The sequence below is a fragment of the Micromonospora sp. NPDC051196 genome (genome assembly GCF_040682415.1).
In the GTDB taxonomy this organism is placed as follows: domain Bacteria; phylum Actinomycetota; class Actinomycetes; order Mycobacteriales; family Micromonosporaceae; genus Micromonospora.
In genome coordinates, this window is record NZ_JBFBAY010000004.1 from 56939 (window position 1) to 113724 (window position 56786).

Annotated in this window: 51 protein-coding genes and 1 riboswitch (2 of these 52 running past the window's edge); of the genes, 17 read left to right on the forward strand and 34 right to left on the reverse strand. The window is 71.1% G+C overall.

Going from position 1 to position 56786, the window contains the following annotated elements:
- A protein-coding gene (locus tag AB0M35_RS10750; protein ID WP_363743938.1) for an RNA polymerase sigma factor crosses the window boundary here: on the reverse strand, positions 1 to 202 show its 5' end (the start). The gene continues 416 nt to the left of window position 1, outside the view; 202 of the gene's 618 nt are visible here — the first part of the coding sequence; its start codon is at positions 200 to 202; the stop codon falls past the left edge of the window.
- Positions 203 to 703: 501 nt separating this feature from the next.
- Between AB0M35_RS10750 and AB0M35_RS10755 the strand changes: the two genes are divergently transcribed.
- Complete coding sequence (locus AB0M35_RS10755; RefSeq protein ID WP_363743940.1) at positions 704 to 2068, forward strand: protein kinase; 1365 nt, start codon at positions 704 to 706, stop codon at positions 2066 to 2068.
- A gap of 104 nt (positions 2069 to 2172) precedes the next feature.
- Positions 2173 to 3435: a nucleotide sugar dehydrogenase gene (locus AB0M35_RS10760; RefSeq protein ID WP_363743942.1), complete on the forward strand. Its 1263-nt coding sequence runs from the start codon at positions 2173 to 2175 to the stop codon at positions 3433 to 3435.
- Positions 3436 to 3650: 215 nt separating this feature from the next.
- Here AB0M35_RS10760 and AB0M35_RS10765 read toward each other — a convergent pair whose 3' ends face one another.
- The 4 genes from AB0M35_RS10765 to AB0M35_RS10780 all read right to left on the reverse strand — a co-directional run bounded on the left by AB0M35_RS10765 (position 3651) and on the right by AB0M35_RS10780 (position 8966).
- Positions 3651 to 6143: an FtsX-like permease family protein gene (locus AB0M35_RS10765; protein WP_363743944.1), complete on the reverse strand. Its 2493-nt coding sequence runs from the start codon at positions 6141 to 6143 to the stop codon at positions 3651 to 3653.
- A 4-nt stretch (positions 6144 to 6147) separates the two neighbouring features.
- Positions 6148 to 6948, reverse strand: a complete 801-nt coding sequence (locus AB0M35_RS10770; protein ID WP_363743946.1) for an ABC transporter ATP-binding protein — start codon at positions 6946 to 6948, stop codon at positions 6148 to 6150.
- A 132-nt stretch (positions 6949 to 7080) separates the two neighbouring features.
- Positions 7081 to 7764 (reverse strand): response regulator transcription factor, encoded by a 684-nt coding sequence (locus AB0M35_RS10775; protein WP_363743948.1) that lies wholly within the window; start codon positions 7762 to 7764, stop codon positions 7081 to 7083.
- The gene (locus AB0M35_RS10780; protein WP_363743950.1) at positions 7761 to 8966 is read right to left on the reverse strand and encodes a sensor histidine kinase; all 1206 of its coding nucleotides are present in this window, start codon (positions 8964 to 8966) and stop codon (positions 7761 to 7763) included. The genes AB0M35_RS10775 and AB0M35_RS10780 overlap by 4 nt, the downstream gene beginning before the upstream one ends.
- 152 nt (positions 8967 to 9118) lie before the next feature.
- Between AB0M35_RS10780 and AB0M35_RS10785 the strand changes: the two genes are divergently transcribed.
- The 3 genes from AB0M35_RS10785 to AB0M35_RS10795 all read left to right on the forward strand — a co-directional run bounded on the left by AB0M35_RS10785 (position 9119) and on the right by AB0M35_RS10795 (position 12279).
- Complete coding sequence (locus AB0M35_RS10785; protein WP_363743952.1) at positions 9119 to 10576, forward strand: hypothetical protein; 1458 nt, start codon at positions 9119 to 9121, stop codon at positions 10574 to 10576.
- 122 nt (positions 10577 to 10698) lie between these two features.
- Positions 10699 to 10920, forward strand: coding sequence for a DUF2188 domain-containing protein (locus AB0M35_RS10790; RefSeq protein WP_363743954.1), 222 nt, complete (start codon positions 10699 to 10701; stop codon positions 10918 to 10920).
- 144 nt (positions 10921 to 11064) lie between these two features.
- On the forward strand, positions 11065 to 12279 hold the full coding sequence (locus AB0M35_RS10795) for an SLC13 family permease (RefSeq protein ID WP_363743956.1): 1215 nt from the start codon (positions 11065 to 11067) through the stop codon (positions 12277 to 12279).
- A gap of 23 nt (positions 12280 to 12302) precedes the next feature.
- Here the strand turns inward: AB0M35_RS10795 and AB0M35_RS10800 are convergent, their stop codons facing one another.
- Positions 12303 to 13913: an asparagine synthase-related protein gene (locus AB0M35_RS10800; protein ID WP_363743958.1), complete on the reverse strand. Its 1611-nt coding sequence runs from the start codon at positions 13911 to 13913 to the stop codon at positions 12303 to 12305.
- A gap of 3 nt (positions 13914 to 13916) precedes the next feature.
- A complete protein-coding gene (locus AB0M35_RS10805; RefSeq protein WP_363743959.1) occupies positions 13917 to 14873 on the reverse strand; it encodes a DUF5715 family protein in 957 nt (318 codons plus the stop codon).
- A gap of 277 nt (positions 14874 to 15150) precedes the next feature.
- On the opposite strand from AB0M35_RS10805, the gene AB0M35_RS10810 reads away from it, so the two are divergent.
- Entirely contained in the window at positions 15151 to 16848 is a 1698-nt protein-coding gene (locus tag AB0M35_RS10810; RefSeq protein ID WP_363743961.1) for a DEAD/DEAH box helicase, read from the forward strand.
- A gap of 192 nt (positions 16849 to 17040) precedes the next feature.
- On the opposite strand, the gene lon is transcribed toward AB0M35_RS10810, so the two are convergent.
- Positions 17041 to 19377, reverse strand: coding sequence for an endopeptidase La (lon, locus tag AB0M35_RS10815; RefSeq protein WP_363743963.1), 2337 nt, complete (start codon positions 19375 to 19377; stop codon positions 17041 to 17043).
- A 265-nt stretch (positions 19378 to 19642) separates the two neighbouring features.
- Between lon and AB0M35_RS10820 the strand changes: the two genes are divergently transcribed.
- Positions 19643 to 19990 (forward strand): Lsr2 family protein, encoded by a 348-nt coding sequence (locus AB0M35_RS10820; RefSeq protein WP_363743965.1) that lies wholly within the window; start codon positions 19643 to 19645, stop codon positions 19988 to 19990.
- 185 nt (positions 19991 to 20175) lie between these two features.
- Here the strand turns inward: AB0M35_RS10820 and AB0M35_RS10825 are convergent, their stop codons facing one another.
- Together AB0M35_RS10825 and AB0M35_RS10830 are read right to left on the reverse strand one after the other, a co-directional pair.
- On the reverse strand, positions 20176 to 21432 hold the full coding sequence (locus AB0M35_RS10825; protein WP_363743967.1) for a hypothetical protein: 1257 nt from the start codon (positions 21430 to 21432) through the stop codon (positions 20176 to 20178).
- A gap of 275 nt (positions 21433 to 21707) precedes the next feature.
- Complete coding sequence (locus tag AB0M35_RS10830) at positions 21708 to 22568, reverse strand: hypothetical protein (RefSeq protein WP_363743969.1); 861 nt, start codon at positions 22566 to 22568, stop codon at positions 21708 to 21710.
- Between the two features lie 292 nt (positions 22569 to 22860).
- Here AB0M35_RS10830 and AB0M35_RS10835 point away from each other — a divergent pair, with 292 nt between their 5' ends.
- Positions 22861 to 23412, forward strand: a complete 552-nt coding sequence (locus AB0M35_RS10835) for a hypothetical protein (RefSeq protein ID WP_363744483.1) — start codon at positions 22861 to 22863, stop codon at positions 23410 to 23412.
- A 140-nt stretch (positions 23413 to 23552) separates the two neighbouring features.
- Positions 23553 to 23933 carry an FKBP-type peptidyl-prolyl cis-trans isomerase gene (locus AB0M35_RS10840; RefSeq protein ID WP_363743970.1) on the forward strand — a complete coding sequence of 127 codons (381 nt, stop codon included), beginning with the start codon at positions 23553 to 23555 and terminating at the stop codon, positions 23931 to 23933.
- A 73-nt stretch (positions 23934 to 24006) separates the two neighbouring features.
- On the opposite strand, the gene AB0M35_RS10845 is transcribed toward AB0M35_RS10840, so the two are convergent.
- The 5 genes from AB0M35_RS10845 to pdhA all read right to left on the reverse strand — a co-directional run bounded on the left by AB0M35_RS10845 (position 24007) and on the right by pdhA (position 29650).
- Positions 24007 to 24360 (reverse strand): STAS domain-containing protein, encoded by a 354-nt coding sequence (locus AB0M35_RS10845; protein ID WP_363743972.1) that lies wholly within the window; start codon positions 24358 to 24360, stop codon positions 24007 to 24009.
- A 197-nt stretch (positions 24361 to 24557) separates the two neighbouring features.
- Positions 24558 to 25817 carry an Ig-like domain-containing protein gene (locus tag AB0M35_RS10850; protein ID WP_363743974.1) on the reverse strand — a complete coding sequence of 420 codons (1260 nt, stop codon included), beginning with the start codon at positions 25815 to 25817 and terminating at the stop codon, positions 24558 to 24560.
- Between the two features lie 271 nt (positions 25818 to 26088).
- Positions 26089 to 27471, reverse strand: coding sequence for a dihydrolipoamide acetyltransferase family protein (locus AB0M35_RS10855; RefSeq protein WP_363743976.1), 1383 nt, complete (start codon positions 27469 to 27471; stop codon positions 26089 to 26091).
- A complete protein-coding gene (locus AB0M35_RS10860) occupies positions 27468 to 28484 on the reverse strand; it encodes an alpha-ketoacid dehydrogenase subunit beta (RefSeq protein WP_363743977.1) in 1017 nt (338 codons plus the stop codon). The genes AB0M35_RS10855 and AB0M35_RS10860 overlap by 4 nt, the downstream gene beginning before the upstream one ends.
- A complete protein-coding gene (gene pdhA / locus AB0M35_RS10865) occupies positions 28484 to 29650 on the reverse strand; it encodes a pyruvate dehydrogenase (acetyl-transferring) E1 component subunit alpha (RefSeq protein WP_363743979.1) in 1167 nt (388 codons plus the stop codon). The genes AB0M35_RS10860 and pdhA overlap by 1 nt, the downstream gene beginning before the upstream one ends.
- A gap of 103 nt (positions 29651 to 29753) precedes the next feature.
- Here pdhA and AB0M35_RS10870 point away from each other — a divergent pair, with 103 nt between their 5' ends.
- On the forward strand, positions 29754 to 30257 hold the full coding sequence (locus AB0M35_RS10870; protein WP_363743981.1) for an Lrp/AsnC family transcriptional regulator: 504 nt from the start codon (positions 29754 to 29756) through the stop codon (positions 30255 to 30257).
- Positions 30258 to 30260: 3 nt separating this feature from the next.
- Here AB0M35_RS10870 and AB0M35_RS10875 read toward each other — a convergent pair whose 3' ends face one another.
- Complete coding sequence (locus AB0M35_RS10875; RefSeq protein WP_363743983.1) at positions 30261 to 31232, reverse strand: DNA primase small subunit domain-containing protein; 972 nt, start codon at positions 31230 to 31232, stop codon at positions 30261 to 30263.
- A 66-nt stretch (positions 31233 to 31298) separates the two neighbouring features.
- Positions 31299 to 31538, reverse strand: coding sequence for a hypothetical protein (locus tag AB0M35_RS10880; RefSeq protein ID WP_363743985.1), 240 nt, complete (start codon positions 31536 to 31538; stop codon positions 31299 to 31301).
- A gap of 235 nt (positions 31539 to 31773) precedes the next feature.
- Between AB0M35_RS10880 and AB0M35_RS10885 the strand changes: the two genes are divergently transcribed.
- Positions 31774 to 33255, forward strand: coding sequence for a S8 family serine peptidase (locus AB0M35_RS10885; protein ID WP_363743986.1), 1482 nt, complete (start codon positions 31774 to 31776; stop codon positions 33253 to 33255).
- A 67-nt stretch (positions 33256 to 33322) separates the two neighbouring features.
- A riboswitch (ZMP/ZTP riboswitch) is annotated at positions 33323 to 33412 on the forward strand.
- Positions 33413 to 33430: 18 nt separating this feature from the next.
- Positions 33431 to 34867, forward strand: coding sequence for a glycine hydroxymethyltransferase (locus AB0M35_RS10890; RefSeq protein ID WP_363743988.1), 1437 nt, complete (start codon positions 33431 to 33433; stop codon positions 34865 to 34867).
- Positions 34868 to 34918: 51 nt separating this feature from the next.
- Here AB0M35_RS10890 and AB0M35_RS10895 read toward each other — a convergent pair whose 3' ends face one another.
- The 14 genes from AB0M35_RS10895 to AB0M35_RS10960 form a co-directional block, all read right to left on the reverse strand.
- On the reverse strand, positions 34919 to 36400 hold the full coding sequence (locus AB0M35_RS10895) for a family 43 glycosylhydrolase (RefSeq protein ID WP_363743990.1): 1482 nt from the start codon (positions 36398 to 36400) through the stop codon (positions 34919 to 34921).
- Positions 36401 to 36420: 20 nt separating this feature from the next.
- Positions 36421 to 37488, reverse strand: a complete 1068-nt coding sequence (locus tag AB0M35_RS10900) for an arabinan endo-1,5-alpha-L-arabinosidase (RefSeq protein ID WP_363743992.1) — start codon at positions 37486 to 37488, stop codon at positions 36421 to 36423.
- Between the two features lie 374 nt (positions 37489 to 37862).
- On the reverse strand, positions 37863 to 38123 hold the full coding sequence (locus tag AB0M35_RS10905; RefSeq protein WP_013734497.1) for a hypothetical protein: 261 nt from the start codon (positions 38121 to 38123) through the stop codon (positions 37863 to 37865).
- Between the two features lie 102 nt (positions 38124 to 38225).
- Positions 38226 to 39197, reverse strand: a complete 972-nt coding sequence (locus AB0M35_RS10910) for an ABC transporter substrate-binding protein (protein ID WP_363743994.1) — start codon at positions 39195 to 39197, stop codon at positions 38226 to 38228.
- Between the two features lie 57 nt (positions 39198 to 39254).
- Complete coding sequence (locus AB0M35_RS10915) at positions 39255 to 39845, reverse strand: ATP/GTP-binding protein (RefSeq protein ID WP_363743995.1); 591 nt, start codon at positions 39843 to 39845, stop codon at positions 39255 to 39257.
- Complete coding sequence (locus AB0M35_RS10920) at positions 39829 to 40266, reverse strand: DUF742 domain-containing protein (protein WP_363743997.1); 438 nt, start codon at positions 40264 to 40266, stop codon at positions 39829 to 39831. The genes AB0M35_RS10915 and AB0M35_RS10920 overlap by 17 nt, the downstream gene beginning before the upstream one ends.
- The gene (locus tag AB0M35_RS10925; RefSeq protein WP_363743999.1) at positions 40263 to 40685 is read right to left on the reverse strand and encodes a roadblock/LC7 domain-containing protein; all 423 of its coding nucleotides are present in this window, start codon (positions 40683 to 40685) and stop codon (positions 40263 to 40265) included. The genes AB0M35_RS10920 and AB0M35_RS10925 overlap by 4 nt, the downstream gene beginning before the upstream one ends.
- Complete coding sequence (locus AB0M35_RS10930) at positions 40678 to 43128, reverse strand: nitrate- and nitrite sensing domain-containing protein (protein WP_363744485.1); 2451 nt, start codon at positions 43126 to 43128, stop codon at positions 40678 to 40680. The genes AB0M35_RS10925 and AB0M35_RS10930 overlap by 8 nt, the downstream gene beginning before the upstream one ends.
- A 274-nt stretch (positions 43129 to 43402) precedes the next feature.
- Entirely contained in the window at positions 43403 to 43714 is a 312-nt protein-coding gene (locus tag AB0M35_RS10935; protein WP_363744000.1) for an antibiotic biosynthesis monooxygenase family protein, read from the reverse strand.
- On the reverse strand, positions 43711 to 44967 hold the full coding sequence (locus tag AB0M35_RS10940) for a beta-ketoacyl synthase N-terminal-like domain-containing protein (RefSeq protein WP_363744002.1): 1257 nt from the start codon (positions 44965 to 44967) through the stop codon (positions 43711 to 43713). Before AB0M35_RS10940 ends, AB0M35_RS10935 begins: the two co-directional genes overlap by 4 nt.
- Positions 44964 to 46238 (reverse strand): beta-ketoacyl-[acyl-carrier-protein] synthase family protein, encoded by a 1275-nt coding sequence (locus tag AB0M35_RS10945; protein ID WP_363744003.1) that lies wholly within the window; start codon positions 46236 to 46238, stop codon positions 44964 to 44966. Before AB0M35_RS10945 ends, AB0M35_RS10940 begins: the two co-directional genes overlap by 4 nt.
- The gene (locus AB0M35_RS10950; protein WP_363744005.1) at positions 46235 to 46633 is read right to left on the reverse strand and encodes a cupin domain-containing protein; all 399 of its coding nucleotides are present in this window, start codon (positions 46631 to 46633) and stop codon (positions 46235 to 46237) included. Before AB0M35_RS10950 ends, AB0M35_RS10945 begins: the two co-directional genes overlap by 4 nt.
- Positions 46626 to 47360 carry an SRPBCC family protein gene (locus AB0M35_RS10955; protein WP_363744007.1) on the reverse strand — a complete coding sequence of 245 codons (735 nt, stop codon included), beginning with the start codon at positions 47358 to 47360 and terminating at the stop codon, positions 46626 to 46628. The genes AB0M35_RS10950 and AB0M35_RS10955 overlap by 8 nt, the downstream gene beginning before the upstream one ends.
- Positions 47347 to 47691 carry a TcmI family type II polyketide cyclase gene (locus AB0M35_RS10960; RefSeq protein ID WP_363744008.1) on the reverse strand — a complete coding sequence of 115 codons (345 nt, stop codon included), beginning with the start codon at positions 47689 to 47691 and terminating at the stop codon, positions 47347 to 47349. The genes AB0M35_RS10955 and AB0M35_RS10960 overlap by 14 nt, the downstream gene beginning before the upstream one ends.
- Positions 47692 to 48084: 393 nt before the next feature.
- Here AB0M35_RS10960 and AB0M35_RS10965 point away from each other — a divergent pair, with 393 nt between their 5' ends.
- The 5 genes from AB0M35_RS10965 (at position 48085) to AB0M35_RS10985 (ending at position 52345) form a co-directional block, all read left to right on the forward strand.
- A complete protein-coding gene (locus tag AB0M35_RS10965) occupies positions 48085 to 48891 on the forward strand; it encodes a BTAD domain-containing putative transcriptional regulator (RefSeq protein WP_363744010.1) in 807 nt (268 codons plus the stop codon).
- A gap of 123 nt (positions 48892 to 49014) precedes the next feature.
- Positions 49015 to 49365, forward strand: coding sequence for a TcmI family type II polyketide cyclase (locus AB0M35_RS10970; protein WP_363744012.1), 351 nt, complete (start codon positions 49015 to 49017; stop codon positions 49363 to 49365).
- A 12-nt stretch (positions 49366 to 49377) separates the two neighbouring features.
- Positions 49378 to 50727 carry an FAD-dependent monooxygenase gene (locus AB0M35_RS10975; RefSeq protein ID WP_363744013.1) on the forward strand — a complete coding sequence of 450 codons (1350 nt, stop codon included), beginning with the start codon at positions 49378 to 49380 and terminating at the stop codon, positions 50725 to 50727.
- Positions 50728 to 50962: 235 nt separating this feature from the next.
- Positions 50963 to 51772, forward strand: a complete 810-nt coding sequence (locus AB0M35_RS10980) for a helix-hairpin-helix domain-containing protein (protein ID WP_363744015.1) — start codon at positions 50963 to 50965, stop codon at positions 51770 to 51772.
- 366 nt (positions 51773 to 52138) lie between these two features.
- Positions 52139 to 52345 (forward strand): hypothetical protein, encoded by a 207-nt coding sequence (locus AB0M35_RS10985; protein WP_013734509.1) that lies wholly within the window; start codon positions 52139 to 52141, stop codon positions 52343 to 52345.
- 99 nt (positions 52346 to 52444) lie between these two features.
- On the opposite strand, the gene AB0M35_RS10990 is transcribed toward AB0M35_RS10985, so the two are convergent.
- From AB0M35_RS10990 to AB0M35_RS11000, 3 genes are all read right to left on the reverse strand, one after another.
- Positions 52445 to 54025, reverse strand: a complete 1581-nt coding sequence (locus AB0M35_RS10990; protein WP_363744017.1) for a hypothetical protein — start codon at positions 54023 to 54025, stop codon at positions 52445 to 52447.
- Between the two features lie 211 nt (positions 54026 to 54236).
- The gene (locus AB0M35_RS10995) at positions 54237 to 56330 is read right to left on the reverse strand and encodes an amino acid transporter (RefSeq protein ID WP_363744019.1); all 2094 of its coding nucleotides are present in this window, start codon (positions 56328 to 56330) and stop codon (positions 54237 to 54239) included.
- A 69-nt stretch (positions 56331 to 56399) separates the two neighbouring features.
- Positions 56400 to 56786 carry the 3' portion of a hypothetical protein gene (locus AB0M35_RS11000; RefSeq protein WP_363744021.1) on the reverse strand. The gene runs 24 nt beyond the window's last position, so 387 of the gene's 411 nt are visible here — the last part of the coding sequence; its start codon lies beyond the right edge, outside the window — the gene reads right to left on this strand; its stop codon occupies positions 56400 to 56402.

The window sequence follows — 56786 nt, forward strand, 5'->3', positions numbered from 1 at the left end:
CACGAAACTCCCCACCGCTGAAGTTGGGCAGATCGCGGGCCACCTGCAGCCATGTCTCCGACGCGACGTCCTCAGCGTCGGCACCGACCAGGGCGGTCAGATAGCGCAGCAGCCCGGGCTGGAGGCTGCGGTAGAGGAAACGGAACGCCTCCTCGTCGCCGGCCTGAGCCGCCTCGACGGCCCGACTCAGTTCACCGGACATGGCCTTGCCGCTTCCGTCCTACCGGTCCTTCCGTGGATCGCCCGAACAGCAGGCGAACCAGGTACGGGCCAAATGTCCGAGCTGGACCTGTTCCCCGCACCCCGCCCCCGTCAACCTGCTCGTTTCCGGGCCGGTGTGGCCCGGATGCGGATTGTTCCCGACAGCACCGCCGACCACAACCACCGGTGGCGGACGATCAAGGCGCGACAGACCGGATCGGGACGCAGCAACCGGTCGGGGAGGCCGAGCCAGGCAGGAAAGGTGACAAATATCTAGGCCTCTGACCGGCGATTTGCCGTAACGTGTGGCGTCCGGCGAACGCCAATCGGCGGTCCGGGCTGCTCGCGGTCACTGGCCCGGCCCGACGTCGGCGCCCCGCGCAGCAACCTCGTCACCCTTGGTGGTCACCGGGCTTCCCGGGCTCACCGACCTCCGCCCCGAGGTGTCACGCCGCTGGGCCGCAGGCGCGCCGATCGGGCTGACGGTGGGTACGGTGGTGCCGTGTTGTCTTCGGAGGTCGTGCTCAGCGGTCGGTACCGCTTGGACGAACGTGTCGCCACCGGCGGCATGGGCGACGTCTGGCGTGGGACCGATCTGGTCCTCGGCCGGCAGGTCGCGGTCAAGGTGCTGCTGCCCTCGCTGGTGTCCGACCCCGACTTCATCGCCCGCTTCCGCGCCGAGGCCCGGATGATGGCGGCGCTGCGCCATCCCGGCATCGTGCAGGTCTTCGACTGCGGTGAGGACGAGTTGGCCAGCGGCGGACGGGCCGACTACCTGGTGATGGAGTTCGTCACCGGCCAACCGCTGTCGAAGCGGATCGAGGCTGAGGGTCGCCTGGACGTCGCCGAGACCATGTCCGTGGTGGCTCAGGCGGCACAGGCACTGCACGCCGCGCATCTGCGCGGCATCGTGCACCGTGACGTCAAGCCGAGCAACCTGCTGGTGCAGGAGGACGGGACCGTCGTCCTCGTGGACTTCGGTGTGGCCCGCTCGGTCGATGTGACCAGCATCACCAGCACGAACGCGGTGCCTGGCACCGCCCTGTACATGGCCCCCGAGCAGGCCGCAGGACGGCCCGTGTCCGGGGCGACCGACCTGTACGCGCTCGGCGCGGTCGCCTACTGCTGCCTGACCGGCAGCCCGCCGTTCACCGGCGACAACCCGCTCCAGGTCGCCGTACGGCACCTGGACGATCCGCCGCCGGAACTGCCGCACGACATCCCGGAAGCGGTACGGGCCCTGGTGGAACGCGCCCTGGCCAAGGATCCTGCGGATCGGTTCAGCAGCGGTGCGGCGATGGCGGAGGCGGCCCGCAGCGCGGTGTCGGACAGTTCCCTGCCGACTGCGATGGTCCCGGCCGCTGCGGTACGCAATCCCGGGCCGGGCACCCGAGCGGCCAACACGGTGGCGGAAGGCGCTCCGGTGGGCTCGCGGCGGGGGCGAGGCACGTTGGTCGGTGCGCTCACCGCGGTGGTGGTGGGTCTGGTCGCGCTCGGCGCGGCGCTCGGCGCGACCGGTGAGGCCAACACTCCGGCGGTGCATCTGCCGACCAGCCCGCCGGCTGCCGACTCGGTCGTCGAAGACGAGGAACCGTCCAGCGAGGCCGAGAGCGAGCCGGCGCGGGTGCCGCCGTACCGCCCGGCCGGATCCACCGGCAAGCCGACCGAGTCGCCCTCGCCCTCGCCGAGCGCGGGGCAGCCCACCGAGTCGAACGAGCCCGAGTCACCCGAGCCGGAGCCGAGCACGGCCAGCCCGGCTCCCGGCACCAGCACCCCCACCTCGGAGCCGCCCGCCCCGCCCACGACGCCATCGGTGACTGAGCCAACCGGCGACACCCCGCCGGTGGACGGCGCCGCAACCGGTTGACCCCACCGGCCCCAACACCACCGGAATCCCCAAAACGGACACCTGGCATCATAATTCGCCTTAGGCTCCTGGCAGCAATCACTGCCTGATGCTCGGGAGCCCGGATGAGCGTGGAGAAGCTGGTCGTCGTCGGCCAGGGTTACGTCGGTCTGCCGCTGGCCATGCGAGCCGTCGAGGCCGGATTCGACGTCGTCGGCCTCGACGTCGACACCGATCGGGTAAAGCGGCTCGCTTCGGGTGAGTCGTTCGTGGCGGACATCCCGGCTGATCGGCTCGGGCGGGCGTTGGCGACCGGGCGGTACCACCCGAGCAGCGAATACGTCGACGCGAAGGACTTCGACTTCTGCGTGATCACCGTGCCCACGCCACTGCGCGACGGCACCCCCGACCTGAGCTTCGTCGAGGAGGCCGGCACGGCGATCGCGCCTCACCTGCGTGCCGGCTGCACGGTCATTCTCGAATCGACGACCTACCCGGGTACCACGGAGGAACTGCTGCGCCCCCTGCTGGAGTCGGCCAGCGGGCTACGCAGCCCCGGCGACTTCCACCTCGGCTACAGCCCGGAGCGGATCGACCCGGGCAACCCGACCTGGCGGCTGGAGAACACCCCCAAGGTGGTCTCGGGAATGGACCGGGCCGCCCTGGCCCGCGTCGACGGTTTCTACCGACGGCTGGTGGAGCGCACGGTCCCGGTGGACTCCACCCAGGTGGCCGAGCTGACCAAGTTGATCGAGAACACCTTCCGCCAGGTCAACATCGCGCTGGTCAACGAACTGACGATGCTCTCGCACCAGTTGGACATCGACGTGTGGCAGGCGATCGAGGCAGCGGAAACCAAGCCGTTCGGTTTCATGCCCTTCCGACCGGGCCCGGGGGTTGGCGGCCACTGCCTGCCGATCGACCCCTGCTACCTGTCCTGGCAGGTCAAGCGCCGGCTCGGGCGGCAGTTCCGGTTCATCGAGCTGGCCAACGACATCAACCACGAGATGCCCGAACATGTCGCGCAGCGGGTGATGGCCGGACTCAACCGGTCCGGTAAGACGGTCAGCGGTGCCCGGCTGCTGGTGCTCGGGCTGGCGTACAAGCCCAACACCGGTGACATGCGCGACTCGCCGGCGGTCGACGTGACGCGGCGGCTACGCGAGCTCGGCGCCGAGGTGCGCGCGGTCGAGCCGTACGCCGCGGCGAACCATCTCCCCGACGGGGTGCTGACGGTGGAACTGAGCGAGCGGGAGATCCGGGCGGCCGACTGTGTGGTCGTGATCACCGACCACGACGTGTTCGACTACGGTCTGGTCGAGCGACACGCCCGGTACATCTTCGACGCCCGCAACCGCTGCGCCGGGCCGAACGTGGAACGCATCTAGGGCCTGTGTCGAAGTCCTCGGTCGAGCCGAGGCGAAGTCCAGGCGGCGGTCCGGCAAGGCGGCAATTGGTCCGGATACCGGTGTTGTATCCGGACCAATTGCCAACGCGGCCGGTCGTCGCGTGGGCCCGCCGCAGGCCGACCAGGGACTTCGACACAGGCCCTAGCGCCGGCCGGGCTCGGCAGGTCAGACCCGCCGAGCCCGGCGCGGGCGCGTCACAGGTCCGCGAGCGCCTCCACCACCGGTCGGCGCAGTGCCCGGCGGGCGGGCAGCACCGAGGCGGCCAGCGCGGCCAGCACCGCGACCGCGAGGATGCCCCCGAGCTGCCCCCAGGGCACGGCCAGGATGAAGCCACCGCTGAGGCGGGCCAGCATCGCCATCGCCGAGCCGGTGACCGCGGTGCCCAGGGCGACACCGAGCAGCGCGCCGACCAGCGCGGTGAGGACCGCCTCGACGGCGAGCATCGCGCGCATCCGTCCCCGGGTCAGGCCGACGGCCCGCAGCACCGCGTTCTCCCGGGTTCGCTCCAGCACCGACAAGCTCAACGTGTTCGCCACGCCCACCAGGGCGATCACCACGGCCAGGCCGAGCAACGCCACCACGAACGCCAGCAGCATGTCCACGGTGCTGGTGAGCATCCGCTTGTACGCCGCCTGGTCCATCAGATTGACCGTCGGATAGTCGGCCAGGACCGACTCGATCGCGTCTCGGGCCGACGCCGGTGACACCCCCTCGGCCGGCTCGATCTCGGCCAGGTAGCCGCGCTCGTCGGGGAAGAGCCGGGTGAAGTCGGCGGCGACCAGCTCGACGACGCGACCGGGCGATACCGGACCGTCGGCGGCGTCCGGGCCGACGACCACGGCCGCCACCTCGAACGAGTGCCCGCGCAGGTCGATGCGATCGCCGGGCGACCAACCACGCTCGGCGGCCAACTCCCGGTGCACCAGCACCCGGCCCGGCCCGAAGCTGCCGACCTGCCCGGCCAGCACGCTCTCCAGCTGGCGTTCGACCAGCGCCGGATCAGCCGCGCGGATCCTGTCCTCGTCGACGAGGCGGGACCGCTGCTCGTGCACCACGCCCAGTTCGGGTCGGGCGGCCAGCGCGTCGACCACCCCGGTGGGCAGGTCCCCGCCGATACCGGTCACCACGAAGTCCACCCCGATCCGGGCGTCCACGCTGCGTTCGATGGCGGCCTTGGTGCTGTGGGCACCCACCACGAAGGACGAGACCAGACCGATCCCGATCACCAGCGCGGTCGCGGTGGCGGCGATCCGGCGGGGATTGCGGACCGCGTTGGCCACGGCGAGGGCGGCGGTGATCCCGAGAGCCCGTCGAGCGGCGACGCCGAACACCCGGACCAGCGCCGGCACCAGCACCGGACCGAACAGCACGATGCCGAAGAAGCTCAGCATCCCACCGAGGGCGACCAGCGCGATCTGCCCGGTGCCGCCCGCGCCGGCCAGTGCCGCGACGCCGGCCGCGAGGACCAGCCCACCGAAGATCAGGCGCAGCCGGCCGGCGGTCCGGGTCACCTGAAGGGCGGCGTCGGTCAGCGCGGCCACCGGGGCGACCCGGGTGCCCTGCCAGGCCGGTACGAGGGCCGCGCCGACGGTGAGCACCGTGCCGACGGCGAGGCTGCCGAGCACCGTGGTGCCGCTGACCGTCAGATCGCCGTTGAGCGGGATGTCCAGCCTGTTCATCAGGGCGCTCAGGATGGCGGCCAGGCCGATTCCGATCAGCACGCCGACCGCCGAGGCGGCGAGGCCGAGCACCGCCGACTCCAGCAGGGTCGCCCGGAACACCTGGCCCCGGGTGGCACCGACCAGCCGCAGCAGGGCGGTCCGCCGGGTCCGCTGGGCCAGCACGATGGTGAACGTGTTGGCGATGACGAACGCGGCCACCAGCACCGCCACCGCCGTGAAGACGAGCAGCACCATGTTGAACTGGTTCACGTCGCGTACCGCGTCGTCGACGGCGGCGTCGAGGATCTCCGCCCGGGTGTGCACCGTCGTACCGGCGCCGGTGACCTCGGCGATCCGCGCGGCGAGCACCTCGTCGGCGACGCCCGCCTCGGCCGCGACGAGGATCCGGTGGTAGCCCGCCTGCTCGGTGACGGCGAGCGCGTCGGGCCCGGACAGCCCGATGAACGGCCCGCCGATGTCGCGCGAGGTGTCGGCCACGTCGACCACACCCACCAGGGTGTACGACTTGGCCGCGCCGCCGGCACCGCCGACGCGGACCTCGGTGCCGAGGGCGAATCCCTCGTCGGCGACGGTCCGCTCGTCGAGTACCGCCTCACCGGCCCGCTCGGGCAGCCGCCCGGCCACCACGTCGTAGGACTGGAGAGCAGGGTCGGCGGGCACCGCGACGAGCACCCCGAAGCCGAGCACCGGGCGGCCGTCGGCGCCCACCACCCCGCCGGAGCCGACCAGTTCCGCCGCCGCGGCCCGGACGCCGTCGACCGCGCGTACCTTCTCGACGAGCGCGGCGTCGATCAGGTCCGGATCGGTGTCGGCGTCCGGATCGGGGTACACACCGACGTCGGTGTGCCGGTCGAAGGTGGCCGCCCGGTCGTAGGTGCCGGCCCGCATGCCGTCGACGAAGATCAACGTACCGGCGATGAAGGCCACGCCGAGGACGACGGCGAGGGTGGACATCATCATGCGCGCCAGGTCGGCGCGCATGGAGCGCAGGGTCAGGCGCAGCATGAGGTCACCGGCCCCGTTCCGACTCGACGGCGCCCGTGGTCCGGTCGGCGCCGGGATCCAGGTGGGCGAGCACGTCGAGGATGCGGTCGGCGGTCGGTGCGGCCAGGTCGCGGACCAGCCGGCCGTCGGCGAGGAACACCACCCGGTCGGCGTGGGCGGCGGCGACCGGGTCGTGGGTGACCATCACCACCGTCTGGCCCAGGGTGTCCACCGCTTCGCGCAGCAGCCGCAGCACCTCGCTGCCGGCGCGGGAGTCGAGGTTGCCGGTGGGCTCGTCGGCGAAGACCACCCACGGCTTGGTGACCAGCGCGCGGGCCACCGCGACCCGCTGCTGCTGGCCGCCGGACAGCTCGGCCGGGCGGTGCCGCAGCCGGTCGGTCAGCCCGACGGCGGCGACCACCTGGCGGAACCAGTCGGCTTCCGGTCGCCGGCCGGCGATGGCCAACGGCAGCACGATGTTCTCCTCGGTGCTCAGCGCGGGCAGCAGGTTGAAGCGCTGGAACACGAAACCGACCCGGTCCCGGCGCAGCAGGGTCAGCCGCCGGTCATCGAGGCTGCCCAGCTCCGCGTCGCCGATCCGCACGGTGCCGGCGGTGGGCCGATCCAGACCGGCCAGGCAGTGCATCAGGGTCGACTTGCCGGAGCCGGAGGGGCCCATGATGGCGGTGAACCGGCCGGCGACGAAGTTGACGTCGACCTCGTCGAGGGCGACGACGGCGGCCTCGCCGGTGCCGTACTGCTTGCGCAGGCCCTGAGCGGTGACGGCGACGCCGGCGGTGACGTGGACGGGCGGTGCGAGGGACACGGGGACTCTCCGTACGGATGGTGATCTCTGACGTCTCCAGACGCTACGGAGACAACCGCCCGGTGGAGATCAACCTGTGCGCTCGACCTGGGTACGACCCAGGTGGCCCCGGACCGGGGGCACCCGTACGCCTCAGGTCGTACGCCCGTGCTCCGTGCCGGGGACGACCAGCCCGCTCTCGTACGCCAGCACCACCGCCTGCACCCGGTCGCGGAGCTGGAGTTTGGCCAGGATCCGCCCGACGTGGGTCTTCACCGTCGCCTCGGCGACGTGCACCCGCCCGGCGATCTCGGCGTTCGCCAGCCCCTGCGCCACCAGCAGCAGGATCTCCCGTTCCCGCTCGGTGAGCTGGGCCAGGCGAGGGTCCTCGCCGGGTGCGGTGCCGAGTTGACCGGCGAACCGGTCGAGCAGCCGTCGGGTGATCGAGGGAGCGACCACCGAGTCGCCCTGGGCGACGACCCGGATCGCGGCGAGCAGTTCCTCCGGTGGCACGTTCTTGAGCAGGAAGCCGCTGGCCCCGGCGCGCAGCGCGGCGAACGCGTCGGCCTCGGTGTCGAAGGTGGTCAGCACCAGCACCCGCGGTGGGCCGGCAGGGCGGTCGGCACAGAGTCGACGAGTGGCCTCCACCCCGTCCATGGTCGGCATCCGGATGTCCATCACCACCACGTCCGCCTCGACCCGGGAGAGCAGCCGCAGCGCGTCGGCACCGTCGATCGCCTCCCCCACCACCTCCAGGTCGGGCTGGGAGTCGAGCACCATCCGGAATCCGGCGCGGACGAGCGCCTGGTCGTCCACGATCACCACCCGCACGGTCATGCCGCGATCACCTCCATCCCCGGCGACGACGGTAGCGGCAACCGCGCCAGCACCTGCCAGCCCCCGGCCAGTCGCGGACCGGCGGTGAGGGTGCCGTCGTACACCGACACCCGCTCGCGCATGCCGACCAGGCCGTGACCGCCCGACGGTGCCGGGCCGGCCGGGGGGCGACCCTGACCGTCGTCGGTGACCCGCAGCGTGACGGCGCCGCCGGTGTGCGCCAGTTCGACCTGCACCTGCGCGCCCGGCCCGGCGTGCTTGAGCGTGTTGGTGAGGGCCTCCTGCACCAGGCGGTACACCGTCAGTTCTAGTGCCGGTGGCAGCGGGGTGGGCAGGTCGGTGACCGTGTACTGCACCCGCAGACCGGCGTCGCGGAACCGCTCCAGCAGGGCGGGCAGTTCGGCCACGACCGGGCGCCGGTGGGCCGGTTCGGCGGCGGGCGCGCTCGGGGCTTCGGCGGACGGTTGCGGCTCCCGCAGTACGCCGACCAGCCGACGCATGTCGTCCAGGGCGCGCCGGCCGGTGTCCGCCACGGTCCTGACCGCCTCGCGGGCGGTCTCCGGGCTGCTGTCGAGCACGTACCGGGCCCCGTCCGCCTGGGCGATCATGACCGCCATGCTGTGGGCCACCACGTCGTGCAGTTCCCGGGCGATGCGGGTGCGTTCCTCGGCCACCGCCGCCCGGGCCTCGGCCTCCCGTTCCCGTTCCAGCGTCGCGGCCCGCTCCTCCAGGCTGAGCACGTACAGCCGGCGGGTGCGGACGTTCAGGGCGAACAACCAGACCGCGCCGATGACCAGGGCGTAGAAGATGGCGGTGAAGTACCAGATGCCCGGCGTGGAGGTGCGGACCGCGGCGAACACCGCCCCGCCGGCGGCGACCAGTCCGGCGATCACCCCGGCCCGCAGCCGGTCGGCGTACTTGACCACGCTGTAGAGCGCGATCAGCACCGCCAGGTCGTACGGCAGTGGTGCCCAGCCCAGGGCGACCTGGACGAAGGCCAGCACCGCCACGACGGCGGTCACCGCCACCGGTCGGACCCGACGCGCCAGCAGGGCGGCGCCCATCGCCACCCCGATCGCGGCGGCCCACCAGCCACCGGGCTGGGCCGGCGCACCAGCCACACCGACCAGCATCACCGGGGCGGCGACAACCACGTCGAAGGCGACGCTGCGCAGTGGGTGGCCGAAGACCTTCGTTCTCATCGGCACCTAGCGTACGCAGGGGATTCGGGCCGGCCGGTCGCCCGATTCGGCGTTCGGCGCCCCCGGCCAGACTGTGACGCACATCACATCGACAGTACTCACTGGGGCGTATGGTACGAGCATCGTCCTTCCTGTCTCGAAGGGTGTCGCCGATGGACGTACCGACGTCGCCGCGGGGGCGGTGGTTGCGCGTCGCCAGCGCCGCCGCAACCGGGCTCCTGCTCACCAGCATCGCCGCCGCCGCACCCGGCAACGCCCAGCCGGTCGCGCAGGTGGCCACCGAATCCACCTCGGCCGTCGAGCCACCGCTCGGCGTCGACGAGATCTCCAGCAGCCCGAACCTCAAGCTGATCGCCAACCTGCCGAAGCAGTCGCCGTTCAACACGACCGCCGCACTCGGCACCGACATCGCCTTCCAGGGCAAGTACGCCTTCGTCGGCAACTACGACGGCTTCGTCATCTACGACGTGTCCCGGCCCAACCAGCCGAAGATCGTCTCGCAGGTGCTCTGCCCGGGCGCCCAGAACGACGTCTCCATCTACGGTGACCTGCTCTTCCTGTCGACCGACTCGTCCCGCAACGACGACTCGTGCGGCAGCGTCGCCCAGCCCGCCTCGCTCAAGGAGTCGTGGGAGGGCATCAAGATCTTCGACGTCCGGAACAAGAAGCAGCCGCGCTACCTCAAATCGGTCGAGACCGCCTGCGGTTCGCACACCCACACGTTGGTGCCGGCCAAGAACAACAAATCGGTCTACCTGTACGTCTCCTCGTACAGCCCGCAGGCCGCCTTCCCGGACTGCCAGCCGCCGCACGACTCGATCAGCATCGTCAAGGTGCCGCTGAAGAAGCCGACCGACGCCGCCGTGGTCGCCACGCCGAACCTCTTCCCCGACGGCGGCTACGAGGGCCGGACGGGTGCCTCGGCGACCAGCGGCTGCCACGACATCACCGCCTACCCGACCAAGGACCTCGCCGCAGGGGCGTGCATGGGTGACGGGGTGCTGCTGGACATCAGCAAGCGGGAGGCGCCCCGGGTGCTGCACCGGGTCCGCGACACCACCAACTTCGCCTTCTGGCACTCGGCCACCTTCAACAACCGGGGCACGAAGGTCATCTTCACCGACGAACTGGGCGGTGGCGGCGGCGCCACCTGCAACGAGACCGTCGGCCCGGAGCGGGGCGCCAACGCGATCTACGACCTCACCGGCCGGGGCGACCAGCGCAAGCTGGAGTTCCGCAGCTACTACAAGATCCCGCGGGCCAACAGCGACACCGAGAACTGCGTGGCGCACAACGGCTCGCTGATCCCGGTGCTCGGCAAGGACATCATGGTCCAGGCGTGGTATCAGGGCGGCATCTCGGTGTGGGACTTCACCGACTCCCGCCGGCCCACCGAGATCGGCTTCTGGGAGCGGGGCCCGCTGTCGGACACCCAACTGGTCGTCGGCGGTTCCTGGTCAGCCTACTACTACAACGGGCACATCTACTCGTCCGACATCCAGAAGGGGTTGGACGTGCTGGAACTCAACGACTGGCGCACCTGGACGGCCAAGCTAGTCCAGTTCCGCGAGCTGAACGTCCAGACCCAGCCCAGTTATCTGAGCTGGTAGGACGTCGCTGAGGCGGACCTGTCGGGTCCGCCTCAGCGCATCCCCTGGCTGACCGTCGAGTTTTGTCCCTGGCGTCCCGGGTACCTCGTCGGCACCTCTGGTACCAGGGAAGGGATGCGGAAATGACGCGCACCGAGTATCACGTCGTGCCCGACGGTGCTGGCTGGAAGGTCGAGCAGGGCGGCACCGTGGTCGGCACGTACGACACGAAGCAGCGCGCGGTCGAGGCCGGGCGCGAGGCGGCGCACGGCAGCGAGCCCAGCCAGCTCGTGGTGCACACCGCCGACGGACGCATCGAGACCGAGTTCACCTACCGGGACGACCCGTACCCGCCGGTCGGCTGACCGTCGGCCGACCCGTCGCCGGCCGGCGCCAGCACCGCAGGTGGCGCCGGCCGGCGTCGCATTTCATCGGGCCGGTGCCACCGCCGTCACCTCGGTCGGCTCCGGTGCCGACGAGGCGCTGCGGGCGTGCGAGGATGGCCGGCCGTGACCGCCACCGGGGACGCCCCGACAACACCCGGCCGCCGCCGACCGCACCCGCTGGACGTGATCGCCGTCGGGCTGGCGCTGGCCGGCGCCGCCTGCGTCGTGACCGGGCTACTGCCCCGCGCCGACGCCGTCGCCACCCTCACCCGGATCCTGCCCCTGCTGATCTTCCTCGGCACGGTGGTGGTCCTCGCCGAACTGACCGCCGCCGCCGGTGTCTTCGACGTGCTGGCGACCCGGATGGCCCGCGCCGCCCGAGGGCGCTGGCCCGCGCTGTTCGCCCTCTGCGTCGGCTTCGCCGCGCTGACCACCGTCGTGCTCAACCTGGACACCACGGCGGTGCTGCTCACCCCGGTGATGCTCGCGCTGGCGGTGACGCTGCGCACCGCGGTGGCGCCGCTGGCGGTGACCACGGTCTGGCTGGCCAACACGGCGAGCCTGCTGCTGCCGGTGTCCAACCTGACGAACCTGCTGGCCAGCGAACGGATCGGGCTCGACCCGCTGGCGTACCTGGGCGTCATGTGGCTGCCCCAACTGGCGGCGATCGCGGTCACCACCGTCCTGCTCTGGTACTTCTGGTGGCGCCGGGACCAACCGCCGGGTGGCCGGTTCCCGCCACCGCCGACGCACCGGCCCACCGATGTGGGGCTGTACCGCACGGCCCTCGTCGCGTGTCTGCTCTTCGTCGCCATGATCCTGGTCGGTGCGCCGGTCGGGCTCGCCTCGGCGATCGCCACCGGCCTGCTGCTGCTCGGCTTCGCGATCCGTTCCCCCGGCACGTTGCGCCCGGCCCTGCTGCCCTGGCGCCTGCTCGTCTTCGTCACCGGGCTGTTCCTGGTGATCCAGACGATCGGTGCGCACGGGCTCAACGACCTGGTCGCCTGGCTCGTCGGTGACGAAGGAGGCACATCGGGCGCGCTGCGCGCCGGTGGCACCGGCGCGCTGCTGGCCAACCTGGTGAACAACCTGCCCGCGTACCTGGCCGGTGAGGCGGTGCTGCCCACCGGTGACCGGCAGCGCCTGCTCGCGCTGCTGGTCGGCACCAACGTCGGCCCGCTGGCCCTGCCCTGGGCCTCCCTGGCCACGCTGTTGTGGCTGGAGCGTTGCCGCGCCGCGCGGGTACGGGTGCCGCTGGCGAGGTTCCTGCTGACCAGCACCGTACTGGCGGTGCTCGGCACCCTGGCGGCAGTCGGCGCCCTGCTGCTCACCGGCTGAACCGTGCCCCCGGACCGGCAGGGTCAACCGGGCAGCGGTGCTTCGTCGCCTCGGTTGCGGCGCGGGGAGACCAGCCGACGCATCATCGGGGCGGCGTTCCACCGGGCCGCGCCGACCAGGTCGCGGGCGTGTTCCAGCACGGTGTAGTCGGGGCGCGCCCGACCGGCGACGATCGCCGCGTCCAGGTCGTTGTCGCAGCTGGACAGCACGCTGTCGAAGTCGCGGCGGACCGGCTCCAGCAGGTGGTAGCCGAACGCGCGGTGCAGCCGGGCGAACAGCGGCTTGTACAGCCGGGCCCGCTCGTGCAAGCCCGAGGAGTACGACATCGGGTTCTTCGGCCGTCGCCGGATGTAGTCCGGCAGCAGGTCGGCGAAGGCCCGCCGGACGATCCACTTCTCCTGCCCCTCGCGCATCTTCAACTCGATCGGCAGCCGCATGGCCAACTCGACCAGGGCCAGGTCGAGGAAGGGCACCCGGGCCTCCACCCCGAAGCCCATGCTGGTCCGGTCGACGCGCTGCAACTCCGTACGGCAGAGGTTGCGGATCTTGTGCAGGAACAGCCGCCGCGCCGCCTCGGGACCGACCTCGTGATACATCGGGTAGCCACCGAACAGCTCGTCCGAGCCGTCGCCGGTGAGCACGACCTTGATCCCCAACTCGGCCAGGCGCCGGAAGATCGGCACCGAGACCACCGCGTTGATGATGTCGCCGTACTCGGTCAACTCCGAGATCCGGATCGCCTCCCGCACGTCGGCCAGCCGGATGTCACGTGGCCGCAGCTCGACCACCTCGTGCCGGACGCCGAGTTCGCGCGCCAACCGCCGGGCGTACGCCACGTCGGGGCTCTCCGGTACGCCGACGGTGACCGCGACGCAGTCCGGGTGCAGCTGCGCGGCGTGCAGCAGCACCAGTGAGCTGTCCACTCCGCCGGAGAGCACCACGCCCACCGTGAGGTCGGTGTCCAGCCGCACCCGGATGCTGTCGGTGAGCGTGGTACGGACGAGCAGGGCGGCCTTGTCCGGATCCGTCACCACCGGTTGCCCCGCGCCGAGGGAGAGCAGGTCCACGTACGGCCGCAGGTGGACCTGCCGGTCCGCGTCGGCCCAGCCGTGGTATCCGGGCGGCACCTCGATCACCGGGGCTGCCGCCCGGACCAGCGCCTTGACCTCGCTGGCGATGTGCAGACACCCCGGCGTCCGCGACCAGTACAGCGGTTTGACCCCGAGCGGATCCCGCACCAGGTAGGCCCGGCCGGTGGCCCGTTCCACGATGGCGAAGGCGTACTCGCCGCGCAGCCGGGTCACCATCCGCTCGCCCCACTGCTGGAAGGCGGCGAGCACCACCTCGGTGTCGCTGGTGCTGCGGAACCGGTGGCCCAGGCCGCTCAGCTCCGCGCGCAACTCGTGGTGGTTGAAGACCTCGCCGTTGTAACAGAGCAGCCAGCGTTCGTCGGCGGACATCCACGGCTGCACCGCCCGGTCCCGGTCCACCACCTTCAGCCGGCGGGTGCCGGCGAGCAGGCCGGCCTCGTACCGGGTCTCGGTGACCTCGCCACGCGGGGCGAGCACGGCGAGCATTCTACGGAAGATCACCGGGTCGGCCTCCGGACCGAGGCTGAGTACGATCCCGCACATCGCTCAGATCCCCATCTCGGCTTCGTACGCCCGGCGCAGTCGCGCGGTCGCGGCCGGCGCCAGACAGACGTGCCAGGCCTGGCCCTCGTCGACCACGTTGATCTCACCGGAGCTCTGCCGGTTCAGCAGGAGCCCGGCCAGGGTGTCCCGAACGCCGAAGCGGCCGAACCATTCCATCTCCAGGTCCACCGCCCAACCCAGGCAGTGTCCGCTGGGCACCATCGCGGCGTAGCCCAGTCGGCGTAGCCGGTACTGGTGTTCGGCGCTGCGCACCAGACTGGTCACCCACAGCGGCGGGGTGCCCGCCGGGGTCATCGCGACGAACTCGCGGCCGATGTCGTTGAGCAGGGCGACCACCTCCCGGCGCGCCCGGCGGAACAGCAACCCGGCGGTACGCGGAGTGTTGCCGGGCAGCACCCGCCGGCGCAGTGCCCGTACTCCCCGTCCGACCAGGTTGCGGGGCTGCTCGGTGTAGCGGAAGCGCAGCAGGTCCCGGCGGCGCAGCCAGTCCAGGTCGACCAGTTCCACGCTGTGATGCACCTCGGTGTCGGTGAGGAAGGTGGCCGCGTCCCGCCACCACATCACGTCGATGCGGGACAGCAGGTAGATCCGCACCAGGGCGGTCAGGTCCCCGGCCGAACTGCGGGCGTTGGGCTGGTACCGGGCCATCTCCAGCAGCAGCGTCTCCCGGGCGCCGACCAGTCCCTGGGGCGTGGCGTCGAGGACGGCGGCGATGGCCGGCTCACGCAGCCGCTGGTCGATCAGGATCTGGCGAGCCTTGGTGCTGCTCGCCCCGGCGAGGGCACCCACCTCCACGAGCAGTTCCGCCACGGCGTCGCGGTAGGCGTCCAGATCGGGACCGGTCGCGGCCGGCGGCCGTACCGGGCCACGTGGGCGACGCCGGGCCGGGGCGGCAGGAGGACCAGGCCGCTGTCCCGGACTTCGACTGGGCACTCGCATGGTCGGGTCCTCTCTCCCGGTGCGGGGTTCGCCTGTCGCTGACAGTAATCACACGTACCGGGATAAGTCCGAACAATCCTCCTATCTTCCTCGAAGGGGTGCGCAGTGGCCGTACCACCGCTGACCAGGCCACCGGTGCCAAGCCCGGCGGTTGGTGACGAACGGTGGCCGGACACCGGCCCGCGCGGGCCGGACGCGGTGGCCACCCGGGGGCCCGCCGCCGATGTTGCGGTGGTCGCCGCAGTGCTCGGGTAGGCGTAATGAAAAACTTGACCCCATGAGTTCCACGCCCGTACCGCCGGACCTGTCCATCGAGCCGCCCGCCTTCGCGGACCTTGGCCTGCGTTCCGAACTGCTCGCCGCGCTCTCCGCGCTCGGCTACGAGGAGCCCACGCCGATCCAGCGGGAGGCCATCGGCCCGCTGCTGGCCGGTCGGGACCTGCTCGGGCAGGCCGCGACGGGCACCGGTAAGACGGCCGCGTTCGCCCTTCCGCTGCTGCAACGTATGCCCGACGAGCGGCCCAGCGGCGACCCCGTCGCCCTGGTGCTGGTGCCGACGCGGGAGTTGGCCGTCCAGGTCTCCGAGGCCTTCCACCGCTACGGCAAGGATCTCGGGGCCCGGGTGCTGCCGATCTACGGCGGCCAGCCGATCGGCCGGCAGTTGCGCGCCCTGGACAACGGGGTCGACGTGGTGGTGGCCACCCCGGGCCGGGCGTTGGACCACATCGCCCGGGGCACCCTGCGGCTGGGCAACCTCGCCACGGTGGTGCTGGACGAGGCCGACGAGATGCTCGACATGGGTTTCGCCGAGGACATCGAGGCGATCCTGGAGCACACCCCCGAACAGCGGCAGACGGTGCTGTTCTCGGCGACCATGCCGGCCCGCATCGACGGGATGGCCCGCGCGCACCTGACCGACCCGATACGGATCCTCATCGCCCGGGAACAGCCGGTGGCCGGCGAGGCTCCCCGGGTACGGCAGAGCGCGTACCTGGTGGCTCGGGCGCACAAGCCGGCGGCGCTCGGCCGGGTGCTGGACGTCGAGTCGCCGACCGCGGCGATCGTGTTCTGCCGCAGCCGGGAGGAGGTCGACCGGCTCACCGAGACGATGAACGGGCGCGGCTACCGGGCCGAGGCGCTGCACGGCGGGATGAGCCAGGAACAGCGCGACCGGGTGATGGGCCGACTGCGCGCCGGCACCGCCGACCTGCTGGTCGCCACCGACGTGGCGGCCCGCGGGCTGGACGTCGAGCAGCTCAGCCACGTCGTCAACTACGACGTGCCGTCGGCCCCGGAGTCGTACGTGCACCGCATCGGCCGGGTCGGGCGAGCCGGGCGGGAAGGGGTGGCGATCACCCTGGCCGAGCCCCGGGAACACCGGATGCTCAAGACCATCGAGCGGGTCACCGGGCAGCGGATCACCATCGACAAGATCCCGACGGTGGCCGATCTGCGTACCCGCCGGCTGGAGCTGACCCAGGCGGCACTGCGGGAGAGCCTGCTGGAGGACGACCTGGATCCGTTCCGGGTGATCGTCGAGACGCTCAGCGACGAGTTCGACCTGATGGAGGTGGCGCTGGCCGCGGTGAAGCTGGCCCACGAGGCGACCCTGCCCGGCACCGAGGAGGCCGCGGAGGAGATCCCCCAGGTCGCGGTCCGCGCGCCCCGGGAGACCCGGCCAGGGGCCGATACTCGCGGCGAGCGCCGCCCGGCCCGGCCCCGGTCCAACGGCACCACCCAGGTCTTCATCGGTCTGGGCCGGCGCGCCGGGGTGCGTCCGCAGGATCTGGTGGGCGCGATCACCGGGGAGACCGGGATCCGGGGCCGCGACATCGGCTCGATCGAGATCGCCGACCGGTTCTCCCTGGTCGAGGTGCCGATCGCCGTCGCCGACGAGGTGATCGCCGGGCTGCGCGGCAGCACCATCAAGGGCCGCAAGGCGACGGTACGCCGCGACCGCGACACCGGCCACTGATGGTTGTTGTTGTAAGGAAGGGCACCTTATTAACGCCTCGCGTATAGAAGGGAACCCTTCTCACCGCGCAGAACCCTGAATCCGGCAGCTGGGCGCCGCCCTTCGATGGACGGCGCCCAGCTGCCGGATGTGTTTGTTAAGAGGGGGCCCCTGCTCTACCGGAGGCGTTAACAAGGGGCCCCTCCTTGCACCTCAGGCGGCGGTGAGGCGCTGGTCGCCCAGCGACGCCGGGTCGATCTCGGCCGGGCGCAGCGCCAGGGCGAGCACGTCGGCGACGTCGGTCAGGGTGTGCACGGTCAGCGCCTCGCGTACCTCGGTGGGCAGGTCGTCGAGGTCCGGCTCGTTGCGGGCCGGGATGATCACCTCGGTCAGGCCGGCCCGGTGCGCGGCGAGCAGCTTCTGCTTCACCCCGCCGATGGGCAGCACCCGGCCGGAGAGCGTCACCTCGCCGGTCATCCCGAACTCGGGGCGTACCGGTCGGCCACTGGCCAGCGACGCCAGGGCGGTGACCATGGTGATGCCCGCGCTGGGGCCGTCCTTGGGCACCGCACCCGCCGGTACGTGCAGGTGGATCCGCCGCCCGGCCAGGGCGTTGGGGTCCAGGCCGAGCCGGCGGCCGTTGGCCCGCAGGTAGGAGAGGGCGATGTGCGCCGACTCCTTCATCACGTCACCGAGTTGACCGGTGAGGGTCAGTCCCGGCTCACCCTCCATGCTGGTCGCCTCGATGAACAGCACGTCTCCCCCGGCGCCGGTGACCGCCAGGCCGGTGGCCACGCCCGGCACCGCCGTACGCTCCGCGGACTCCGGCGTGTGCTTCGGTCGGCCGAGATAGCGGACCAGGTCGTCGGCACCGACGCGGACCGGGGTCGGGTCGTCGGTGAGGGCCACCGCTACCTTGCGCATGATCTTGGCCAGGGCACGCTCCAGCTGCCGTACGCCGGCCTCCCGGGTGTACTCCCCCGCGATGCGGCCCAGCGCCGAGGAGTCCACGTCGATCTCGTCGGCGGTCAGCCCGGCCCGTTCCCGCTGCCGAGGCAGCAGGTGGTCACGGGCGATGGCGACCTTCTCGTCCTCGGTGTAGCCGTCCAGGGTGACCAGTTCCATCCGGTCCAGCAGCGGGCCGGGAATGCTCTCCACCACGTTGGCGGTGGCCAGGAACAGCACGTCGGACAGGTCGAGATCGACCTCCAGGTAGTGGTCCCGGAAGGTGTGGTTCTGGGCCGGGTCGAGCACCTCCAGCAGGGCGGCGGCCGGATCGCCCGCGTACCCTGCGGAGAGCTTGTCGACCTCGTCGAGCAGCACCACCGGGTTCATCGAGCCCGCCTCACGCAGCGCCCGGACGATCCGGCCGGGCAACGCGCCCACATAGGTGCGCCGGTGACCGCGGATCTCCGCCTCGTCGCGGACGCCGCCGAGGGAGACCCGGACGAACTTACGGCCGAGCGCCCTGGCCACCGACTCGCCGAGGCTGGTCTTGCCGACACCGGGCGGACCGGCCAGGGCCAGCACCGCACCGGAGCCGCGACCGCCGACCACGCCGAGGTCACGCTCGGCCCGCCGGTTGCGCACCGCCAGATACTCCAGAATGCGATCCTTCACATCGGACAGACCGGCATGGTCGGCGTCCAGCACGGCCCGCGCCGCGGTCAGGTCGGTGTTGTCAGCGGTACGCGTGCTCCACGGCATCTCCAGCACCGTGTCGAGCCAGGTACGGATCCAGCCCGCCTCCGGTGAGGCGTCGCTGGCCCGCTCCAGCTTGCCGACCTCACGCAACGCCGCCTCGCGTACCTTCTCGGGCAGTTCGGCGGTCTCGACGCGGGCCCGGTAGTCGGCCGAGCCCTCCGGGGCGTCCTCGCCGAGTTCCTTGCGGATCGCGGCGAGCTGCTGGCGCAGCAGGAACTCCCGCTGCGTCTTCTCCAACTCCTCGCGCACCTCGGAGTTGATCTGCTCGGTGACCTCCTGCTCGGCCAGGTGGTCCTTCACCCAGCCGACGAGCAGTTCCAGCCGTGCGGTGACGTCCGGCGCGGCCAGCAGTTCGGTCTTCTGCGCCAGGCTGAGCCACGGCGCGTAGCCGGCCGAGTCGGCCAGTTCGGAGAGGTCGGTCATCCGCTCCACCGCGTCGATGACCTGCCATGCGCCGCGCTGCTGGAGCACGGAGGTGACCAGGGCGCGATACTCGCGGGCCAGTTCCCGGGCCTTGCCGGCCGGGGCGGGTTCGTCGATCTCGGACGCCTCGACCCAGAGCGCGGCACCGGGACCGGGTACCCCGGAGCCGATGCGGGCCCGGGCGATGCCACGGATCACGGCGGCCGGCTCGCCGCTGGGCAGCCGGCCGACTTTCTCGATGGTGGCGATCGCGCCGACGGATCCGTACTCGCCGTCCAGGCGCGGCACGGCGAGCAGCTTGTGGTCGCCGGTGGCACGGGCCGCGTCGACCGCGGCCTGGGTGGTCGGGTCGAGGGTCACCGGGATGACCATGCCGGGCAGCAGTACGGCGTCGGTCAGTGGAAGTACCGGAAGAGTTGCCATCGAACACCTGCTATCCCATTGAGTTGAGCGTGTCAGGCTCAAGTCGCGAGAGACGCTCATTGTTCCTCGATGTGACTCAGGACACGCCACAACGGGGAGCCGACCGGAGCGGGCGCCGGCACCACTACTGGAGGCAAGGCCACCTAATCGGGATTTCGTTGGCCTGCAAAACGCGCCGAGCAACAAGGCGCGCTTTTGTTGCGCAATTGGCTGCGCATACGTCAAACTTTGACCACACCCCGCCAGACACAAGGAGTAATCAACGATGGCGAGAAAAGTAATCACGGTGCTGACTGACGACCTTGACGGCGGAAAAGCCGACCGGACGGTCGAGTTCAGCCTGGATGGCGTGGCATACACCATCGATGTCTCCGACGAGAACGCGGGAGTCCTGCGCAAGGCGCTGGACCCCTTTATCAATGCCGGGCGCAGGCTCGGCCGCAGTGGTGGCGACGCCGGCCGTAGCGTTCGCCGCGCCACTGGCCCGGCGACTCCCGGAATGAACCGTGAGCAGAACCGCGCCATCCGCGAATGGGCGGTCAGCAACGGATACAAGATTTCCGAGCGGGGTCGCATCCCCGTCGAGGTGGTCGAGGCGTACAAGAACCGCTGAACAGCGCCCGCACGCGGGCCCGAGCGTCATCGGTGGCCGTACGGCGCCGAATGGTCCGGGCCCACCGCGACTGCACCCTCCCCGCTCCCGCGGCAACTCGCCGCGTGCGACTTTCAACCACCAGGGCCGCCCCGGAGGAGTTCTCCCGGGCGGCCCTGGTGGTTTGTCGAGTCAGCTGGAGGACATCAGTTGACCTGGATCCGGACCGCGTCGAACGCGGGGGTCTGGTTCGCCCGCTCCGACATCGGGATGCGGTGCGAGCCGTCACCGGCCCAGACCGCGCACTGCGCGGTACCCGACTCCGGCAGGCCCGGAATCTGGATGACCACACTGTCCGGCTGGCGACCGCCGCCACCGTCCTCGGTGGCGACGAAGAAGGCGGGCACCGGTTCCGGCGCGGGCGCCTCGTTCGTGTTGTTCAGCATCCGGCACGCGGTGTGGAAGTGACCACGGGTCAGCCCCTCGCCGTTGAGCAGCGAACTCTCCAGGTAGTAGCCACCCTGCCCGGCCGGCAGGAAGCGGTCCCGGACCAGGTTGCGGGTGCTCACCCGGATGGCGAAGCCCTGGTTGCGGTTGATCTGCTGAGGGAACTCGGTGATCAGCAGTGACGGGTTGTTGGCTGCGGAGCCGACCTCACCGAAGGCGGTGCTGATGCAGCGGTTGCCGTTCTGGAAGCCGTCGTGCGGCTGCAACCGGCTGTTGTTGCAGTTGTTCGCCAGCACGTCGAGGCCGTTGCCGTTGTTCGGGTTGCCTCCGTTGTTCCCACCGTTGTTGCCACCACCGTTGTTGGGATTACCGCCCCCGTTATTTCCACCGTTGTTGTTGACCGGCCGCACCCGGCAGTTGGCGAGATCGGCCAGGCCGCGCGGCCGAGGGCCGAACCGGTCGATGGCGATGGTGATCCGGTCGAGCGTGGCACGGCGCTTGCTGGCCAGCGGGCCCAGGATGGAGTTGTTGATGAAGCCCTGGCCCTTGTCGCCCTCGGCGGCGAGTCGTTGGTCGGCCTCGGTGATCTGAGTTTGCAGCAGGCCCAGGTTACGGTCCACCTCGGAACGGGCCCGGTCTGGCACCTGAGGCAGCCGGCTGACCACGTCCGGGCAGGCCACGGCCAGCGCACCGGTGGCTCCGCCGCCGCTGCGGGTCTCCTGGCACTCGGCCAGGGTCTGCTGTCCGTCACCCCAGTGGTTGGTCACCCAACGGCCGTTCTGGAAGGTACGAGTGGTGGTGGCACCACGAGCGGGCGGCGCGGTGGCGCCCGGGCTCGGCGCCACGCACTCGGCCGCCACCGGACGGGGCTGCTTGTTCGGCCGTCGGTCACCGGCCGATGAGATCTGGGTCACGGCGACGACACCGCCGAATACGGCGAGCGTGGCGCCGACGGCCAGCAGTCGCTTCGTCCGCGTGTTACCGGATGGTCGGCGCGACCGGGGGGACCTGCGCATCGAATTGCTCTCCTTCTCGATCCGGTACCTGATTCGTGACTCGACGGACCGAACGGAATCGTGGTGGCACGCCCGGCGGACATCCGAACGCGCCGATGGCACGTCGACTAACGACGATGCCCTTTCCGCACCGTCTCCCGCGCCTGTCGGTGCGGCTCGGGGAGATCCTGTCCATTCCCGGTGAGGTACGGACCCGCCGCGACGGGGGTTCAAAGTCAGCTGACTTTTTTTCAGCTGTCGTACGCCGGATCAGTGGACGTGTCGACCGGCAGGCGTCAGGCCTGGCAGAGATGGTCGTAGGCGAAGTGCTCGGCGAGTTCGTCGCGCCGCTCCCGCAGTTGCCGAATGTCATCGATCAGTTCCGCACGATCAACCAATACCGGAATGCCGGTATCCAGCCGGCGCAGCCGGTCACCGACCGCGAGCACGGCCAGATCCTCGGCGAACCGGGCGGGATCGATTCCGTAGGAGAGGCGGTGGGCCTCCAGCGACACCCGTTCCACAAGGCATTCGCCGGGGCGTACCTCGACCCAGGCCCAGCCTTCGGCCGGGCCGGCCGTCCAACGCACGTGCAGTCCACGCAGGATCGGGTCGGCCAACCGCCGGGCCACGTACGCCTCGACCGCGTCGGCCCGGGCGAGGGCACCGAGGTCGTTCACCGCACCGGTCCGGCCGTCGGGCAGCCGGCCGACGATGTCGCGGAACCCGACGGCGGCCTCGTCGGCCCCGGCGGCACCCTCGGCGTACCGACGGGCGTCAAGCAGGTAGGTGACGATGCCCGGCCCGTGCTCGGCCGCGTTCAGCGTGGTCGAGACGATCTGCAGGACGGGCAGGCCCACCGCCGCGGTGACCGCCGCGGTGGCCCGCTCGGATCGGCGGGCGGCCGCATCGGTCGGCGGCGGCCGGAACTCGACGGCGAACTCGACGTGGTCACTGTCCCCGGCACAGACCACAAGGTCGAGAAGGGCCCGGCTGGCGATGTTCCATTGGTGTGCGGTCAGGCCGGGCGGGCGACGCCGGACCAGGTCACCGAGGCGCAGGCCGGCATGCACCCGCTGCCCGGCGCGGACCAGCACGTCACCGCGCCCGGTCCCGGCTGGGACAGTCGCCAGCCAGGAGTCGTCGTCACCGGTCATCGTCGTATCCACCCAATCCTGCCGCCGACCGCCCGAGTCTAGGACGGCGATCATGTCGGCCCGCTCCCCCGGGTGGGCCGTCCCCACGCCGAGGCACCCGTGCTGCCGGCTGGCCGACTCGCCCGTCGTCCCCGGTTGAGCGGCGTCAGGTCCCGACGGACCGGGACCTTGGTCCCGCCCGGTCATGGCCTGGTCGGCCCTGCACACCACCTACCCGGCGGGCGTCCAATGGAGATGCCACCGGGAGAGCGGTGCGAAGCAGAGAAGGGACGTGGACACGATGACCGCGATGATGGAGCGGAACACCGCCACCGCCAAGACCCCGGGGGCCGAGACCATCCGGGAGCACACCGCCCGCCAGCGCGCCACCCGTTACCTGCTCGGCGGACTCCGCCTGGCGCTGGGCTGGATCTTCCTCTGGGCCTTCCTGGACAAGCTGTTCGGTCTGGGCTTCGCCACCGAGGCGAAGAGCGCCTGGATCAACGGTGGCAGCCCCACCAAGGGCTTCCTGACCTTCGGCGCCACCGGCCCGTTCCAGGGGTTCTACAACGGCATCGCCGGCGCCGCCTGGGCGGACTGGTTGTTCATGATCGGCCTGGCGGCCATCGGTGCGGCACTGATGCTCGGTATCGGGGTGCGCGTCGCCGCCGCAGCCGGTGGTCTGCTGCTGGTGCTGATGTGGACCGCCGCGCTACCGCCCGCCAACAACCCGTTCATGGACGACCACCTGATCTACGCCGGTGTCCTGGCCCTGCTCGCGGTCACCAACGCCGGTGACACCTGGGGTCTGGGTCGCACCTGGGCCCGGCTGCCGATCGTCCAGCGGTTCGGCTGGCTCCGCTGACCCGATTCACCTCCCCCGCGCGGCGGGCGTCACCACCGGTGACGCCCGCCGCTTCCCGTACCCGCAGCCAGGGGGTGGGGGCGTGCCGTAGCATCCGGCAGGATTGTGCTGACTGAAACCGACTTCACAGGAGAATTCGCATGAACCAGGCAGCGAGCAAGCCCGAGATCGGTCCGATCGAGGGAGCCCCGCCGGCCGACCTCGTGATCGAGGACATCACCGTCGGCGAGGGCCCGGAGGCCCAGCCTGGCCAGGTGGCCCGGGTCCACTACGTCGGGGTCTCCCACTCCACGGGTGCCGAGTTCGACGCGTCCTGGAATCGCGGCGATGCGTTCGAGTTCCCGCTCGGTGGTGGGCGGGTCATCTCCGGGTGGGACCAGGGTGTGGTGGGGATGCGGGTCGGCGGTCGGCGCAAGCTGACCATCCCGCCGCACCTCGGCTACGGCAGCCGGGGCGCCGGCGGCGTCATCAAGCCCAACGAGACCCTGGTCTTCGTGGTCGATCTGCTCGGCCTGCGCTGACCAGCAGCGCGCCCGGCGCCGGCCCCGTGCCCGGGCGCCGGGCGCCTCGCCGACAGGTCGGCCGCCGCCCCCGTCACACCGCCGCGAGCACCCGTCCGCAGGGAGCGTCCTCGATGATCGGCACGATCCGGCGCAGGCCGGTGGCCCGGAGCACCCGGTCCACCACCGGCGGCGGGTCGACCAGCACCAGCTCGCCGCCCTGAGCGCGCACCCAGAGCCGCGCCGCGACCAACGCACGCACCCCGGCCGCAGAGAGCAGCCGGACCTCGGAGAGATCCACTCGCAGCTCTCGACGCGCCGGTGCCGCCCAGAGCGCGGCCCGGAACGCCCCGACAGTGGCAATGTCGACCACACCCACCACGCGGACGCACACCACGTCGCCCGACACCGTGGTCTCGACGTGGAACCGCTCCTCGCGCTCTCGCATAGGTCGAACCTATCCGGCGGCACCGACACTTCCACCCTGCGCGGAGATGGTTCCGGGTAGATCCAGGGCATGAACCGCAGACCCCCTGGGTCCACCCTAGGGAGGATCCCCCGCGACGGGGTCGTACGCCCGTTCCCGGCGACCCGAACGGCGTCCGGGCCGGCCCGTGACAGGCCGGCCCGGCGCGTACGGTCCGGTCAGCCGCCGCTGGCCGACGGTGCCGGCTCCGGCGAGCCGCCGGCCACCGCGCCCGGATCCGGCGCCTGGGTCGGCGTGGGTTGCAGCCCGGCCGGTACCGGCAGCGCGCTGCCCTTGGCGAACTGCTCCCAGCTGACGTTCCAGGCGGTCCAGCCGTTGCCCTCGTCGAGTTCGACCTCGGTGCCCTTCACGGTCACCAGATCCCCGACCTGGGTGACGCCCATCAGCCAGTCGGCGTTGGCCGCCGACAGGTTCGTGCAGCCGTGCGACACATTGGTGTAGCCCTGGTCGCCCTCCGACCAGGGGGCGCCGTGGATGAACTCACCCCCCCAGGTGAGCCGCTGCGCGTCCTCCACATCGACGACGTACGGGTCGGCCGAGCCCCGCGTGTCGAACGTGGTGAAGTCGTGCTTCTCCATGATCACCATCTTGCCGCTGGAGGTCGGCGTGCTCGGCTTGCCGAGACTGACCGGCAGCTTGCGCAGCAGCTTCCCGTCCTGGAAGACCGACATCCGCTTGGTCGCACTGTCAATCTCCAACTGGACCTGCCGGCCGATCTTCGAGGTGGCCCGCTTGTCCGTGTCGCCGACGTGCTGCTTGCCGATGGGCAGGCCCTCCAGCGCCGAGCGGACGCTGATCGTCGTACCCGGGCGCCAGAAGTCGGGCGCCCGGTAGTAGACCTGACTTCCGTCGGACACCCAGGACCAGGCGCCCGGCTGCGGTGGATCCGTCTTCACGAACAATCGGCGTTGCACATCCGCCCTCGCCTCTTTCGGAATTGGCGGGTCGAACGCCACGGTTACCGGCATCGCGGTACCGTACGTCCGATTACCGGCGAAATACAGCACGCTGGTGATGGCCGGCTTCGACGATTTAGGTTGCGTCGTGAATGTGGTCTTGCGCGTAATCGTGTCCCCCGAGTCGCCGGTCACGGTCACCTCTGCGGTGTAGGTCCGCTTCGGCGCCAACGGCTTGCTCGGCACCCAGCCGGTGCCGTCCTCGCGTGGTTCCGCCTCGACCGCGCCGCCCTTGTCGTCGGTGATGCGGACGGCGGTGACCCGGCCGTGCTTGACGTCGGTGCCGATCTCGCCGCTGATCGGCACGTCACGGGTACCTTCGGCCGGTGTGACGGTCACCTCCGGTTTGGCCCGCGCCTCGGCCTGCTGACCGGGCCTGCGGTCACTGGTGCATGCCCCCAACGCCAACGGTGCCGCTGCGACGGTCACCGCGAACAGCGTCAGTCGCCGCCTCAACATCATGATCGTCCCCCCGTTTATCACTCCGCCCTCTGCCACATTCTCTCTGCCGGACACCGACGATTTCGCAATTCTGGAAAGAGCGGCGAAAAGCGCACCCCGGACGCTTTTACGAATTCCACGCCATGACGGGCCCCGGATACCGCACAGCGCAGCAACGGGCGGTGCTGCGGCGAATGTCCCGACCTGTGCCGCCGGAGCCACTGTCCGGGGCCGGAAAGCCGAACGCGCCCGGCGTCCCTACCAGGGAGCCGGGCGCGTGGTCGCGACCACCTCAGACGGCGGCGATGAGCAACTCCGGCCGCTCGACACAGTCGGCAACGTGCCGCAGGAAGCCGCCGGCCACCCCGCCGTCGCAGACCCGATGGTCGAACGTGAGGCTGAGCTGGGTGACCTTGCGAACCGCGAGTTGACCGTCGAGCACCCACGGCTTGTCAACGATGCGGCCCACGCCGAGCAACGCCGCCTCCGGGTGATTGATGATCGGCGTGGAGCCGTCGACGCCGAACACGCCGTAGTTGTTCAGCGTGAAGGTGCCTCCGGTGAGCCGGGCCGGTGGCAACTCACCCGCGCGGGCCGCCTTCGTGGTGGCGGCCAACTCGGCGGCCAGTTCCACGGTGGTGAGCCGGTCGGCGTCGCGCAACACCGGGACCAGCAGACCACGGTCGGTCTGGGCGGCGATGCCCAGATGCACCCCGGCGGACTGCACGATCCGCTGTCCCTCGGTGTCGACCCGGGCGTTGAGCTGCGGATAGCGACGCAATCCGGACAGGCAGATGCGGGCGAGCAGGGCCAGGATGCTCACCGGCTGATCGGGGTGGGCGGCGTTGATCGCGGCCCGGGTCGCCAGCAGGGCGGTGGCGTCGGCGTCCACCCAGATGGTCACCTCAGGGATCTCCCGGCGGCTGCGGGAGAGCTTGTCGGCGATCACCTTGCGGATACCGGTCAGCGGGATGACCACGTCCCCCGCGTCGGTCGGTGCCAGCCCGACGTGCGCCGCCGGCAGCTCGGCGCTGCCGGTGACCGGGGCGGCCGAGGTCGCGGCATCGGCCGCCGCCTCCACATCGGCCCGCCGGACCACGCCTCCAGGTCCGCTGCCGCGCACGGTGGCCAGGTCCACCCCACGCTCGCGGGCCAGCCGACGCACGATCGGCGAGATGACCAGGGCCATGGCCGGCTGCGGCTTCGCGGGCGCCGCCACCGGCGCCGGGGCGGCCACCGCTGCGGCGGCCGGAGCCACCGCCGCGGCCGGACGGGCCGGCGTCACGGAGGCGTGCGCCACGGGCCGGGCCCGGCGACGACGGCGCGCCCCGCCGTGCCCGGTGCCGTAGCCGATGAGCACGTTGCCGGAGCCGGCCCGTTCCTCCTCCCGGTAGACGGCGTGTCCCGCCGGTTCGGATCCGGCGGACCCGCCGTCGGCCGCCGCCACGGTGATCAGCGGCTGGCCGACCGGCCGCACCTCACCCTCCGCGCCGTGCAGGGCCACGACCCGGCCGGCGTACGGGCAGGGCACGTCCACGACGGCCTTGGCGGTCTCGACCTCGACCACGGTCTGGTCGATGGTGACCACGTCGCCGACCGCGACCCGCCACTGCACGATCTCCGCCTCGGTGAGTCCTTCCCCGAGGTCAGGTAGGAGGAAGACCTGCTCGCTCATGCCGGCACCTCGTCGGCCAGCCAGCGCGAGTCCGGCTGGTCGTCCCACTGCAACCGGGCCACGGCGTCGAGCACCCGATCGACCGAGGGCAGATGGGTGTGCTCCAGCATCGGCGCGGGGTACGGGATGTCCAGCCCGGCCACCCGCAGCACCGGAGCGTGCAGGGCGTGGAAGCAGCGCTCCTGCACCCGGGCGGCGATCTCCGCGCCCACCCCGGCGAAGCCCTGCGCCTCCTGCACCACCACGCACCGGCCGGTACGGCGTACCGAGGCGACGACCGTGGCGTCGTCGAACGGCACGATGGTGCGTACGTCGACCACCTCCAGGTCCCAGCCCTCCTCCCGGGCAGCCTCGGCGGCCTCCAGCGCGACGGGGACCGCCGGACCGTACGCGACCAGGGTGGCGTCGCGGCCGGGCCGGCGGACGACCGCCCGACCGAAGGGCTCGGTACGCGCCGACAGGTCAGCGTCGCCGCTGGCGAAGTAGAGCTTCTTCGGCTCCATGAAGACCACCGGGTCCGGGTCGTCGATCGCCTCGCGCAGCAGCGAGTACGCGTCGGCGACCGTCGCCGGGGTGACCACCTTCAGACCCGGGGTGTGCGCGTAGTACGCCTCAGAGGAGTCGCAGTGGTGCTCGACGCCACCGATGCCCCCGGCGTACGGCACCCGGATCACCATCGGCACGCTGAGCGCGCCACGGGTGCGGTTGCGCAGCTTCGCCACGTGCGAGGCGATCTGCTCGAAGGCCGGGTACGCGAACGCGTCGAACTGCATCTCGACCACCGGACGCAGCCCGGACATGGCCAGCCCGACGGCGAATCCGACGATGCCGGCCTCGGCCAGCGGGGTGTCGAAGCAGCGCTTGTCACCGAAGCGGGCCTGCAACCCGTCGGTGATCCGGAAGACCCCGCCCAACTGCCCGACGTCCTCGCCGAACACGACGACCCGCTCGTCGTCGAGCATCGCGTCGGCGAGGGCGGCGTTGAGGGCCTTCGCCATGGTCATGGTGGCCATCAGGCGTCCTCCTCCTGCGTTGCGGCCAACTCGGCGCGTACCTGTTCACGCTGCTCCACCAGTTGCGGGGTGGGCTGCGCGTAGACGTGCTCGAAGAGGCTGAGCGGGTCGACCGTGGGCTTGGTGTTCATCCGCTCCCGCAGCCCTGCCGCGTACGCCTCGGCTTCTTCGGCGATCTCGGCGACGGCCGCGTCGTCGAGCACCTCGCGGGCGCGCAGGTAGCTCTCCAACCGGGCGATCGGGTCACGGTCGCGCCACGCCTCGACCTCCTCGGCATCGCGGTAGCGGGTCTGGTCGTCGGCGTTGGTGTGCGGCTCCATCCGGTAGGTGTGCGCCTCCACCAGGTACGGCCCCTTGCCGGCGCGGGCGTGGGCGACGGCCCGGTTGAGCACGGCCAACACCGCGACCGGGTCGTTGCCGTCGACCTGCTCGCTGGGTACGCCGTAGCCGACGCCCTTGTAGGCCAGCGACGGGGCGGCGGTCTGCCGGGACAGCGGGACGCTGATCGCGTACCGGTTGTTCTGCACGAAGAAGACCACCGGTGCCTTGAACACGGCGGCGAAGTTGACGCCCTCGTGGAAGTCGCCCTCGCTGGTGGCGCCGTCACCGATGTAGACGAACGCGACGGTGTCGCGTCCCTGGTACGACTCGCCGTAGGCCAGGCCGGCGGCGTGCACGCACTGGGTCGCCAGCGGGGTGCACTGCGGGGCGGTACGCACCGCGGTGGGGTCGTACCCGCAGTGCCAGTCGCCACGCAGCAGGGTGAGCACCTCGACCGGATCGATACCGCGGGCGGTCAGCGCCATCGACTCGCGGTAGGTGGGGAACACCCAGTCGTCATCACGCAGCGCGAGGACGCCGCCGACCTGACACGCCTCCTGGCCTCGGGAGGACGGGTAGACGGCCAGCCGACCCTGCTTGGTCAGCGCGGTGGCCTGCGCGTCGAAGCGACGGCCGACCACCATCCGCCGGTACATCTCGCGCAGCGCCTCGACGGGCGGCTCGGGGTAGTCGGGGCGGGACGGCAGCGCGGTGCCGTCGGAGTTCAGCAACCGGACCGGTTCGGCCTGCGGCATCAGGCCGGCGGACGGGTCCGGTGCGGCCGGGGTGGCCGGCCGGCGCTTTCGCGGGGATGCCCTGCGCGCCGCCTGGGGGGTCGTGGTCACGGCGAACCTCCTGGACGTGTGGTGGCCCTATGCTCCTTTGGTTGGATGATTGACTCAAGATGCCTGGTGAAGGCGGGATGAATGGCACCGAGGGGAGGCTGTGATGGGCCAGGAGACCGTCAACGGACCGGCCGTGACGAGCGCCACGGGACGTTCGGCACAACTAGACGAGGTGGACCGGCGGTTGCTCGACGAGTTGACCCGCGACGGCCGGATGTCCATCCGTACGCTCGCCGAGCGGGTGCACGTGTCGCGGACAAACGCGTACGCCCGGGTGGAACGGCTGGTCCGGGACGGGGTGATCACCGGGTTCGCCGCGCGGGTCGCCCCGGAACCGGCCGGCCTGGGCACCTCGGCGTACATCGCGTTGACCATCCGGCAGAACACCTGGCGGGAGGTGTCGGCGGAGTTGGCCCAGGTGCGCTACGTCGAGCACGTCGCGCTGCTCAGCGGCGAGCACGACGTGCTGGCCCTGGTCCGCGCACCGGACAACGCCACCCTGCGGGACGTGGTGTTGGATCGGGTGCAGCGCATCGCCGGGGTGTTGTCCACCCGCAGTTGGCTGGTCTTCGAGGAGTACGACGGGGTCAACAGCCCCTGGTCGTAGCGCTCACCGCTCGGGCGGCGCGGCCAGGCCCTCCCGGTCGGCCAGTTCCAGCAGTGCCTCCAGACTGAAGCGCTCACCCTCCAGCCCCGCGTGCGGGTCACCGCGTTCGGCGAAGCGGCCCGGCATGCTCAACACGTCGAAGTCCTCCGGGCGAACGTCGTCCAGCTCAGCCCAGTCCAGCGGCGCGGAGACCAGCGCCTGCGGGCTCGGGCGGATCGAGTAGGCCGACGCCATCGTGTGATCGCGGGCCATCTGGTTGTAGTCGATGAAGACCGGGCGGTCCCGCTGCTCGCGCCACCAGGTGGTGGTGACCAGATCCGGGCGGCGCCGTTGCAGCTCGCACCCCAACGCCAGCACCGCGCGCCGGCAGTCACCGAAGCTCCACCGGGGTTCGATCGGGACATAGACGTGCAGGCCCCGGCCACCGGTGGTCTTGGGATAGCCGGTCAGGCCCAGCTCGTCGAGGAAGCGACGCACCTCGTGCGCCACCGGCACCACCTGGTCGAACCCGACGCCGGGCATCGGGTCCAGGTCGATGCGCAGCTGGTCGGGCCGCTCGACGTCGGCGCGGGTCACCGGCCAGGGGTGAAACCGCAGGGTGCCCAGGTTGGCCGCCCAGATCACCACCGCCAACTCCCCCGGCGCGACCTCGTCGGCGGTGCGGCCGCTGGGGAAGGTGATGTGTGCGGTGCCCACCCAGTCGGGCGCGCCCGCCGGCACCCGCTTCTGATAGAAGGCGTCACCCCGGTTGTCCTGCCGGGTGGCGATGGTCGCCCCCTCGAACACGCCCCGTGGCCATCGTTCCAGCATGGTCGGTCGGTCCCGCAGCGCACGCAGGATGCCGTCACCCACGGCGAGGAAGTAACGCACCACATCCAGCTTGGTCAGCCCGCGCTCGGGGAAGTACGGCTTGTCCGGGCTGGAGACGCGAACGACCCGCTGTCCCACCTGGATCTCCTCGGCGGTTCTCGCCATGGAAATCACCATAGGGGCGGCGATGGCCGGGTGGGGCGTGACGCCACCCGGCCATCCCGGTATCGGTCAGACCTTTTCCTGCTGCAGGCGCGCCTTCAGCAGCTTCTTGCCCTGCTCGCCCATCTTGCGATGGTCGTCCTGGATGCCGCGGAACCAGGTGGCGAGTTCCTTGTCGCCGCGCGCGTCGGCGTCGGCGATGTAGTTCTCCATCTTCCAGACGTGCTCCAGCGACATCTGCAACGTGTGCAGCAGGTCGTAGTGGTCGTCCTTCACCGGACTGGCCGGCTCCCGCACCATCGTGGCCATGGTTCACCTCCAGGTCGGTACCTAGGTCCCCGATCGCGTACCCCTGACCGGGAGCGGCACACCCCCGCCGGCCGGTGTCTTGCTCTGACACTGGACACCTGGTCGCGTCCCGGTGTGTAACGCGACAAATCGACAGGGCGCTTCTGGTCGTGAGGGCGGGCAACCCGTCCGCCCCCGCCGGGCCGCTTCCCACGAGAGGCACCGCACGGCGGGGGTCACACCCTGGGGAGGCTGTGTGCACAAGCTCCGTCGCAAGACACTCGCCGTGGCGGCCGCCGTGGCACTCGGCGCGGGTGCCACCAGCGCTGCCACCGTCCCGGCCACCGCCTCGGCCACCGGCCCCGAGGCCACGTTCCTGGTACTCGCACCGCAGGGCGGCACGGTCGACCGGGCACTGGCGCGGGTGGCCGCCGCCGACGGCCGGGTGGTGGCCGACTACCGGCAGATCGGCGTGCTGGTCGTACGCTCGGCCAACCGCGACTTCGTCGCCGACGCGGCCGGCGCGGGAGTCGAGTCCGTGGCGTCGACCGCCGGCCTGGGCACCGTCCTCGACGAAGGCGACACCATCGAGCTGACCGGGACCGAGTTGGCGGAGTCGGTCGGCGACCCGACGGCCGAGCCGCTCTTCGGTCAGCAGTGGGACATGCCGATGATCGATCTGCCGCGCGCCCACGCGGTCACCACCGGCAGCGCCGACGTGGTGGTGGGCGTACTGGACAGCGGCATCTCGAGCAGTCACCCCGATCTGGCCACCCAGATCGCCCGGGACAAGAGCGCATCCTGCCTCGGCGGAGTCGCGGACACCACCGAGGCGGCCTGGAATCCCACCACCTCCGACCATGGCACCCACGTGGCCGGCACCATCGCCGCCGCCCGCAACGGCCTCGGCGTCACCGGCGTGGCACCGGGCGTCAAGGTGGCCGCGGTGAAGGTCGTCGACAACGAGGGCTACATCTACCCGGAGGCCGCGGTCTGCGGCTTCATGTGGGCGGCCGAGCAGGGAATGCAACTGACCAACAACAGTTACTACCTCGACCCGTGGGAGCTGAACTGCCGCAACGACGCGCGCCAGCGCCCGGTGTGGCAGGCCGTGCAGCGGGCCATCCGCTACTCGCAGGGCAGAGGCGTGCTCACCGTCGCCTCCGCCGGCAACTCCAACTACGATCTGGCGCACCGGTTCGTCGACGCCGGCAGCCCGAACAACGGCACGCCGGAGGTACGCGAGATCAACGGTGCCTGTCTCGTGCTGCCCGCCCAGGCACCGGGCGTGACGACCGTCGCCGCGGTCGGGCCGACGGGCCAGAAGAGCTACTACTCCTCGTACGGTCAGGGGGTCGTCGACGTGACCGCGCCCGGCGGCGACAGCCGGATCCGCACCCGGGGTCAGACCTCGACCACCGCCGACGCCATTCTGTCGACCACCTTCAACACGGTGACCCGGACCGACGGCTGGGGCTGGAAGCAGGGCACCTCGATGTCCGGTCCACACGCCACCGGCGTGGCGGCGCTGGCCCTGTCGGCTCACCCGGGCATGACCCCCGGTCAGTTGGCGGCGTTCCTGGAGCGCACCGCCGTGTCCCAGCCCTGCCCGGCGGGCCGGTACGACCCGGTCCCGCTGCTGCCGAGCACGGCCGACTACACGGCCACCTGCCAGGGAGGCGCACGGAACGGCTTCTACGGCGCCGGCATGGTCAACGCGTACAACGTGGTGAAATGACCGGATCGGCGGGGTTCGCGTACGGCGGCGGACCCCGCCGCCGGCCCGCACCGCACCCGGTAGGATCTGCGAGGGCCGTGACTGGCGCGTGGGGATGGAGCACCATCGGGAAGCGGCCCCGTCACAATGACGCACGCCGAGCGCCTGGGCCTTCCGCACGTCACCAGGAGGTCGCATGTCGCCAAACGCCGAGTCCACCGCCTTCCGCAGCGCACTAGAGGTCATTGGCACCGTGGAGCCGCGCGTCGCCGACGCGATCCGCGCGGAACTGGCTGACCAGCGCGAGTCGCTCAAGCTGATCGCCAGCGAGAACTACGCCTCGCCGGCCACCCTGCTGGCGATGGGCAACTGGTTCAGCGACAAGTACGCCGAGGGCACGGTCGGCCGCCGGTTCTACGCCGGTTGCCAGAACGTGGACACCGTCGAGGCGCTCGCCGCCGAGCACGCCCGGGAGCTGTTCGGCGCGGCCCACGCGTACGTACAGCCGCACTCGGGCATCGACGCCAACCTGGTGGCGTTCTGGGCGATCCTGGCCGACCGGGTGGAGGCACCCGCGCTGAAGCGGGCGCAGGCCCGGCACGTCAACGACCTGACCGAGGCCGACTGGTTCGCGCTGCGCCGGGAGCTTGGCGACCAGCGAATGCTCGGCATGTCGCTGGACGCCGGCGGGCACCTCACCCACGGCTTCCGGCCCAACATCTCCGGCAAGATGTTCGACCAGCGCAGCTACGGCACCGACCCGGCGACCGGCCTGGTCGACTACGACAAGGTCGCCGAGGCCGCCCGCGAGTTCCGGCCGCTGGTGCTGGTCGCCGGCTACTCGGCGTACCCTCGCAAGGTCAACTTCCGGATCATGCGGGAGATCGCCGACTCCGTCGGCGCCACTTTCATGGTGGACATGGCCCACTTCGCCGGTCTGGTCGCCGGCAAGGTCTTCACCGGCGACTTCGACCCGGTGCCGCACGCGCACATCGTCACCACCACCACCCACAAGTCGCTGCGCGGGCCGCGCGGTGGCATGGTGCTCTGCGGCCCGGAGCTGGCCGAGCAGGTGGACCGGGGCTGCCCGATGGTGCTCGGCGGCCCGCTGCCGCACGTGATGGCCGCCAAGGCGGTCGCGCTGGCCGAGGCCCGCCGCCCCGACTTCGCCGACTACGCCCAGCGCATCGTCGACAACGCGCAGGCGCTGGCCGAGGGCTTGCTGCGCCGGGGCGCCAAGCTGGTCACCGGCGGCACCGACAACCACCTGGTGCTCATCGACGTCACCGGTTACGGGCTGACCGGTCGGCAGGCCGAGCAGGCACTGCTGGACTCGGGCATCGTCACCAACCGCAACGCCGTGCCGCAGGACCCGAACGGCGCCTGGTACACCTCCGGCATCCGGATCGGCACGCCCGCGCTGACCACCCGGGGGCTGGGCACGGCGGAGATGGACGGCACGGCCGAGCTGATCCACACGGTGCTGAGCCAGACCACCGCCGGAGCGAACCCGGACGGCACCGCCTCCAAGGCCAAGTACGTGCTCGAACCGGCCCTGGCGGACAAGGTCAGCCGGCAGGCCAACGAACTGCTCACCGGCTTCCCGCTGTACCCGAGCGTCGACCTGGGCTGACGACGGTGTGCCGGGCCGGCCGCGGGCCGGCCCGGCACCACCGCTTTCCGGTTACTCGCCGGACGGCGCGGTGAGGGTCACGCCGAGGCGGTGGGGGTTACCGAAATTCGGGGTCCCGTCGGCGTTCCAGGTGAACTTCTGCGCCCGGGTGGAGCGGTTCATGTCGCAGCCGCCGCCCGCCGAGTCGTTGGCGTGGTAGACGATCCAGTCCTCGGTGCCGTCGGGGGACTTGAAGAAGCCGTTGTGGCCGGGAGCGTAGACGCCGTTGGCGTCGCTGCGCTGGAACACCGGCGTGGGGTGCTTGGTCCAGTGCGCCGGGTTCATCGGGTCAGTGCCGGTCAGGGTGAGCAGGCCGAGCTTGTAGTCGGGCCCCCAGCAGGCCGAGGCCGAGTAGACGACCATCACCCGACCGTTGTGGTAGAGCGGCTCGGGGCCTTCGTTGACCGGGTGGGTCTGTCGTTCCCAGGACAGGGTGGGTGAGCTGAGCCGGACCCGCGACCCGGAGAGCGTCCAGGGGTTGGTCAGCCGCTGGATGAAGTTGCTCTGTCCGGCGCCGTCGCCGCCGTAGGTGCCCATCAGGTAGAGGTTGCCGCCGACCCGCAGGACGCTGGCGTCGAGCTGCCAGTCGCTGCCCAGGTCGGCCTTGAACGTGTAGGGACCCATCGGGTCGGTGCCGGCGGACTCCAGAACGTGCAGCCGCTGGGTGGGGTTGAAGTCCGCGACGTTCTGTCCGGCGGTGTAGTAGAAGTACCAGCGGGGCCCGTTGGGGCCGTTGATCAGGTGGAACTCCGGTGCCCACATGTTGCAGCAGCCGTTCGGGCGCCCGGCCAGGTTGAAGATGACCTGGTCACCGGCGGCGGCCAGCCCGGCCAGCGTCGGAGAACGCCGCATGGTGATGGTGGAGTTCCAGGTCGTGGTGGCCAGGTAGTAGTAGCCGTTGTGGTACTGCAACCAGGGGTCCGGACCATTGCGCTTGATCGGGTTGGTGAAGGTCCCCGGCGCGGCACCGAGGGAGACCAGCTGCCACTGCTGGTTGGCGCCGTCGAGGTCCTGGTACTGCGAGACCCGGGCGCCGTCGGCGGTGGACCATTCCCAGACGTCGAGGGCCTTGCCGCTGTTGCGGTTGATCAGCCGGACGTGTCCGCCGGCGGAGTCGGCGAGCCGGAACTGCTGCCGGGAGTCGTTGCGGTCGGTGTGCTGCACGAGTTGGATGCCGTCGGCGGTGGTGGGCAGATCGAGCACCTTGCCGCTGTGCACGGACTGCAGCCGATACCAGCCGCCGCCGGAGTCGAGGAAGCGCCACTGCTGCCAGGCGCCGTCGTTGCGGGTGTACTGGTTGATCGCGGCGCCGTCGCCGGTGGCCAGGTTGTAGACGTCCAGCGCCTTGCCGCTGTGCCGGTTGACCAGGACGTACGGCACGCCTGGCTGCACCGTCGCGGCGGAGGCGTCGGGCGTCACGACGACCGCGCCCACGGCGGCGAGCAGGGTGACCAGAGCGGCCGCGAAGAAGGCACGCCGTTGGTGGCTACGCATGGTGAAGGGCTCCTTCGGGCTCAGTGGACGAACGGCCAGCCGGCCGTGTCGTAACCGATGCGGTTGATGCCGAGCAGGGCCGCGCCGTTGTCGGCGTAGTAGTGGTAGACCAGCAGGTCCCCGTCGGTGTCGACCAGCACGGCCTGGTGACCGGGGCCGTGGACACTGCCGTGCCCGGCCAGCACCTGGGTGCCACCGCCGGAGGTCATCGGCGTTCCGGCCCGGTCCAGGTACGGTCCGGTGATGCTGCTGGCCCGACCCACCATGACCCGGTACGTGCTGGCCGCGCCCTGGCAGCAGCGGTCGAAGGAGACCCACAGGTAGAAGTACGCGCCCCGCGCGACGATGACGGGTGCCTCGATCGCCCCGCCGCCGCGTCCGGCGATGCTGTACATGGCGGCGCCGGCCCGCTTGCCGGTGGCCGGGTTCAACTCGATCAGCTTGATGCCGGACCAGAACGACCCGAAGCTGAGCCACCATCGGCCGTCGGGGGCGACGACCAGGTTCGGGTCGATCGCGTTGAAGGTGTCCGAGGTACGGGACTCGATGACCAGGCCCTGATCGGTCCAGGTGCCGGATTCGCCGGTTCGGCTCGTGGCGAGGAAGATGGCCGACCGGTTAGACCCGAACGTCGACGCCGAGTAGTACAACCAGTACCGGCCGTCGCGGTACGAGAGGTCGGGTGCCCATAGGTTGCGGCTACCGCCGGTGTACGTGGTCGTCCACGGCGCGCCACCGGGAAAGACCGAGCCCGCGTTGCGGAACGCGATCCGGTCGGCGGAGGTCTTGAGCGAGATGTTGTTGCCGGTGTGCGCCGCCAGGTAGCCGCCGCTGGGACGGCGCACGATGGTGGGGTCGTGCACGCCGATGTCGCCGGTCACCCGACCCGGCAACGGATAGCCGGCCGGCGGCGTGGTCGGCCCCGTGGTGGAGGCCGCGACGCCGGCCGTTCCGAGATCCACGACAGCCGCCGATCCGACATCGGCGCGCAGGGCCACGCCCCCCGCCGCGATCAGCGTCGACAGGGCCAGCGGCAGGATTCGGCGGCGAAGTAGGGACCTTCGCGGCGGGGAGACGGATGAGATCATGGCGGTCCTTCCGGGACGGCCCGGACGACGACCGGTGGGTCCGGCGTGGCGACGGAGGCCGGCGGCCTGGCAAGCAGCGGGGCGACGCGCAGGTTTCCAGCAGATGACCAGAACGCCATTTGCATGGAAGTCTGTCTATGTTCACGCTAACCTTGCCACCCGTCAAGCCGTCCGCTGCGAGAGGGCCGGCAGCCCGCGGAAAATCCTGAACTGGCCGGCTTCGTCCGGCACGGCGGAACCGACGCGGCGCCATGGGCGCACGCATGCCGACGACGGATGTTAGCGACAACATCCATGGCAACTGTCACAACCGAAAGGGCCCGGCGCGGGACCGGCATCACCGATCCACGCCGGGCCCCCGGCTGCCGCCAGCCTCAGTTCAACGGACGCTTGAGGTGGTAGCGGTGGACCTCGGTGCTGCCCTGGACGTTGTTCACGTCCTCGGCGGCCGTGACCAGTTCCCAGCCCTCCCGACCGACACGGTTGAGGTGCGCAACCGCGGTGTCACCGTATGCGGTGACATCCTTACGTGACCCGTCGGGGCCGTACCAGACGAACGTGACATGAAAATTCCGGCCCTGCCCCTGGTAGCGGCGGACCAACAAGGCGTACTCCCAGGCAACCATGCGATCCATTATGACCGTCCATCCAGGACCGGAACACGTCGGCCGTCACAGGTTGCGAACGGGTGAACGCGCTGGGTCAGCACATGCAGGATGCTGGCCAGACAGGGGCGATCAGTCGGCTGGCAGCCAGGTCTGCCAGACCTCCGGGTTGGCGTCGAGCCACTTCTTGGCCGCCTCGTTGTGGGACATCTTGTCGATCGTCAGATAGCGGGCCACCTGGTTCTGGTCGGTGTTGGTCCACTGGAAGTTCTTGATCAGCTCAGCGGCCGGGTTGCCCGACTCGGCGAACCTCCGGTTGGCGATCTTGTCGAGATCGTACGGCTGGTAGTCGCAGGCGACCTTCTCCGGATCGGCGTCACAACCGGGGGTGTACGGGGGCAGTTTGATGTGCACCAGGTCGACCTCGGCCAGGAACCACTGCGGTGTGTAGAAGTAGCCGATCGCGGGCCGCCGGTTCCGCTCCGCCTCCCGGAACGCCTCGATCAGCTTCTCCTCGCTGCCGGTCGTGCTGACGACGAAGTCCAACTTGAGATTGCGGATCAAGGCCGGGTCGTTGGTCTCGTACGAGGGATCGGCGTTGAGCAGCACGCCCTTGCCACCCGAGGTGGGGGTACGGAACAGGTGCGCGTACTTGTTGAGGTTCTTCCAGTTGGTGATGTCGGGATACTCCTCGACCAGCCACGGCGTGACATACCAGCCGACCACACCCTTGTTGCCGGTCATGCCGTGCTCGACGACCGTCCGCTCCTCGTCGATGTACCGCTTCCTCAGCGCCTCGCGGCCCCAGTTCTCCAGGATGACGTCGGCCGTCCCGGCGGCGACCTCCGCCCAGGCTTCCTCCGCCGTGAGGTCCTTCACCACCACCGTGCAGTTGAGTCGGTTCTCGGCCAGGTGGCTCACCACGGCGACGTTCGCCTCGTAGCCGGTCCACGGCAGGTTGGCGATGGTCAGCGTGCCGCACTCCGTGCGCTCCGGCGGGCCCGGTGCCGCCAACCGGGGCTCGATGTGCACCGCGCAGCCGGTCAACGCCAGCACGGCCGTACCGGCCAGGGCCGCCGCCCTGGTCCAGCCTGATGTCCGCATCGCTGCTGTCTCCTCTTCGTCGTTTCGCGCCGGGTGAGGCGTCGGTCCGGTTGCGGATCACCAGGGGACGGGAGCCCGGGCGAGACGTTGCGCCAGGACCACCTCGGTGAGGGCGACGAGCACCTGCTTGACCGACTCCCGCCGGCGCGCGTCGCACTCCACCAGCACCACCTCGTCCGCGACGCCGAGGGCCTCCCGCACCTCGGCCATCGCGAACCGGCGAGCCGTGTCGAAGTTGTTGACCGCCAGCAGGAAGGGGATACGGTGATCCTCGAAGTAGTCGATGGCGGGAAAGCAGTCCTCGATCCGTCGGGTGTCGATCAGGACGACCGCACCCAGTGCACCGTCCACGAGGTCGTCCCAGAGGAAGGCGAACCGGTCCTGCCCGGGTGTGCCGAACAGGTACATCAGCAGGGACTCGTCGAGGCTGATCCGGCCGAAGTCCAGGGCAACCGTGGTGGTGGTCTTCCCGGCGATTCCCGTGGTGTCGTCGACCCCGACCGAGACCTCGGTCAGGTCGGCCTCGGTGACCAGCGGTTCGATCTCCGACACCGCACCCACGAAGGTGGTCTTGCCGACTCCGAAACCTCCACTCACCACGATCTTCACCGCGGTGGGTATGGGCGACTGGCTAGAGAGCCCGAACACGGTCCCTGATCCTCTCGATCATGGCGACGGACAGCTCGCCCTGTTCCTCGCGGCGCAGATAGCCCTCGCTCAGCAGGTCGGCCACGAGTACCCGGGTGACGCCGAGCGGCACCCGCAGCGCCACCGCCAGGTCGGCCACGGTGGTGGGCCGCTGGCACAGCTCGACGATCCGGCGGGCCTCGAAGCGCAGCGGCGCGGAGAGCGCCGCCGGCAGGGCGGAGAGCAGGGTCTCCACCCGTAGTCCGTCCTGGACCGGCCGGGTACGCCCGCCGGTGAGCAGGAACGGACGTACCGCCGCCTCGTCCGTCGGCTCCGGCGTGGGCCACGGTTGCGGCTCCGCGACACGGTCGGCCGAGGCCGGGGCGGGGGTCCAGTACGGGATCATCCGCGGATCGGGCAGCCGCGGTCCACCATCGTTCACCGCGGCAGGACCCGTCTCGAATCGGTGATCAACGCCGGGGTCAGCATGGTGCCGAACCGGTCGGCCAGCAGCGAGATCTCGTACCCGACCAGGCCCAGGTCGCAGCCGCCCTCGGCGAGCACCCCCAGACAACTGCCGTCACTGATCGCCGACACCAGCAGGAAGCCCCGCTTCATCTCGATCATGATGAGCTTCAGACCGTCGAAGTCGTACTTGCGGGAGGCGGTGCGCGCCAGGCTCGCCATGCTGGACACGATCGCGGCCAGTTGGTCTCCGGCTCCCCGGTCCAGCCCGGCCGAGACGGCGATGAGCAGACCGTCGGAGGAGACGGCCACGGCGTCCCGTACGCCGTCGGTCTGCCGGACGAAGTTCGCCAGCAGCCAGTTCAACTGGTGCGGATCGGTCTGGACGTCAATCATTGTCTGTCCCCCAAGGCTCGGTCGCGGGATCATCGCCGGATCCGGTCTCGGGTGTCGACCGTGCGATCTGGCCGCGTAACGTTCCGGCTCGCAGCGCGGTCAACCGGTCCCGGATGTCCGCGGGCGAGGCGTCGAGGGCCGCCGGGCGTTGATCGGGTACCGACGGGGCGGCCACGGGCGCGGGCGGAACCTGCCGCCGGGCGCGTGGCAACCGCTTACGCAGCCCGTTGAGGGTCCGCTCCTCCACCGGGACGGTGGCCGACTCACCCAAGATGGTGGTCGACCGGGCCGGGACGGCGGCGAGGTCACCAGCCGTGGCGGCCTCGCCGACAGCCACCGAGCCGGCGTCGGTCGGCTGGACCGCTGCCGCCGCACGGGTGCCGATCGGGCGTGCCGGCGTACCGGGCTCCGGCTCCGCTGCGACCCCGGCGGCGGAGCCGGGGATGGGCATGGCGCTGCCGTCCTGCGGGTCGCTATCCGGGGTGATCGCGTTGGGGCTGGTGAGCGTGCTGGACGGCAGGACCACCCGCGCGGTGATCCCGGTGACCGGGGACGGCGCCAGCTGCACGTCGATGCCCAGATCCTGGGCGAGCTGACCCACCACGTGGTGACCGAGGTAACGGGTGGGGGCCGAGACGAAGTCGGCCTCGCCCCGCAGCCGGGCGTTGGCCCCGGCCAGGTCCTCGGGGGACATGCCCAGTCCCTGGTCGGTGATCGCGATGAGGTAGCTGTCACCGTTGCGGCGGCCCTGGATCTCCACGTCGGAGTCGGGCGGCGAGAAGGTCAGCCCGTTCTCGATCAGCTCCGCGAGCATGTGCGCCACCGCGCTGACGTTGGCACCGACCACCCAGGCATCGTCGATGCGGCGTAGCTGTACCCGGCGGTACTCCTCGACCTCGGAGATCGCGGCCCGGATCACGTCGGCGATCGCCAGCGGAGCCGTCCACTGGCGAGGCCCGCCGGCGCCCACCAGCACCAGCAGGCTTTCCGCGTTGCGGCGCATGCGGGTGGCGAGGTGGTCCAGCTCGAAGAGGTTGGCCAGCCCGGCCGGGTCGGTCTCCTCCCGTTCGAGCTTGGTGATGAAGCCGAGCTGACGCCGCAGCAGGTTCTGGTTGCGCCGGCCGAGGTTGGCCAGGGATTCCGTGGTGCTGCGGCGCAGCATCGCCTGCTCGGTGGCGAGCCGGAAGGCCACCGCCTGCACCTGGTCGAGGGCGCCGACCACCGAGTAGATCTCCGTACTGGAGCGGGCGGGCACCTGGACCGGGGCCGGCGCCTCCGGCCCCGCCTCCTGGTTTCCTTCCTGTAGCCGACGCACGGCGGCGGGAAGCCGGTTGTTCGCGAGGTCGTGGGCTTCGGCGGCCAGGCCGGCCAGCGGTCGGGTGATCGACCGGGATGCCACCACCAGCAGGATGATCGCACCGGCGAGGATGGTCCCCATCACCGCGCCGGTCACGAGGAGCCGTCGGATCGAGTGGAACTGCCGTTCCGCGGCCCGCGCCTCGATCTCCGAACCGACATGCTGCTGCAACTGGCGCATGCCGTCGAGCACCGTGGTCAACGCCGACCACCAGGCCTGCGGGTTGACCTGCAACCGGCGGCCGTCCGCCGCGTCGAGGGCGATCTGTTCGAAGTGGCCGGCGACTCGGGCGGAGCCGGTGTCCAGTACCCACTCGTTCGCGGCCTTCTGGCGGGGAGTGGCGTTGGCGGTGAAGTCGGCCAGGGCCACGTCCCGGGCCGCGCGCATCGCGGCGAACTCGAGGAACTCGCCCCGGGCGAAGCCACCGGCGGAGAAGACGCCGCTGAGGAACGCCCGCTGCTGGGCGGTGCTCTCCTTGATCCGGCTCAGCGCGTCCAGGGTGGCCAGATGGCGGCGCAGCTCCGGATCCACCGCCTCGTCGAGGCCGAAGTCGACGTCGTGCAGCGCGGCGATGCGCTCGGTGAAGAACTCGAAGGTCGTGGCCCGCCCGGCGCTGCCGTTGTCGGTGGCGGAACGCACCACGGCGAGCCCGTCGAGTTCCCGCAGCGCGGCGCCGACCCGGTCGGCCACCTCGCCGCCGCCCGAGATAGCCGCCTCGACCGCCAGGCGTCGCTGGTCCACCCGCTCGCGGGCCGAGGCCATGTCGTCGCGGAACCCGGCGTTACCGCCGAGCAGACCGGCGGTGAGCCCACGCTCGGTCTGCAACTCCTGGGTCAGGTCCTGCACCACGAGGGCGAGGTCCACCGACTCACTGGCCGCCCGGACCGCCCGAAACCCCGAGACCTCGATGTACGTCACGAAGCCGAGCAACAGCAGGACGGCGACCACCGGCAGGCCGATGATGCCGACCAGCCGGCTGCGGATGGTCCCGGCTCGGCTCGCCTCCGTCGAGACCAACGGATCCGCGCCCGGCAGGACATCGGTGAGTCCGGTCCTCCCGGTACGCCGATGCCGCACTACCGTCACCACCTGCCCCTCGTCGTACCACGTCGGCAGCGGCCGGACGCCGGCACGGGCGACCCGCCGGAGTTAGGTGTGGGCACGGGATCTCCAATCACCGACACGACTGCCGGCGGTTCTCACCGAGGGAGTTGATCAGAGCAATATCGCGGCACGCCCGTTGCCCCACAACCCTCCGGCGGGATTGTCGTGGGGTCGGTGGCCCTGTTCAGTCCAAATAGGTGTGAGCGCTAAGCCGAATGGTCGAGATCGCTGGCACGCTCCCAACCCGTCCCCGTCCTCAGGCCGGGACCGGGGTCTGGGCGTGGACGTGGAAGCGCAGCGAACGGGCTTCGGTGAAACACTCGCGCATCGGTCGGACCAGCTCCCGATGCTCCGGGCTGCGTTCCCACGCCTCGAAGTCGGCCAGACTGGCCCACTCGCTGGTGATCAGCCACTGCTCCGGGTCGGTCGACGAGCGGCACACCTGGTCGACCAGGTGCCCCGGCACCCCGTCGGCGACCAGATGCCGGACAGCCTCGTACGCCCGCAGGAAGTCGTCGGTGCGCTCGCTGGGCACCCGGACAAGAAAGACGACTCGGCCTCGCGTCATGGTTGGTCCTTCCCGCCCGGTGCCGTCCCGCGCAGCACCAGCGCACTGTTGAAACCGTCGAAACCGCGCGCGCAGACCATCCCCACCCGGGTACGCGGGCGCCGACGCTCACGCAGAAAGTCCAGCTCGCAGCCGCCGGCGACCTGCTCCGGGCCGGCCGACGGAGGCAGCGTGTCGTGTGCGAAGGCGAGCAGCAGGGTCGCCACGTCCAGTGCCGATCCGCCCTGGTGTGCCCGGCCGATGAGCGCCTTGTGCGTACTCACCGGCGGTGCCGTGCCGGCGAAGACCGAACGCAGCGCGGCGGCCTCGGCCCGGTCGTAACGGGCCACCCCGAGCGCGTCGGGCACCACCAGGTCCACCTCCTGCGGCTCGACCCCGGCGCGGCCCAGCGCCAGGCGCATCGCCCGGGCGTACTGCTGCGGGTCACCGGCGCTGTCGGCGGTGGTGTGCGCCGCGTCGTGGGTGGCGCCCCAGCCGGTCACCTCGCCGTAGCCGCGCACCCCCCGGGCCCGTGCGTGCTCGTACTCCTCGACGACGAAGACCGCACCACCCTCGGCGGGCAGGTAACCGCTGGCGGCGACGTCGAAGGGCCGGTACGCCCGCTGCGGGTCGGTCACCGTGCTGAGCAGCCCCGAACGCAACTGGCAGGCCAACGCGTACGGGCTCAGCGGGCATTCGGTTGCCCCGGCCAGCACCACGGACGCACCCCGCCGGATCGTGCGTACGGCCTGGGCCAGGCTGTCCAGGCCGCCGGCCGACTCGGTCACCAGCACCCCGCACGGCCCCTTCGCCTGGTGCGCGATGGACAGTTGCCCGACGCTGGCCGCGTAGAACCAGGCGATCGACTGGTACGCCCCGACCGTGCGGCTCGGCGACGACCAGAGCCGTTGCAGCTCCCGCTGGCCGAACAGGTTGCCGCCCGAGGAACTGGCCAGGGTGACCGCCCAGCCGTACGGGTCTACCGGACGATCGGGCAGGCCGGCGTCCGCAAGGGCCAGTCGGGTGGCCGCGAACCCGAGGTGGGTCCAGCGGTCGGTCTGCACCAGGAAACGGTTGTCGGTGTACCGGGCCGGGTCGAAGTCCGGCACCTCACCGCCGAAGCGGGTCGGGTATCCGGCGGCGTCGAACAGGGTGATCGGGCCGGTACGCCGCTGACCGGACAGCACCGTACGCCAGTGCGCCTGGTTGCCGACGCCGCTGGGCGCGACCACCCCGATCCCGGTCACCACCGCGCGGCGACGTTGCTCGCTCACCCCGACACCTCCCGGGCCAGGCGGCGGAACAGCATCGCCGACTGGAAGCCGCCGAAGCCGCTGCCGACCGACAGGGCCACGTCCACCGGCACGTCCCGCGCCTCGTTGGGCACGTAGTCCAGGTCGCACTCCGGATCCCGGGTGCTCCAGTTGGCGGTGGGCGGCACCACCCCGTACTCGATGGCCAAGGCGCAGGCGGCCATCTCGATGGAACCGATGGCGCCCAGCGAGTGCCCGACCATCGACTTGATGGAGCTGATCGGCACCCGGTACGCGGCCGGGCCGAGGGCCCGTTTGAACGCGGCCGTCTCGTGCCGGTCGTTCTGTCGGGTCCCGGAGCCGTGCGCGCTGATGTAGGAGACGTCCTGCGGGGCGAGTCCGGCCTGACGCAGCGCGTCGGTGATGGCCAGGCCCATCTCCACGCCGTCGGGGCGCAGCCCGGTCATGTGGTAACCGTTGCTGCGGCTGGCGTAACCGGCCACCTCACAGTAGACGTGCGCGCCGCGTCGGCGGGCGTGCCCGGCCTCCTCCAGCACCAGCACCGCGGCCCCTTCGGCCAGCACGAAGCCGTGCCGGTCGGCGTCGAAGGGGCGGGAGGCGTGCGCCGGATCGTCGTTGTCCGGGCTGGTGGCCTTGATGGCGTCGAAGGACGCGACGGTGACCGGGGAGATCGGCGAGTCGGCGGCTCCGGCGAGCACGATGTCCGCCTCACCGTCGGCGATGAGCTGGTGGGCGTAGCCGATCGCGTCGATGCCGGAGGTGCAGCCGGTGGACACCACCTGAGCCGGGCCGTGCAGGCCGTGCGCGCAGGCGACGTCGGCGGCCAGGCTGCTCGGCACCAGCGCCTGGTACAGGTACGGTCCACCGAGCGCGGAGTCGACCAGCCAGCGCCGGCCGCTGTCGCTGACCGTCACGTACTCCTGTTCCAGGGCCATCGTGCCGCCGACCGCGGTGCCGAGCACCACGCCGGCCCGGTCCCGCTCGGCGTCGGTGAGTCCCAGGCCGCTGTCGGCGATCGCCTCGGCGGCGCAGGCCAGCGCGAACTGCACGTACCGGTCGGCGCGTTGCCGCTGGGCGAGCGTGAGTCCGGCGGCGTCCGGGTCGAAGTCGCACTCGGCGGCGATCTGGGAGCGGAACGGCGTCGGGTCGAAGAAGCTGATCCGGCGGGTGGCGGTGCGTCCCTCGGTGATGGCCTTCCAGAACCGGTCCCGGGTCACGCCGCCGGGGGCGACCACCCCGATGCCGGTCACCGCGGTCCGCCGGCCGGTCACGACCCGTCCCGCTGTTCGACCAGCTCGGTGTCGACGTGGCCGAGTTCCGGGCGGGGTGCCAGCGGACCGAGGTGGAAGACCACTTCGGCGGGGATGTCGCCGGTGTTGCGGAGTCGGTGGCGGACGTTGCGGGCGACGAACAGCGCCTCGCCGGCGGTCAGCGGGACCGGCTCGTCGTCGAGGTCGACGGTGATCGCGCCCCGGGCGACGTAGAGAAACTCCTCACTGTACGGGTGGTAGTGCTCCGCGATCCGCTCCCCCGGTGCCATGGTCGCCACGCCCATGAAGCCGGAGGTGCTGCCGACGGTGCGCGGGCCGAGCAACACCCGCAGTTCGCCACCGCGGCGACGGTCGGCCGGCACATCCCGCGCGGCCACCAGGGCCAGATCACGCATCGTCGCCTCCGGTGACCACCGTGGCCGGCCGGACGTCGGCCAGCCGTTCGAGCCGGTCCTTGATGACGGCCAGCTGCACCTTGCTGTTGGTGTTGATCCGCTCGGTCATCCCGGCGTTGTCCACCGGCGCGGTCGGCTTCATCGCGAAGTCCTGCACCCAGGTCATCCGGATCCCGCCCGGTTCCTCGGTGTAGCTCCAGTGGATCCGCATGTACTCGAACGGGCCGGTCTCCACCCGGCGGGCGCGTACCTGGCGGGTGGCCCGGTCGGAGGTGCGTTCGCTGACCCAGCTCCAGGCCACCCCGTTCTCGTCGGGGTGCATGGTGAGCCGGAACCGGACGGTGTCGCCGTCGGTGTCGAGGATCTCGGCCTGGGCGTACTCGGTGAACAGCTCTGGCCAGCGGGCCACGTCGTTGGTGACCGACCAGACCAGGTCCAGCGGCGCGGCGATGACGATGCTGTTCTCGGTGTGTCCGGGCGGGTCGGCGCGGCGGGAGACGATCTCGGCCACGGCGGGGATGCTCAGCTGGGCGGCCTGTTCCGGGATGCGTACCCGCCACCGGTCGGCGACGACGGCCGTGAGTTCGAGCAACGCGAGGGAGTCCATCCCCAGTTCCTCCAGGGAGGCCGCCGGCTCACGGGCGGCCGCGTCCGGGTCCAGCCCGCAGTTGGTCACCAGGATGTCGGTGATCTCCTCGGTCAGCGAGCGGCCATCAGTGACGGTCATAGTCTCTCCTCGGGTCTGCGTCGAAGCGGTAGAAGCAGCGGGCCATCGCGTCCCGAGGCGAGCGCCAGTCCGGCAGGTACGGCGTGATGTACGGGCGCAGCCGGGTGCTGATCCGCCGGAACTCCGGGTGGTCCCGCGCCGCCTCGACCGCGCCGCCGCCGGGCGTGTCGGTCTCCAGCAGGTGTACGTACAGGTCGTGCAGCCGGTACAGCGACCGGTGCTGGACCCCGACCAGGTGTGGCAGCTCGGTCGTGTCGGACTCGGCGAAGATCTCGGCGACCGCGTCCTCGGCGGTCGGAACCACCTTCGCCACGATCAGCGTTCGGTCCATGTTGTCCCTCCCCCACCGGCCGTTGCCGGCCCCACCCGGTGTCCCGGTCGACTCTCGACACGATGCGGATCAGGCCGTCACCCGAGCGTCACGGACCTCCCCCACCAGCACCGGCTTCGGTGACGCTGCGTTGACGCAATCTGTGGCCCAGCTGAGCAAGCGGAATTCGAGCAGCACTACAACTTGCCAGTTCAGAGACGCCCTCAAAGATTACGCACGAGTTACGTAGCCGACACGATCATTGACTCAGAGTAACTGCTATTGATAGCCTCCACGGCGGTCCGACCCGGCGTCGCGCACGCCCGCGCGATGCCCGCAGTCGCAAGTGGCGTCCCGGCCGCCACGCCGGGGCCCGGCCATGCCCGCAGACAACGCGTTGCGCAGGGGGTGCCCGTGGCCGATTCGCCCACACCGACCACCGGGAAGCCCCGGAGCGGTGAGATCCGCCTACATCTGCTCGGCGCTTTCCGCCTGACGCACGACGGCACCCCGGTGGTGGTGCCGCGTGGCCTGCAACGGGTCATCGCGCTGATCGGACTGCGCCCCGCGACGACCCGCACCCAGCTGGCCGGCCTGCTCTGGCCGGAGACCACCGAGGAGCGTGCGCTGTCGTCGTTGCGGACCGCACTGTGGCGGCTGCGTCAGGACCCGTACTGTCCGTTGACCACGGACGCCGACACGGTCCGCCTCGATCCGGCCGTACAGGTCGACGTCGACAGACTGGTCGACACCGCCAGCCGGGTACGCGACGGCCGGACACCGGCCGACGCCGCGGAGGCGCTCGCCGCCGGACGACACGACCTGCTTCCGGGCTGGTACGAAGAGTGGGTGCTGGCCGACCGGGAACGGTTGCGCCAACTCAGGTTGCACATGCTGGAACAGGTGGCCGGTCAACACCTGGCCGCCGGACGGCATGGTGAGGCGTTGGACGCGGCGCTGGAGGCGATGGCCGCGGAGCCGCTACGGGAGACGCCGCACCGGCTCGTCGTCCGGATCCATCTCGCCGAGGGCAACGCCTTCGAGGCGGTGCACGCCTTCTACGTCTACCGTGACCTGCTGCTGCGTGAACTGCGACTGGAACCCTCGCCGGCGATGGCCGCACTGCTCGACGAGACCCTGGAACCGATCCGCCGCGCCAGTCAGGCAGCCTCGGGACCGCGCCGGTACCCGGCCATCCGAACGACCCCCCGCAGCGGCTGATCGGGCTGCCCGACGTCACCGGATCGACCGTCGGCGTTGACGGCCAGGTGACAGTCCCGCCGGCAGGGTGACAGCTGCGTCCCGGCGAGGCATCCGGGCGCGACCAGCGGTGAGAGGGGACCGATGAGCAGCCGACTCGTTATCGTCAGCAGGATAATCCCGGGCGCGGAAGGTCGGGTGGCACAGATCTTCGCGGAGTCCGACGCGACCGAGCTGCCCAGCCTGACCGGGGTACGCCACCGGTCCCTGTACTGCCTGCACGATCTGTGCGTACACCTGATGGAGACCGACGACGTCGGTGCCGACGCCCTGGCGACGGCCCGCAACCACCCGCTCTACCGCCAGGTCAACGAGCGACTGTCCGCGCACACCTCGCCCTACCTCCCGACCTGGCGCTCACCCCGCGACGCGATCGCCAACTGCTTCTACCGCTGGGACGGCGCCGACGTTCCGGCCCCGCGCGCGGCCAGCTGACCGGACGGAATCGTGGCCACCCGGACACCACACGTCCTGATCATCGGCGCGGGCACCGGTGGACTCTGCCTGGCGCACGGGCTTCGTCGAGCCGGCATCGGAGTCGAGGTGTACGAGCGACATCACAGCCGGGCGGACGGACTTCTCGGCTACCGCGTGGGGATCGGCCCGACCGGCAGCCGAGCCCTGCGCGACTGCCTCCCGCCGGAGCTGTTCGACATCTACCTGGCCACCTGCGCCCGATCGCCGCGCTACTTCAACGTGTTGGACCAGAAGTTGCGGCCGACGGCCTCGTTCCCGCTACGCCCGGACACCCATCCGGTCGACACAGAACGGTCGGTGGCGCGGATGACGCTGCGCCAGGTGCTGCTGACCGGCATGGAGGACGTGGTGCGGTTCGACCGGACGTTCACGCGGTACGAACAGCACGACGACGCCACGGTCACCGCCCACTTCGCCGACGGCAGCACCGCCACCGGCGACCTGCTGGTGGCCGCCGACGGCACTCACTCCGCGGTACGCCGCCAGTACCTGCCGCACGCGGTCATCCGGGACGCTGGCACGATCAACATCGCCACCCGGATTCCGCTCACCGACGACACCCGGGCCCTGCTGCCATCGGCGGTGCAGCGCGGCATCTCGCTGATCTTCGGTACCGGCGGGGTTATGGGCGTGCTGCACGTCATGGAGTTCAAGTGGGACGCCGACGCCCGACTCAACCCGGACGTCGACCCGGCCGATGCGGCGTTGCTCGCCGGCTGGCCCGGGCTACGGCACGACAGCACCCGCGACAACATCAACCTGGTGGTCTGGAGCACCGCCCGGCGCTTCCCCGATGACGTGCTGCGCCGCCGGGGAACGGAGTTGATCCAGGTGGCCCTGGACCTGACCGCGAACTGGCACCCCCACCTACGCGAGCTGCTCAGCCGGGCCGACCCGGACAGCGCCCTGCCGATCCGGGTGTCCACCTCGGAGCCGGTTCCGCCCTGGCGCAGCAGTACGGTGACCCTGCTCGGCGATGCCATCCACACCATGACACCGGGCCGGGGCGTGGGCGCCAACACCGCGCTGCGGGACGCGAATCTGCTGCGCCGTCAGTTGATCCTCGCCACCGCCGGGCAGAAGTCCCTGGTGCAGGCGGTGGCCGACTACGAGGCGGCGATGGTGCCGTACGGCTTCGCTCGGGTGGCCGACTCGTTGGCCCGCAGCGGTACCAGCGGCGACGACCGGATGTACAAGCCGGTCTTCGGTCGGCTGGCCCTGCTCGGCGCACGGGGATACTTCCGGGTCACCAGCCGGGTGCCCCGGCTGCGGCGCAAGTTCGTCGACGACTTCTACACCTATCGCGGCGAGGAGGACTGAAGCCGCCGAACACGAACACGTGACACCGAGGGTCCCGGCGCCCGCGACGGCGCCGGGATTCTCGGCGTACCAGCCACAGTCCACACCGTCCGTACCACCGCGAGCACCGGCGGTAGCTCACGATGGACCGGTACGGACTGTTACCTGACCTGCCTGTCGTCCAGACCGTGGGTATGCGAAGCTTCGGCGAGTTTTTCTCGCGACGATCCGGACGTGAACTTCAGGGAGGTTTGCCGTGATCGACTCCTTCGGCAAGTGGCTGATACTGCTCGGGGTACTACTGATCGGGCTGGTGGCGGGCTGGGTGCTGCTGCGCAGCCGGCGCGACGAACCGTCCGCGCCGACGAGCCGCACGACCGGTCCGGCGCCCGAGCCGGCGTCCAGCCAGACTGAGGCAACCGAGCAGTCGAGCCCGAGCGAACAGCCCGCATCGCCGGAGCCGACACCCAGCGTGTCCGCCGAACCGATCACCACGACCCCGGACACCACGACCCCGGACACCACGACCCCGGACACCACGACCCCGGACACCACGACCCCGGACACCACGACCCTGGACTCCACTGCCCTGGACTCCACGGCCTCGGACGCCACGACGGACGTCACGGTGCCCGCCAGCGCGGCCGGGGACGACTCGGCGTCGGCGCCGTCCATCACCGACGGCCCGGCAGAGCAGGCGGTCGAGGAGAGCGACTCGTCGGCTCGCCCCGCCGTGGCCACCCCGCCGGTGCGGCCCGAGGCCGCCACCAAGTCCAGCACGAGCACCTCGGCCGCACCGGCTGCTTCCGCCGTCGCCGCACCGGCGGATCCGGCCGCAGACGCCGCCGACGCCGCAGACGACTTCCGGCGGATTCAGGGTGTCGGGCCGAAGATGGCCGCCGCGTTGCAGGGTGCGGGTATCCGGACCTACCGACAGCTGGCGGAGTTGGACGAGGCCACGCTGCGGGAAACCATTCGGGGTGCCGGGCTACGGGCCACCGCCAGCCTGGCGACCTGGCCACAGCAGGCGAAGATCCTGGCCAGCCAGTCCGGCGAAGCCGCCTGATCAACGCCGCCCCGGCTGCGGCCGGACCGCCGCGTAGTGCCGCACCGCTCGCACCGGGATCGCGGCAGGTCCGGGTACGGCCGGAAGGTGGCTGACCGCAGGGTGCGTGGGCCCTGTCGAGCTGAACCGTTTGTGCTGTCGCAGCGCGCCGCCACGTCGGCCGGGATCTGTCACCCGGGCCGTGAGCCGCTCGCGCTATCAGCTCGACAGGGCCACCACCTGACCCGCAGCGCATCGAGCCGGGCGTACCTGTACGCCGGCAGCTTTCGCCACGGTGGTGGCCGCGACCGCTCCTCGTTAGCCGGACAGCGCGGTTGGGTACATGGGCCGGACACCCAGCTATCACCCCCGACCGTGGAGGAAGCCATGCGCGGCACGTCGATATTCGGAGTCCTTGTGGTGATCTGGCTCGTCATCGGCGCGATCGCCGCCGGTCAGCGCGGCTACTACAGCGACGAGGAAGCCAACTGTGCCGAGGTCGGCACGATCCTGGTGACCATTGCCGCCGGTCCGCTGAACTACGTCGGCGCCAACCCGAAGGTCGACTGCGAGTTGCCTGAGCCCTCCCAGTGACCGTGCACGACGACGGTGCGTCCGGCTCCGCACCTCCCGGCCCACTTGAGGTCGGGAGGTACGGAAAGCCGGACGCACCTGGTTTGTCGTGCGGTCCGCTCAGCGGAAGCAGTTCGGGATGGGGACCTTGCTGCCCAGGCAGTTGGTGGAGCCGTTGTCGATGATCACGCTGTCATCGTCGATCTTGATCCGGGCCTGTTCGGCCTGCAGGCCGCCGGCCTCGACCGTGGACCGGTTGCCGATCACCAGGCTGCGGAACAGCGAGCTGGAGCCGGCGGTGACGAAGACACCGGCGCCCTGCGACTTCTCGCCGACCGCCTCGTTGCCCTTCACGTCGCTGCCGCGCACCAGCAGGTTCGACTTCTCGGCGTAGACGCCGCCGCCGTTGCCGCGCGTGGTGTTGCCGATGATCACACTGTCGTCGATCGGCAGCAGCCCCTGCACGGTGGATATGCCGCCGCCGGCGACGGCGGCGAGGTTGTCCCGGACGGTCAGTTGCCCCAGCACCAGCACCGCGTCGGAGTTGGCCAGGCCACCGCCGGTCTCGGCACTGTTGCCGGCGACCAGGCTGTCGAAGACCTTGGTACGGGCCGAGAAGCTGGCCAGACCGCCACCCTGCCGGGCGTTGTTGCGTACGAAGGAGGAGGAGTAGACGTCCCCGGCGGCCCGGAAGTTGGCCAGCCCGCCGCCGTAGCTGACGGCGCTGTTGTGCCGGAACTCGGTCCGGTACATGGTCATGACGCCGCCGTTGAGCAGGCCCCCGCCCTTGCCCTGGGTGCCGGCGGCCCGGTTGCCGACCAGCGTGCTGTCGCTGATCCGCAGGTTGCCGTCGTTGAAGATGCCACCACCGCCGCCCTCCGCGGACAGTGACGTGCTGTTGGCCACGGTGACCCCTTCGACGACGGCGGTCGCGCCGTGCACGATGTGGATGCTGCCGCCCTCGGCCTTCGACCGGCCGTTGAGCAGGGTCACGTCGCGCAGGGTGAGTTCGCCGCCGTCGCGGACGGTGAAGAAGCGGAACTCCTGGGCCTGCGCCCCCCGGGCGATGGTGGCGCCGGAGCCCTCGATGGTGATCGCGTGGTAGATCACCGGCAGACCGGCGGTGTCGTGGGCGGGGTTGCGCGCCGGCGCCTCGGCGTCACCCGGGTTCTCGGCGGCGTCGGCGGCCTCCCGGGCGTCCCGGATCCCGCCGTCGTACTCGTCGACCTGCTGGAAGGCGTGGGTCAGGGTGTACGTGCACTTCTCGGCCAGCCGCAGGAGGCCACCGCCTTCGGCGTTGACCCGGACCAGCGCGGCGATCAGCCGCGCGGAGTCGCAGGGCACCTGCACCGCCTCGTGCTGGGGCGGGCGCCCGTTGCCCTCGGTGGACCGGCCGTCCGGGTCGTCCTGTCGGCTGTCCCCGGTGCCGCCGCGTTCCGCGCCGCCGGAACGCGGCCACTTCTTCTCCCGGTCCGCCGGTGCTTCGTCCCGGTGGGGCCCGTCGTCGGTCGACAACGCGGCCGGCTGGGCGGGGGCCGGCGCTGGCGCCGGCGCCTGCAGATCCCGGTCGGTGGCTAACGCGGCGGCGCCGCTGAGGCCCGCCACCGCGGCCAGACTGCCGGCCGCCAGCCCACCGGCCAGGTACCAGTGCGATCGCCGCCTGCGTCGGGCCGGTTGTCGGCCCCCAAGGTACGTGGACATGAGGGTTTCCTGCCTCTCGTGTGTGCGAAACAGAGCCGCACCGAATCGGGCGCGGAGCGGCCGACCTCGCGGCAGCCACCAGAGGCAACGTACGGCGACCAAAGGGTCGAAATCCGGCATAAATGAATAAGTACGTCTTTCGTCTTCATATCTCTGCCCCCGGGGCGGATTCAGGTCTCTGGCCCCGGGGGCGGACAGGACACCGACCGGCTCAGCCGCCTACGTGGATACCGGGACGGCGGGCGGGATCGGGCTCGGACTTGCGCAGGATCTCCCGGACCACCGGCGGCGTGTCACCACGGCCCAGGATCAGATACCGCAGCAGGTGCGCGATCGGATTGCCCTCCGACCACTCGAAGTGCGCGTGCGGACGTACACCGGTGGCGTCGCGCAGCGCCAGCAGGACCGCGGCGATCGCGTTGGGCGCCGCCGGGCTGCTGGCCCGCAACACCCGGTAACCGCCCACCTCGACGCCGCGTACCCGCAGCACGTGCCGGAACCCGGACGGGTCGACCACGTCGATCTCCAGAAACAGCACGTCGGTGGCGCCCGGCACCGGATTCTGCCCACGCTGCGCCCGTTCCTTGATGGTGTACTCCTTGACGGCGCCACTGCGCCGCTTGTGGGCGATCACGTGCAACCGGCCGTCGTGGGCCACCGAATCGGCGATGAACCGCCGCGCCGCCTCGTCGAACTCCACCCGCTCCGCCCGCAGCTCGGTGGTCCGGCTGACCCGGGACACCAGGGAGACGGCGATGATGCCGAGGATGAACAGGCCCGAGATGGCGATCCCGTCCGGCTTGGTCAGGACGTTCTCGGCCAGCGCGTACAGCAGGACCAGGGTGAGCACGGTGAAGCCGACGGCGGTCGCGCGCTGCCTACGGCCGAGCGCGGCGATCGCCACCGCGACCGCAGCGGAGACCATCATGGCCAGGATCCCGGTGGCGTACGCCCCCGCCTGCGCGTCGACGTCGGCGCGGAAGACGACGGTCAGCCCGATGCAGATCAGCGTGTAGACGATGACCACCGGCCGGACCGCACGCGCCCACTCCGGCGCCATGCCGTACGACGGCAGATAGCGCGGCACGATGTTGATCAGACCGGCCATCGCCGAGGCACCGGCGAACCACAGGATGAGCACGCTGCTGAGGTCGTACACCGTGCCGAACGCCTCGCCGACGTGCTCGTGGGCCAGGTAGGCCAACGCCCGCCCGTTGGCGGCCCCGCCCGGGGCGAACTGCTCGGGCGGGATGAGCAGGGTGGTGACGAAGGTGGTCGACAGCAGGTAGACCGACATGATCAACGCGGCGGCGGTAAGCAACCGACGGGTGTTGCGGATCCGGGCGGCCAACCGGGCCGCCGCGTCCGGCCCCTCCCCCGCGACCAGCGGCATCATGCTCACCCCGGTCTCGAAGCCGGAGAGACCCAGCACCAGCAGGGGAAACGCCAGCGCCGCGGTCAGCGCCACCTGCCCCGGTCCGCCGCCGGCGGTCAACGCCCCGGTCCAGTCGGCCAGCGTCTGGGGGTCACCGGCGATCTCGACCAGGGACACCACCACGATCACCGCGTTCAGGGCCAGGAAGACGGCGACCAGGGGTACGGCCACCGCGACGGCCTCCCGGAAGCCGAGCAGGAACACCCCACCCAGGATCAGCAGCAGCAGTACGGTCACCACGACCGCGACGCCGGTCCCGCCGAACGCCGCCGGCAGGTACGGATTCTGCAACATGTGCACGGTGGCGTCGGCCGAGGAGAGGGTGATCGTGATGATCCACGAGGTGGCCACGAAGCCGAGCAGGACCAGCACGAAGATCTTGCCCCGCCAGAACGGCAGCAGCCGTTCCAGCATCGCCACCGAGCCCTGGCCGTGCGGGCTGTCCCGGGCCACCCGGCGGTACATCGGCAGCATGCCGAACAGGGTCAACGCCACGATCAGCAGGGTCGCCACCGGGCTGAGCGCCCCGGCGGCCAGCACCGCGATGCCCGGCAGGTACGAAAGGGTGGAGAAGTAGTCGACGCCGGTCAGGCACATCACCCGCCACCAGGCGTGCGCCCGGGTCTGCCCCTCGGCGGTCTCCGGGCCGACCGGCTGCACCTGGTGCACGAGCAGCCAGCGACGCAGCCGGCTCTGCGGTACCGCGGGACCGGGTGGACGCACCGCCACCTGCTCGGGCACGGCGATCCGGCGGCCGGCACGCTCGCCCGGCCGGGTCGGGTCACGGGCGGCACGCAGTGCGGGCCCGGGTGTGCCGGACGCCTTGCCACGGCGGTCCCGGCCACGTCGCGCTCTGGTCCCGTCCCCCATGTGCCCGCCCGCCCTCCCCACTCCTGCCCCGACCGTAGGCGGTCGTCGAACACCACCTCGTCGGAACGGTCAAAGCCGCTCGGCGCCGTCACCGGGCGCCGCCGCGAGGGCACGGGCCAGGGCGTCCGGATCAGCGACGGTCACCGTCATCGCAGGGTGGCGCGGCCATCCGCCGGGCAGCAGGGCGGGCACCGGTCGCAGGAAACGTACGCAGAGCCCTCGCGCGGTGCTGGTGCCGAAGCTGATGCCGACGTCGGCGGCGGACAGGTGGGTGCCGATGGCCCGCCACCATCGGTACGGGCCGGTGGTCTGGACCTCGGCCACGTTGTCCCGGGTGGTACGCAGCCGCCAAGGCCCGAAGCGCACCGTGAGGTCGTCGGCGTCGACGTCCACCCAGGCCGTCGACGGCCGGACACCGAGCAGGGCCAGCACCGGTCGCCACGGCGGGTCGAAGCG

What these genes read in the sequence shown, in the direction of transcription:
- AB0M35_RS10800 (WP_363743958.1), bottom strand. Translation starts at nt 13,913, where the DNA reads ATGTGCGGGATCGTACTCAGCCTCGGTCCGGAGGCCGACCCGGTGATC.
- AB0M35_RS10890 (WP_363743988.1), top strand. Translation starts at nt 33,431, where the DNA reads ATGTCGCCAAACGCCGAGTCCACCGCCTTCCGCAGCGCACTAGAGGTC.
- AB0M35_RS10990 (WP_363744017.1), bottom strand. Translation starts at nt 54,025, where the DNA reads ATGTCCACGTACCTTGGGGGCCGACAACCGGCCCGACGCAGGCGGCGA.
- AB0M35_RS10950 (WP_363744005.1), bottom strand. Translation starts at nt 46,633, where the DNA reads ATGCGTGATCTGGCCCTGGTGGCCGCGCGGGATGTGCCGGCCGACCGT.
- AB0M35_RS10785 (WP_363743952.1), top strand. Translation starts at nt 9,119, where the DNA reads ATGGACGTACCGACGTCGCCGCGGGGGCGGTGGTTGCGCGTCGCCAGC.
- AB0M35_RS10855 (WP_363743976.1), bottom strand. Translation starts at nt 27,471, where the DNA reads ATGAGCGAGCAGGTCTTCCTCCTACCTGACCTCGGGGAAGGACTCACC.
- AB0M35_RS10790 (WP_363743954.1), top strand. Translation starts at nt 10,699, where the DNA reads ATGACGCGCACCGAGTATCACGTCGTGCCCGACGGTGCTGGCTGGAAG.
- AB0M35_RS10985 (WP_013734509.1), top strand. Translation starts at nt 52,139, where the DNA reads ATGCGCGGCACGTCGATATTCGGAGTCCTTGTGGTGATCTGGCTCGTC.
- AB0M35_RS10780 (WP_363743950.1), bottom strand. Translation starts at nt 8,966, where the DNA reads ATGAGAACGAAGGTCTTCGGCCACCCACTGCGCAGCGTCGCCTTCGAC.
- AB0M35_RS10775 (WP_363743948.1), bottom strand. Translation starts at nt 7,764, where the DNA reads ATGACCGTGCGGGTGGTGATCGTGGACGACCAGGCGCTCGTCCGCGCC.
- AB0M35_RS10995 (WP_363744019.1), bottom strand. Translation starts at nt 56,330, where the DNA reads ATGGGGGACGGGACCAGAGCGCGACGTGGCCGGGACCGCCGTGGCAAG.
- AB0M35_RS10960 (WP_363744008.1), bottom strand. Translation starts at nt 47,691, where the DNA reads ATGGACCGAACGCTGATCGTGGCGAAGGTGGTTCCGACCGCCGAGGAC.
- AB0M35_RS10935 (WP_363744000.1), bottom strand. Translation starts at nt 43,714, where the DNA reads ATGACGCGAGGCCGAGTCGTCTTTCTTGTCCGGGTGCCCAGCGAGCGC.
- AB0M35_RS10875 (WP_363743983.1), bottom strand. Translation starts at nt 31,232, where the DNA reads ATGGCGAGAACCGCCGAGGAGATCCAGGTGGGACAGCGGGTCGTTCGC.
- AB0M35_RS10845 (WP_363743972.1), bottom strand. Translation starts at nt 24,360, where the DNA reads ATGCGAGAGCGCGAGGAGCGGTTCCACGTCGAGACCACGGTGTCGGGC.
- AB0M35_RS10970 (WP_363744012.1), top strand. Translation starts at nt 49,015, where the DNA reads ATGAGCAGCCGACTCGTTATCGTCAGCAGGATAATCCCGGGCGCGGAA.
- AB0M35_RS10860 (WP_363743977.1), bottom strand. Translation starts at nt 28,484, where the DNA reads ATGGCCACCATGACCATGGCGAAGGCCCTCAACGCCGCCCTCGCCGAC.
- AB0M35_RS10910 (WP_363743994.1), bottom strand. Translation starts at nt 39,197, where the DNA reads ATGCGGACATCAGGCTGGACCAGGGCGGCGGCCCTGGCCGGTACGGCC.
- lon (WP_363743963.1), bottom strand. Translation starts at nt 19,377, where the DNA reads ATGGCAACTCTTCCGGTACTTCCACTGACCGACGCCGTACTGCTGCCC.
- AB0M35_RS10850 (WP_363743974.1), bottom strand. Translation starts at nt 25,817, where the DNA reads ATGATGTTGAGGCGGCGACTGACGCTGTTCGCGGTGACCGTCGCAGCG.
- AB0M35_RS10870 (WP_363743981.1), top strand. Translation starts at nt 29,754, where the DNA reads ATGGGCCAGGAGACCGTCAACGGACCGGCCGTGACGAGCGCCACGGGA.
- AB0M35_RS10810 (WP_363743961.1), top strand. Translation starts at nt 15,151, where the DNA reads ATGAGTTCCACGCCCGTACCGCCGGACCTGTCCATCGAGCCGCCCGCC.
- AB0M35_RS10835 (WP_363744483.1), top strand. Translation starts at nt 22,861, where the DNA reads ATGGAGCGGAACACCGCCACCGCCAAGACCCCGGGGGCCGAGACCATC.
- AB0M35_RS10825 (WP_363743967.1), bottom strand. Translation starts at nt 21,432, where the DNA reads ATGCGCAGGTCCCCCCGGTCGCGCCGACCATCCGGTAACACGCGGACG.
- AB0M35_RS10925 (WP_363743999.1), bottom strand. Translation starts at nt 40,685, where the DNA reads ATGATTGACGTCCAGACCGATCCGCACCAGTTGAACTGGCTGCTGGCG.
- AB0M35_RS10765 (WP_363743944.1), bottom strand. Translation starts at nt 6,143, where the DNA reads ATGCTGCGCCTGACCCTGCGCTCCATGCGCGCCGACCTGGCGCGCATG.
- AB0M35_RS10900 (WP_363743992.1), bottom strand. Translation starts at nt 37,488, where the DNA reads ATGATCTCATCCGTCTCCCCGCCGCGAAGGTCCCTACTTCGCCGCCGA.
- AB0M35_RS10805 (WP_363743959.1), bottom strand. Translation starts at nt 14,873, where the DNA reads ATGCGAGTGCCCAGTCGAAGTCCGGGACAGCGGCCTGGTCCTCCTGCC.
- AB0M35_RS10830 (WP_363743969.1), bottom strand. Translation starts at nt 22,568, where the DNA reads ATGACCGGTGACGACGACTCCTGGCTGGCGACTGTCCCAGCCGGGACC.
- AB0M35_RS10820 (WP_363743965.1), top strand. Translation starts at nt 19,643, where the DNA reads ATGGCGAGAAAAGTAATCACGGTGCTGACTGACGACCTTGACGGCGGA.
- AB0M35_RS10955 (WP_363744007.1), bottom strand. Translation starts at nt 47,360, where the DNA reads ATGACCGTCACTGATGGCCGCTCGCTGACCGAGGAGATCACCGACATC.
- AB0M35_RS10895 (WP_363743990.1), bottom strand. Translation starts at nt 36,400, where the DNA reads ATGCGTAGCCACCAACGGCGTGCCTTCTTCGCGGCCGCTCTGGTCACC.
- AB0M35_RS10840 (WP_363743970.1), top strand. Translation starts at nt 23,553, where the DNA reads ATGAACCAGGCAGCGAGCAAGCCCGAGATCGGTCCGATCGAGGGAGCC.
- AB0M35_RS10880 (WP_363743985.1), bottom strand. Translation starts at nt 31,538, where the DNA reads ATGGCCACGATGGTGCGGGAGCCGGCCAGTCCGGTGAAGGACGACCAC.
- AB0M35_RS10760 (WP_363743942.1), top strand. Translation starts at nt 2,173, where the DNA reads ATGAGCGTGGAGAAGCTGGTCGTCGTCGGCCAGGGTTACGTCGGTCTG.
- AB0M35_RS10905 (WP_013734497.1), bottom strand. Translation starts at nt 38,123, where the DNA reads ATGGATCGCATGGTTGCCTGGGAGTACGCCTTGTTGGTCCGCCGCTAC.